Annotated in this window: 49 protein-coding genes and 1 pseudogene (2 of these 50 running past the window's edge); 21 read left to right on the forward strand and 29 right to left on the reverse strand. The window is 68.8% G+C overall.

Annotated elements, in window-relative coordinates:
* From ppk1 to ACSQ4M_RS20445, 5 genes are all read left to right on the forward strand, one after another.
* On the forward strand, nt 1–8 hold the final stretch of the coding sequence (ppk1, locus tag ACSQ4M_RS20425; protein ID WP_436191250.1) for a polyphosphate kinase 1. 2092 nt of this gene lie to the left of the window's left edge; the window shows 8 of its 2100 coding nt (coding positions 2093–2100); its start codon lies beyond the left edge, outside the window; its stop codon occupies nt 6–8.
* Nucleotides 8–469 carry a SixA phosphatase family protein gene (locus ACSQ4M_RS20430; protein WP_436191251.1) on the forward strand — a complete coding sequence of 154 codons (462 nt, stop codon included), beginning with the start codon at nt 8–10 and terminating at the stop codon, nt 467–469. Before ppk1 ends, ACSQ4M_RS20430 begins: the two co-directional genes overlap by 1 nt.
* 77 nt (nt 470–546) lie before the next feature.
* Nucleotides 547–906, forward strand: a complete 360-nt coding sequence (gene clpS / locus ACSQ4M_RS20435; protein ID WP_114469558.1) for an ATP-dependent Clp protease adapter ClpS — start codon at nt 547–549, stop codon at nt 904–906.
* Nucleotides 907–975: 69 nt separating this feature from the next.
* Complete coding sequence (gene clpA / locus ACSQ4M_RS20440; RefSeq protein ID WP_436191252.1) at nt 976–3315, forward strand: ATP-dependent Clp protease ATP-binding subunit ClpA; 2340 nt, start codon at nt 976–978, stop codon at nt 3313–3315.
* Between the two features lie 169 nt (nt 3316–3484).
* Nucleotides 3485–4570 carry a serine hydrolase gene (locus ACSQ4M_RS20445; protein WP_436191253.1) on the forward strand — a complete coding sequence of 362 codons (1086 nt, stop codon included), beginning with the start codon at nt 3485–3487 and terminating at the stop codon, nt 4568–4570.
* 31 nt (nt 4571–4601) lie between these two features.
* Here the strand turns inward: ACSQ4M_RS20445 and ACSQ4M_RS20450 are convergent, their stop codons facing one another.
* Genes ACSQ4M_RS20450 through aat form a run of 3 tightly spaced genes read right to left on the reverse strand, consistent with a single transcriptional unit; the run spans nt 4602 to nt 6897 of the window.
* Nucleotides 4602–5393: an IclR family transcriptional regulator gene (locus tag ACSQ4M_RS20450; RefSeq protein ID WP_436191254.1), complete on the reverse strand. Its 792-nt coding sequence runs from the start codon at nt 5391–5393 to the stop codon at nt 4602–4604.
* Complete coding sequence (locus tag ACSQ4M_RS20455; protein ID WP_436191255.1) at nt 5390–6136, reverse strand: arginyltransferase; 747 nt, start codon at nt 6134–6136, stop codon at nt 5390–5392. Before ACSQ4M_RS20455 ends, ACSQ4M_RS20450 begins: the two co-directional genes overlap by 4 nt.
* Nucleotides 6133–6897, reverse strand: a complete 765-nt coding sequence (gene aat, locus ACSQ4M_RS20460; protein WP_436191256.1) for a leucyl/phenylalanyl-tRNA--protein transferase — start codon at nt 6895–6897, stop codon at nt 6133–6135. The genes ACSQ4M_RS20455 and aat overlap by 4 nt, the downstream gene beginning before the upstream one ends.
* 276 nt (nt 6898–7173) lie before the next feature.
* On the opposite strand from aat, the gene ACSQ4M_RS20465 reads away from it, so the two are divergent.
* Entirely contained in the window at nt 7174–8811 is a 1638-nt protein-coding gene (locus ACSQ4M_RS20465; RefSeq protein ID WP_436191257.1) for an HD domain-containing phosphohydrolase, read from the forward strand.
* Here ACSQ4M_RS20465 and argA read toward each other — a convergent pair whose 3' ends face one another.
* On the reverse strand, nt 8812–10161 hold the full coding sequence (gene argA, locus ACSQ4M_RS20470) for an amino-acid N-acetyltransferase (protein WP_436191258.1): 1350 nt from the start codon (nt 10159–10161) through the stop codon (nt 8812–8814).
* 102 nt (nt 10162–10263) lie between these two features.
* Here argA and hrpA point away from each other — a divergent pair, with 102 nt between their 5' ends.
* Nucleotides 10264–14115, forward strand: a complete 3852-nt coding sequence (hrpA, locus tag ACSQ4M_RS20475; RefSeq protein WP_436191259.1) for an ATP-dependent RNA helicase HrpA — start codon at nt 10264–10266, stop codon at nt 14113–14115.
* A 3-nt stretch (nt 14116–14118) separates the two neighbouring features.
* On the opposite strand, the gene ACSQ4M_RS20480 is transcribed toward hrpA, so the two are convergent.
* Nucleotides 14119–16395: a 2OG-Fe(II) oxygenase gene (locus ACSQ4M_RS20480; RefSeq protein ID WP_436191260.1), complete on the reverse strand. Its 2277-nt coding sequence runs from the start codon at nt 16393–16395 to the stop codon at nt 14119–14121.
* Nucleotides 16396–16577: 182 nt separating this feature from the next.
* Between ACSQ4M_RS20480 and ACSQ4M_RS20485 the strand changes: the two genes are divergently transcribed.
* The 3 genes from ACSQ4M_RS20485 (at nt 16578) to ACSQ4M_RS20495 (ending at nt 20613) form a co-directional block, all read left to right on the forward strand.
* A complete protein-coding gene (locus ACSQ4M_RS20485; protein ID WP_436191261.1) occupies nt 16578–17993 on the forward strand; it encodes a sensor histidine kinase in 1416 nt (471 codons plus the stop codon).
* Nucleotides 17978–19339 carry a sigma-54-dependent transcriptional regulator gene (locus tag ACSQ4M_RS20490; protein WP_436191262.1) on the forward strand — a complete coding sequence of 454 codons (1362 nt, stop codon included), beginning with the start codon at nt 17978–17980 and terminating at the stop codon, nt 19337–19339. Before ACSQ4M_RS20485 ends, ACSQ4M_RS20490 begins: the two co-directional genes overlap by 16 nt.
* A gap of 149 nt (nt 19340–19488) precedes the next feature.
* Complete coding sequence (locus ACSQ4M_RS20495; protein WP_436191263.1) at nt 19489–20613, forward strand: SLC13 family permease; 1125 nt, start codon at nt 19489–19491, stop codon at nt 20611–20613.
* Nucleotides 20614–21351: 738 nt separating this feature from the next.
* Here ACSQ4M_RS20495 and ACSQ4M_RS20500 read toward each other — a convergent pair.
* From ACSQ4M_RS20500 to ACSQ4M_RS20510, 3 genes are all read right to left on the reverse strand, one after another.
* Nucleotides 21352–23949 carry a hypothetical protein gene (locus ACSQ4M_RS20500; protein ID WP_436191264.1) on the reverse strand — a complete coding sequence of 866 codons (2598 nt, stop codon included), beginning with the start codon at nt 23947–23949 and terminating at the stop codon, nt 21352–21354.
* 18 nt (nt 23950–23967) lie between these two features.
* A complete protein-coding gene (locus tag ACSQ4M_RS20505) occupies nt 23968–24504 on the reverse strand; it encodes a hypothetical protein (protein WP_436191265.1) in 537 nt (178 codons plus the stop codon).
* A gap of 589 nt (nt 24505–25093) precedes the next feature.
* Complete coding sequence (locus ACSQ4M_RS20510) at nt 25094–25714, reverse strand: hypothetical protein (RefSeq protein ID WP_436191266.1); 621 nt, start codon at nt 25712–25714, stop codon at nt 25094–25096.
* Between the two features lie 555 nt (nt 25715–26269).
* On the opposite strand from ACSQ4M_RS20510, the gene ACSQ4M_RS20515 reads away from it, so the two are divergent.
* From ACSQ4M_RS20515 to ACSQ4M_RS20525, 3 genes are read left to right on the forward strand one after another with little or no spacing between them, the layout of a single operon-like run.
* Nucleotides 26270–27064: a hypothetical protein gene (locus ACSQ4M_RS20515; protein ID WP_436191267.1), complete on the forward strand. Its 795-nt coding sequence runs from the start codon at nt 26270–26272 to the stop codon at nt 27062–27064.
* Nucleotides 27065–27101: 37 nt separating this feature from the next.
* Nucleotides 27102–27656: a hypothetical protein gene (locus ACSQ4M_RS20520; RefSeq protein ID WP_436191268.1), complete on the forward strand. Its 555-nt coding sequence runs from the start codon at nt 27102–27104 to the stop codon at nt 27654–27656.
* Between the two features lie 8 nt (nt 27657–27664).
* Nucleotides 27665–28912, forward strand: a complete 1248-nt coding sequence (locus ACSQ4M_RS20525; RefSeq protein ID WP_436191269.1) for an MFS transporter — start codon at nt 27665–27667, stop codon at nt 28910–28912.
* 3 nt (nt 28913–28915) lie between these two features.
* Here ACSQ4M_RS20525 and ACSQ4M_RS20530 read toward each other — a convergent pair whose 3' ends face one another.
* From ACSQ4M_RS20530 to ACSQ4M_RS20555, 6 genes are read right to left on the reverse strand one after another with little or no spacing between them, the layout of a single operon-like run.
* Nucleotides 28916–29848: an electron transfer flavoprotein subunit alpha/FixB family protein gene (locus tag ACSQ4M_RS20530; RefSeq protein ID WP_436191270.1), complete on the reverse strand. Its 933-nt coding sequence runs from the start codon at nt 29846–29848 to the stop codon at nt 28916–28918.
* A 19-nt stretch (nt 29849–29867) separates the two neighbouring features.
* Complete coding sequence (locus ACSQ4M_RS20535) at nt 29868–30626, reverse strand: electron transfer flavoprotein subunit beta/FixA family protein (RefSeq protein ID WP_436191271.1); 759 nt, start codon at nt 30624–30626, stop codon at nt 29868–29870.
* Between the two features lie 17 nt (nt 30627–30643).
* Nucleotides 30644–31114, reverse strand: a complete 471-nt coding sequence (locus tag ACSQ4M_RS20540) for a MaoC family dehydratase (protein ID WP_436191272.1) — start codon at nt 31112–31114, stop codon at nt 30644–30646.
* Between the two features lie 9 nt (nt 31115–31123).
* Complete coding sequence (locus tag ACSQ4M_RS20545) at nt 31124–32908, reverse strand: acyl-CoA dehydrogenase (protein WP_436191273.1); 1785 nt, start codon at nt 32906–32908, stop codon at nt 31124–31126.
* 17 nt (nt 32909–32925) lie between these two features.
* Complete coding sequence (locus ACSQ4M_RS20550) at nt 32926–34299, reverse strand: MFS transporter (RefSeq protein ID WP_436191274.1); 1374 nt, start codon at nt 34297–34299, stop codon at nt 32926–32928.
* A gap of 17 nt (nt 34300–34316) precedes the next feature.
* Nucleotides 34317–35960: an acyl-CoA synthetase gene (locus tag ACSQ4M_RS20555; protein WP_436191275.1), complete on the reverse strand. Its 1644-nt coding sequence runs from the start codon at nt 35958–35960 to the stop codon at nt 34317–34319.
* Nucleotides 35961–36128: 168 nt separating this feature from the next.
* On the opposite strand from ACSQ4M_RS20555, the gene ACSQ4M_RS20560 reads away from it, so the two are divergent.
* Entirely contained in the window at nt 36129–38075 is a 1947-nt protein-coding gene (locus ACSQ4M_RS20560) for a PAS-domain containing protein (protein ID WP_436191276.1), read from the forward strand.
* Nucleotides 38068–38781: a response regulator transcription factor gene (locus ACSQ4M_RS20565; RefSeq protein WP_436191277.1), complete on the forward strand. Its 714-nt coding sequence runs from the start codon at nt 38068–38070 to the stop codon at nt 38779–38781. Before ACSQ4M_RS20560 ends, ACSQ4M_RS20565 begins: the two co-directional genes overlap by 8 nt.
* A gap of 18 nt (nt 38782–38799) precedes the next feature.
* On the opposite strand, the gene msrB is transcribed toward ACSQ4M_RS20565, so the two are convergent.
* The 6 genes from msrB to ACSQ4M_RS20595 all read right to left on the reverse strand — a co-directional run bounded on the left by msrB (nt 38800) and on the right by ACSQ4M_RS20595 (nt 43157).
* On the reverse strand, nt 38800–39300 hold the full coding sequence (gene msrB, locus ACSQ4M_RS20570; protein ID WP_436191278.1) for a peptide-methionine (R)-S-oxide reductase MsrB: 501 nt from the start codon (nt 39298–39300) through the stop codon (nt 38800–38802).
* A gap of 14 nt (nt 39301–39314) precedes the next feature.
* Nucleotides 39315–40055 carry a peptide-methionine (S)-S-oxide reductase MsrA gene (msrA, locus tag ACSQ4M_RS20575; protein WP_436191279.1) on the reverse strand — a complete coding sequence of 247 codons (741 nt, stop codon included), beginning with the start codon at nt 40053–40055 and terminating at the stop codon, nt 39315–39317.
* Nucleotides 40052–41329, reverse strand: a complete 1278-nt coding sequence (locus tag ACSQ4M_RS20580; RefSeq protein WP_436191280.1) for a cytochrome c biogenesis protein DipZ — start codon at nt 41327–41329, stop codon at nt 40052–40054. Before ACSQ4M_RS20580 ends, msrA begins: the two co-directional genes overlap by 4 nt.
* A gap of 33 nt (nt 41330–41362) precedes the next feature.
* Nucleotides 41363–41617 (reverse strand): pentapeptide MXKDX repeat protein, encoded by a 255-nt coding sequence (locus ACSQ4M_RS20585; protein ID WP_436191281.1) that lies wholly within the window; start codon nt 41615–41617, stop codon nt 41363–41365.
* Nucleotides 41618–41718: 101 nt separating this feature from the next.
* A complete protein-coding gene (locus ACSQ4M_RS20590; protein ID WP_436191282.1) occupies nt 41719–42510 on the reverse strand; it encodes a molybdopterin-dependent oxidoreductase in 792 nt (263 codons plus the stop codon).
* Nucleotides 42507–43157 (reverse strand): cytochrome b/b6 domain-containing protein, encoded by a 651-nt coding sequence (locus ACSQ4M_RS20595; protein ID WP_436191283.1) that lies wholly within the window; start codon nt 43155–43157, stop codon nt 42507–42509. The genes ACSQ4M_RS20590 and ACSQ4M_RS20595 overlap by 4 nt, the downstream gene beginning before the upstream one ends.
* Before the next feature lie 98 nt (nt 43158–43255).
* Between ACSQ4M_RS20595 and ACSQ4M_RS20600 the strand changes: the two genes are divergently transcribed.
* Both ACSQ4M_RS20600 and ACSQ4M_RS20605 read left to right on the forward strand, forming a co-directional pair.
* On the forward strand, nt 43256–43984 hold the full coding sequence (locus ACSQ4M_RS20600) for a response regulator transcription factor (protein ID WP_436191284.1): 729 nt from the start codon (nt 43256–43258) through the stop codon (nt 43982–43984).
* Entirely contained in the window at nt 43981–45447 is a 1467-nt protein-coding gene (locus ACSQ4M_RS20605) for an ATP-binding protein (RefSeq protein ID WP_436191285.1), read from the forward strand. Before ACSQ4M_RS20600 ends, ACSQ4M_RS20605 begins: the two co-directional genes overlap by 4 nt.
* A 15-nt stretch (nt 45448–45462) precedes the next feature.
* On the opposite strand, the gene ACSQ4M_RS20610 is transcribed toward ACSQ4M_RS20605, so the two are convergent.
* Nucleotides 45463–46002 carry a peroxiredoxin gene (locus ACSQ4M_RS20610; RefSeq protein WP_436191286.1) on the reverse strand — a complete coding sequence of 180 codons (540 nt, stop codon included), beginning with the start codon at nt 46000–46002 and terminating at the stop codon, nt 45463–45465.
* A gap of 152 nt (nt 46003–46154) precedes the next feature.
* On the opposite strand from ACSQ4M_RS20610, the gene ACSQ4M_RS20615 reads away from it, so the two are divergent.
* From ACSQ4M_RS20615 to ACSQ4M_RS20630, 4 genes and pseudogenes are all read left to right on the forward strand, one after another.
* Nucleotides 46155–47741, forward strand: coding sequence for a phospholipase D family protein (locus ACSQ4M_RS20615; protein ID WP_436191287.1), 1587 nt, complete (start codon nt 46155–46157; stop codon nt 47739–47741).
* Nucleotides 47742–47770: 29 nt separating this feature from the next.
* A complete protein-coding gene (locus tag ACSQ4M_RS20620) occupies nt 47771–48064 on the forward strand; it encodes a LysR family transcriptional regulator (RefSeq protein WP_436191288.1) in 294 nt (97 codons plus the stop codon).
* 247 nt (nt 48065–48311) lie between these two features.
* Nucleotides 48312–48593 (forward strand): annotated as a pseudogene (locus ACSQ4M_RS20625) (SMP-30/gluconolactonase/LRE family protein); the annotation flags it as partial.
* Between the two features lie 13 nt (nt 48594–48606).
* Nucleotides 48607–49320: a hypothetical protein gene (locus tag ACSQ4M_RS20630; RefSeq protein WP_436191289.1), complete on the forward strand. Its 714-nt coding sequence runs from the start codon at nt 48607–48609 to the stop codon at nt 49318–49320.
* Here ACSQ4M_RS20630 and ACSQ4M_RS20635 read toward each other — a convergent pair.
* The 8 genes from ACSQ4M_RS20635 to mhpA all read right to left on the reverse strand — a co-directional run.
* Nucleotides 49303–50046, reverse strand: a complete 744-nt coding sequence (locus tag ACSQ4M_RS20635) for a tRNA-uridine aminocarboxypropyltransferase (protein ID WP_436191290.1) — start codon at nt 50044–50046, stop codon at nt 49303–49305. The genes ACSQ4M_RS20630 and ACSQ4M_RS20635 overlap by 18 nt on opposite strands.
* Before the next feature lie 79 nt (nt 50047–50125).
* Nucleotides 50126–50995, reverse strand: a complete 870-nt coding sequence (locus ACSQ4M_RS20640) for an alpha/beta fold hydrolase (RefSeq protein WP_436191291.1) — start codon at nt 50993–50995, stop codon at nt 50126–50128.
* A 25-nt stretch (nt 50996–51020) separates the two neighbouring features.
* Nucleotides 51021–52079: a 4-hydroxy-2-oxovalerate aldolase gene (gene dmpG, locus ACSQ4M_RS20645; RefSeq protein WP_436191292.1), complete on the reverse strand. Its 1059-nt coding sequence runs from the start codon at nt 52077–52079 to the stop codon at nt 51021–51023.
* 13 nt (nt 52080–52092) lie between these two features.
* Entirely contained in the window at nt 52093–53043 is a 951-nt protein-coding gene (locus ACSQ4M_RS20650; RefSeq protein ID WP_436191293.1) for an acetaldehyde dehydrogenase (acetylating), read from the reverse strand.
* 20 nt (nt 53044–53063) lie between these two features.
* Nucleotides 53064–54032 carry a Bug family tripartite tricarboxylate transporter substrate binding protein gene (locus ACSQ4M_RS20655; protein ID WP_436191294.1) on the reverse strand — a complete coding sequence of 323 codons (969 nt, stop codon included), beginning with the start codon at nt 54030–54032 and terminating at the stop codon, nt 53064–53066.
* A gap of 37 nt (nt 54033–54069) precedes the next feature.
* Entirely contained in the window at nt 54070–54852 is a 783-nt protein-coding gene (mhpD, locus tag ACSQ4M_RS20660; RefSeq protein WP_436191295.1) for a 2-keto-4-pentenoate hydratase, read from the reverse strand.
* A 12-nt stretch (nt 54853–54864) separates the two neighbouring features.
* Nucleotides 54865–55806, reverse strand: a complete 942-nt coding sequence (locus tag ACSQ4M_RS20665) for a 3-carboxyethylcatechol 2,3-dioxygenase (RefSeq protein ID WP_436191296.1) — start codon at nt 55804–55806, stop codon at nt 54865–54867.
* A gap of 194 nt (nt 55807–56000) precedes the next feature.
* Nucleotides 56001–56656 carry the final stretch of a bifunctional 3-(3-hydroxy-phenyl)propionate/3-hydroxycinnamic acid hydroxylase gene (mhpA, locus tag ACSQ4M_RS20670; protein WP_436191297.1) on the reverse strand. Its footprint extends 1102 nt past the window's final position, so 656 of the gene's 1758 nt are visible here — the last part of the coding sequence; the start codon falls outside the window, past its right edge; the stop codon is at nt 56001–56003.

Genomic DNA, 56656 nt, shown 5'->3' on the forward strand with positions numbered 1-56656 from the left:
GGCTGTGATGGACCTGATCTTCTGGCGCCACGCCGAAGCGCATGAAGAGAGCGCGGACGGCACCGACCTGGCCCGCGAGCTGACACCGCGTGGCCACAAGCAGGCCAGCCGTGTCGCGAACTGGCTGGACCGCCAGCTGCCCGATGGCGCCCGCGTCATCTGCAGCCCGGCGCAGCGCGCGCTGCAGACCGCCGATGCGCTGGGCCGCAAGTACAAGGTGCGGCCCGAGATCGCGCCAGATGCGTCCGCCCAGGCCCTGCTGGACACCGTCCAGTGGCCGGGCGGCAAGGGCGTGGTCGTGGTCGTCGGCCACCAGCCCACGCTGGGCCAGGCCGTGGCCCAGCTGCTGCAGGCGCAGGTCGCCGAAATGCCCATCCGCAAGGGCGCGGTCTGGTGGCTGCGCACCCGCGAACGCGACGGCCAGCGCCAAACCGTCGTCGTCGCCGTTCAGGCCCCCGAGACCGTCTGACCGTCCTTCACGCCCGCCCGCCGGGTCGTGAAATCCTCGCCCTGCGCGGCCGTTTTGCGACCGATAGAATGGTTCGCATGGCCACCAAAATTCCCTCCAAACCTGCGCAGCCCAGGGCCAAGCCAGCGGCGCCGGACGACGGCGGATCGGTCGTGCTCGAACGGCGCACTCAGAAGACCAAGCCGCCGCAGATGTACCAGGTCTTGATGCTCAACGACGACTACACCCCGATGGAGTTCGTGGTCGTGGTCATCCAGGAATTCTTCAGCAAGGACAAGGAGACGGCGACGCAGATCATGCTCAAGATCCACCTGGATGGGAGAGCAGTGTGCGGCGTCTATTCGAAAGACGTGGCGGCCACCAAGGTCGACCAGGTCCTGGAGGCGGCTCGTCAGGCGGGGCATCCGCTCCAATGCGTCAGCGAGCCTGTGGAATGATGGGTTGAAAAGCCCGCTCCCACACCCAAGTAGAGCGCACGTTATCAGCATGGTGTCAAAGGAATCTTCATGATCGCCCAGGAATTGGAAGTCAGTTTGCACATGGCCTTCGTGGAAGCGCGCCAGCAACGCCACGAGTTCATCACGGTCGAACACCTGCTGCTTGCCTTGCTGGACAACCCCAGTGCCGCCGAGGTGCTGCGGGCCTGCTCGGCCAACATCGACGACCTGCGCAAGTCGCTGACGAATTTCATCAAGGACAACACGCCGCAGGTGGCGGGCACCGACGATGTGGACACCCAGCCGACCCTGGGCTTCCAGCGCGTGATCCAGCGCGCCATCATGCACGTGCAGTCCACCGGCAGCGGCAAGAAGGAAGTCACCGGCGCCAACGTGCTGGTGGCCATCTTCGGCGAGAAGGACTCGCACGCCGTCTACTACCTGCACCAGCAGGGCGTGACGCGCCTGGACGTGGTGAACTTCATCGCCCACGGCATCAAGAAGAGCGATCCGCCGGAGCCCACCAAGTCCAACGACGCCCAGCCAGAGAGCGAAGAGGGCGCGGCCGAGAAGAACGAGAAGGCCTCGCCGCTGGAGCAGTTCACGCAGAACCTGAACCAGTTGGCCAAGGAAGGCAAGATCGATCCGCTGATCGGCCGCGAGTACGAGGTCGAGCGTGTGATCCAGATCCTGTGCCGTCGGCGCAAGAACAACCCGCTGCTGGTGGGCGAGGCCGGTGTCGGCAAGACCGCCATCGCCGAGGGCCTGGCCTGGCGCATCACGCAGAAGGACGTGCCCGAGATCCTGGCCGAGGCCCAGGTCTACTCGCTCGACATGGGCGCGCTGCTGGCTGGCACCAAGTACCGCGGTGACTTCGAGCAACGCCTGAAGGGCGTGCTCAAGTCGCTCAAGGACAAGCCGAACGCCGTGCTGTTCATCGACGAGATCCACACGCTGATCGGCGCCGGCGCAGCCTCGGGCGGCACGCTGGACGCGTCCAACCTGCTCAAGCCGGCGCTGTCCAGCGGCCAGCTCAAGTGCATCGGCGCGACCACCTTCACCGAGTACCGCGGCATCTTCGAGAAGGATGCGGCACTGTCGCGGCGCTTCCAGAAGGTCGACGTGGTCGAGCCCACGGTCGAGCAGACGGTGGAGATCCTCAAGGGCCTGAAGTCGCGCTTCGAGGAGCACCACAACGTCAGGTATGCGGCGGCGGCGTTGCAGGCCGCGGCTGAACTGTCGGCCAAGTACATCAACGACCGCCACCTGCCCGACAAGGCCATCGACGTGATCGACGAGGCCGGCGCGGCCCAGCGCATCCTGACCGCGTCCAAGCGCAAGAAGACCATCGGCAAGTCCGAGGTCGAGGAAATCGTGGCCAAGATCGCGCGCATCCCACCTGCGAACGTGTCCAACGACGACCGCGGCAAGCTGCAGACGCTGGAGCGTGACTTGAAGAGCGTGGTGTTCGGCCAGGACAAGGCGCTCGAAGTGCTGGCCTCCTCGGTCAAGATGGCGCGCTCGGGCCTGGGCAAGGGCGACAAGCCGATCGGCAGCTTCCTGTTCAGCGGCCCCACCGGCGTCGGCAAGACCGAGGCCGCCAAGCAGCTGGCCTACATCATGGGCATCGAGCTGATCCGCTTCGACATGTCGGAGTACATGGAGCGCCATGCCGTGAGCCGACTGATCGGCGCGCCTCCGGGCTATGTTGGGTTTGACCAGGGGGGCTTGCTGACCGAGGCCGTCACGAAGAAGCCGCACGCGGTGCTGCTGCTCGACGAGATCGAGAAGGCGCACCCGGACATCTTCAACGTGCTGCTGCAGGTCATGGACCATGGCAGCCTGACGGACAACAACGGACGCAAGGCCGACTTCCGCAACGTCATCATCATCATGACGACGAACGCGGGTGCCGAGACCATGAACAAGGCGACCATCGGCTTCACGAACCCGCGCGAAGCCGGCGACGAAATGGGCGACATCAAGCGCCTGTTCACGCCCGAGTTCCGCAACCGCCTGGACGCGATCGTGAGCTTCAAGGCGCTGGACGAGACCATCATCCTGCGTGTGGTCGACAAGTTCCTGCTGCAGCTGGAGACCCAGCTGGCCGAGAAGAAGGTGGAAGTCACCTTCACCGACGGCCTGCGCAAGTACCTGGCGCGCAAGGGCTTCGATCCGCTCATGGGTGCACGGCCGATGCAGCGCCTGATCCAGGACATGATCCGGCGCGCGCTGGCCGACGAGCTGCTGTTCGGTCGCCTGACCGACGGCGGTCGCCTGGTGGTCGACATCGCCCTGTCCAAGGATGAGAAGGGCGTGGAGACCGGCGAGGTGCAGCTGGACATCCAGCCGCTGCCCAAGAAGGAAGGCCGGGCCAAGCCCGAGGCCGAGGAAGCGACGGCAGGCTGAGGCTTCCGCACAACAGAAAGCCGACCCGACAGGGTCGGCTTTTTTGTTGCCTCAAGGCCACGCAGCCACCGCTCATCACATTAACTTGACCGCGCAAGTCTTTGATGTTGTGTGAGCTTTTTGGAGTGGATACACTCCCGCATCCTCGGCGGTTTCAGTAGGTGGGCGCATGACTTCTTCTCGTTTTTCCGGCTTGCAGCGGTTCGCGCAAGCGCTCGTCGTGTTTTCCTGCCTGTTCATGCTGGCAGTGCCCCAGGCCGACGCCGCGCCGCGCAAGAAAAAGGTGGTGGCCGAGAAGCGCCAGGCCGCAGAGCGCAAGACGGCCGCCGCCACGCCCAAGCGTCGCGTCAAGGTCAGCGTCAAAGGCCGCCAGCGCATCGAGACGCCTCGCGCCGCCATCATTCCCCTCAAGCCCTCGTTCGGCCAACTGGCCGGCCTGCACGCCGCCGACGATCCGCTGGACCTGAAGTCCAGCGTGGCCCTGGTCATCGACCAGGAGACCGATGAAGTCCTGCTGCGCAAGAACGAGAACGCGGTGCTGCCCATCGCCTCGCTGACCAAGCTCATGACGGGCGTGATCGTCAACGAGGCGCAGCTGCCCATGGACGAGGTGATCACGATCACCCAGGACGATGTGGACACCGAGAAGTGGAGTCGTTCGCGCCTGGTCGTCGGAGCCAGCCTGAGCCGCGGTGAACTGCTGCATTTGGCGCTGATGTCCAGCGAGAACCGCGCCGCCCACGCGCTGGGCCGCACCTTCCCGGGCGGCATGGCGACCTTTGTGAGCCGCATGAACGCCAAGGCCATGCAGCTGGGCATGAAGGACACGCGCTACGTCGAGCCGACGGGCCTGTCGCCCAACAACCAGTCCAGCGCGCACGACCTGGCCCTGCTGGTCGGCGCCGCCTACCGCGAGCCGCTGATCCGCGAACTGTCGACCTCACCGAGCTACGCCGTCGACGTCGGCCGCCGCACGCTGCAGTTCAACACCACCAACCGGCTCATCAAGAATCCGGACTGGGACATCGGCCTGCAGAAGACCGGCTTCATCAACGAAGCCGGCCAATGCCTGGTCATGCAGGCCAGCATCGCCGGCCGCAAGGTGATCATGGTCTTCCTGGATTCGGCCGGCAAGCTGAGCCGCCTGGGCGATGCCGAGCGCGTGCGCAAGTGGGTCGAATCCACGACCGCTGCAGCCATCACCGCCGGTGGCCACAGCGCCGCGGCGCTGGTGCCGATCTCCACGCGCCACTGAGACCGGTCGCGGGCCGGGCGGCCCGCGTGGATCAGGCGTCGTTGTTGCCGGCTCGGTAGCCCAGCGCGGCAGAGATCTCGTTGGCCGTGTGCTGCAGCTTGGGGAGCCAGGATTCGTCCAGGCGGTCCGCCGGCGAGGAGATCGACAGGCCGGCCACAAGCCGGGCCTGGTCGTCGTAGATGCCGGCTGCCATGCAGCGCACACCCAGTTCCAGTTCCTCGTTGTCGCGTGCCACGCCCGTCATGCGGGCCTTGGCCAGTTCGCGCTCGAGCAGCGGCAGCTGCGTGAGGCTGTTGCGCGTGTGGCCGGCCAGGCCAGTGCGCGTGGCATAGGCGCGCACGCGCTGCGCATCGTCGGCGGCCAGGAACAGCTTGCCGACCGAGGTCAGGTGCAGCGGAGCACGCCCGCCGATGGCGCGCACCACCTGCATGCCCGAACGCTCGGACAGCGCCCGCTCGATGTAGACGATCTCGTCGCCCTGGCGCAGGCTCAGGTTCACGGGCTGCTGGATCAGCCGGTGCAGCTCGCGCATGGGCGTCAGTGCCGCGTCGCGCACGCTCAGCCGGCCCTTGACGATGTTGCCCAGCTCCAGCAGGCGCATGCCCAGCCGGTAGGTGCCCGGTTCCGGCCGGTCGACGAAGCGGCCCGTGGCCAGGTCGTTCAGGATGCGGTGCGTGGTCGAGGGGTGCAGGCCGGTCTTCTCGCTGATTTCCTTGAGCGACATGGCCTCTTCGCGCGAGGCCAGCACGTCGATCAGCGCGAACATGCGCTCGATGACCTGGACCGTGGGGGTGCCGCCAGCTTGGTGTTCTGTCTTCTTCATGGCTGGGCAGGGCCGCCCTGCCAATGGCCATCGATCAGGAGTTGGTGGGGGTGGAATCGGGCTTTGTAGTTCATCTTGTCGCTTTGGCCGATCCAGTAGCCCAGGTAGACATGGGGAAGGCCCAGGCTGCGGGCCTGCTCGATCTGCCAGAGCACGCTGTAGGTGCCGTAGCTGGCATGGGCTTCGGGCTCGTAGAAGGTGTAGACGGCCGACAGGCCGTCGTTGAGGATGTCCAGGATGGACACCATCTTGAGGCGGGGCGGCTCGCCATCCACCCCGGGTTCGTGGAACTCGACCAGCCGCGAGTTGACGCGGCTTTGCAGCAGGAACTGCGTGTACTGGTCGATGCTGTCGTGGTCCATGCCGCCGCCGGCGTGGCGGCCGTTCTGGTAGCGCAGGTAGAGCTGGTAGTGCTCGGGCACGAAGCACAGCTTGAGCACGCGCACCTGCAGCGCGGCGTGCCGCGCCAGCGCACGGCGCTGGCTGCGGTCGGGCTGGAAGCGGTCGACCAGCACACGCAGCGGCAGGCAGGCCTGGCAGCCGTCGCAATGCGGTCGGTAAGTGAACATCCCGCTGCGCCGAAAACCCTTCTGCACCAGCTCCGAGTAGGTGTCGCTCTGGATCAGGTGCCCTGGCGTCGCCACCTGCGACCGGGCCTGCCGGTCCGCCAGATAGCTGCACGGATAGGGCGCAGTCGCATAGAACTGCAGCGTCTGCAGGGGGAGATCGTTCAGGTGGGTCACGCCGTACGAGACACTGGAGTGAACAGTGCGGACCAGTATACGGGGTCAAAACACCAGGGTGGATCGGGTGCCAGCGCGTCCTGGCGCAGCCGCGACACGAAGTCCGCGCGTGGCATCTCTGCAGCGCCCAGCGAGGCCAGGTGGCGGGTGTTCTGCTGGCAGTCGATCTGCACCACGCCGTGCACCCTGCACCAGGCCACCAGGGCCGCCAGCGCGATCTTGGAGGCATCGGTGGCGCGCGCGAACATGGATTCGCCGAACACCGCGCGCCCCAGGCCCACGCAGTACAGCCCGCCCAGCAGCTCGCCGTCGACCCAGGTCTCCACGCTGTGGGCACTGCCTGCAGCGTGCAGGTCTTCGTAGGCACGCACCATCTCGGGCACGATCCAGGTACCGGACTGTCCCTCGCGCGGGCTGGCGGCACAGGCGCGCACCACGTCGCCGAAGGCGCTGTCGAAGCGCACTTCGCAGCCCGGCGTGGCCATGAAGTGCTGCAGCGTCTTGCGCAGCGAGCGGTGCAGCCGGAACGCGCCGGACTGCAGCACCATGCGCGGGTCCGGGCTCCACCACAGGATGGGCTGGCCTTCGCTGAACCAGGGGTAGACGCCATGGCCGTAGGCAGCGCGCAGGCTGTCCACGTCCAGGCTGCCGCCGGCGGCCAGCAGGCCGGGGGCAGGATCCTCCGGCCCCCAGGCCAGGGACACGGGCGGCAGGGCTTCGCCAGGGGCGAGCCAGGGCAGGGCAGGGCGGCGCGGCTTCATGGCAGGGCCGCGCCCGGCGGAAGTCCGGGCTGGACGAATGGCGCTCCGATCAGCCGCACAGGGGCCGCCCGCGGTCGATGATGCACAGATTGATGCTCACTTGTGTTGAGGTAGTCGCGCCAACGTGCGGTCACGACTGCGTTGTGGCTTGGTTCTGCACAAATAATGGCACATCGCGCCACGCAACCTGTGCGCAATACATGCGGTGCACGCTTCATTTTCCGGCTGGCTGGTCGCAGACATGGAGTGCGTGGCGCAGGACAAGGACAAAGACCAATGGCGATGGACCTCGTGGGAGATCTGCTGGCCCGGCTGGACCAGCTCAATGCAATCGGCGCCGCCTTGTCCAAGGAGCGCGACACGGATGCCTTGCTCGAAGGCATTCTGATCGCGGCCAAGAACATCACGCATGCCGATGGCGGCACCCTGTACCGCATGACGGAAGACGGCAGCGCGCTGCGCTTCGAGATCATGCGCACGAACTCGCTGGACATCTTCCTGGGTGGCACCACCGGGCGCCCGATCGAATTCCCGCTGCTGCAGCTGGTCAACGCCGACGGCAGCTTCAACGACAGCATGGTGGCGACCTATGCCGCCATCCATGACCGCACCGTCAACATCGCCGACGCCTATGCCGAGGAGGGCTTCGACTTCTCGGGCACGCGCGCCTTCGACCAGCGCACCGGCTACCGCTCGCAGTCCTTCCTGACGGTGCCGATGAAGAACCACGACGGCGAGGTCATCGGCGTGCTGCAGCTCATCAATGCGCAGGAGCCGGACCTGGGCCGCGTGGTCACCTTCTCCGAGGCCGACCAGCGGCTGGTGGAGTCGCTGGCCTCGCAGGCGGCCATCGCGCTGTCGAACCGGCAACTGATCATCCAGCTGGAGCAACTGTTCGAGTCCTTCATCCACCTGATCAACATGGCGATCGACGACAAGTCGCCGTACACGGGCGGGCACTGCAACCGCGTGCCCGAGCTGACCATGATGCTGGCCGACGCGGTGGACGCCACCGACGATGGCCCGCTGGCCAGCTTCAAGATGACCGAGCGCGACCGCTACGAGCTCAAGATCGCCGGCCTGCTGCACGACTGCGGCAAGATCTCCACGCCCGTGCATGTCGTCGACAAGGCGACCAAGCTGCAGACCCTGTTCGACCGCATCGTGCTGGTCGACACGCGTTTCGAGGTGGTGCGGCGCGACCTGGAGATCGCGGCCCTCAAGCGCCAGCTGGCGCTGCGGCCCTGCGTGGACCCGGTCGCCGAAGCCCAGGCCGCCGCCGCCTGCACCACGGAACAGGCCGCCCTGGACGAGGAGCGTGAGTTCATCCGCAAGCTCAACCGTGGCACCGAGTACTTCAACGAAGGCACGCCGACGCGGCTGCAGTCGCTGTCCGAACGGCGCCGCTGGTCCGGCCCCCAGGGGCAGGACGCGCCCTTCTTCACCGACGACGAGATGGAGAACCTGTCGATCCGGCGCGGCACGCTGACCGCCAAGGAGCGCGACATCATCAACTACCACATCGTCGCGACCAACCGCATGCTGGAGCAGGTGCCCTGGCCCAAGCATTTGCGCAATGTGCCGGAGTTCGCCGGGGGCCACCACGAGCGCATGGACGGGCGCGGCTATCCCAAGGGCCTGATGCGCCACGAGATGTCGCTGCAGGCGCGCATGCTGGGCATCGCCGACATCTTCGAGGCGCTGACCGCCGTGGACCGGCCCTACAAGTCCGGCATGAAGGTGTCCAAGGCGCTGGAGATCATGGTGCGCTTCAAGAAGAACGGCCACATCGACCCGGACCTGTTCGACGTCTTCATGCACCAGGGCGTGTACCGGCGCTATGCCGAGCTGTTCCTGGATGCCGACCAGATGGACGTGGTGCCGGCCGCCGCGCCGGAGCCGGTGGCCGAGTGATCAGCCCAGCTTCTTGACCAGCACCTGGCTGCGCCGGTCCCAGTTGTACTTGCGCTTGCGCGCCTCGGGCAGCCAGTCCGGGTCCACCGGCTGGAAGCCACGCTTGATGAACCAGTGCATGGTGCGCGTGGTCAGCACGAAGATGCTGGTGAGGCCGGCCTGGCGCGCGCGGTGCTCGATGCGCTTCAAGACCTTCTCGCCGTCGCCCTGGCCCTGGCTCTGTGGCGACACCGTGAGCGCCGCCATCTCGGCCGTCTTGGCCTCGGGGTAGGGGTAGAGCGCCGCGCACGCGAAGATCACACCATCGTGCTCGATCACGGTGTACAGGTGGGCGTCGCGCTCGATCTCGGTGCGGCTGCGCTTGACCAGCGTGCCGTCCTTCTCGAAGGGCTCGATCAGCTGCAGGATGCCGCCCACGTCGTCGCTGGAGGCCTCGCGCACGCTTTCCAGCTTCTCGTCGATGACCATGGTGCCGATGCCATCGTGCACGTAGATCTCCAGCAGCAGCGCGCCATCCAGCGCGAACGGCAGGATGTGGCTGCGCTCCACGCCGGCCTTGCAGGCCTTCACGCAGTGCTGCAGGTAAAAGCCGGTGTCGGTCGGCTGCTGCGGCGTGGGCAGCTGGGCCAGCAGCTGCTCGGCCACGGCCAGCGGCAGCTCGGTGTCGATCGGGTTGTCGTCGGACGCCGGCTCGCCGGGCTGCATGCGGATGCCCGGCACCTCGGTCAGGAAGATCAGCTTGTCGGCCTGCAGCGCGGTGGCCACGCTGGTTGCCACTTCTTCCATGGTCAGGTTGAAGGCCTCGCCCGTGGGTGAGAAGCCGAACGGTGACAGCAGCACCAGCGCGCCCATGTCCAGCGTGCGCAGCAGGCCGGCTACGTCGACCTTGCGGATCGAGCCCGAGTGCTGGAAGTCCACGCCGTCCACGATGCCCACCGGCCGCGCCGTGATGAAGTTGCCCGAGATCACGCGCACCGTGGCGCCGGCCATGGGCGTGTTGGGCAGGCCCTGGCTGAAGGCCGCTTCGATCTCGTAGCGCAGCTGGCCGGCGGCCTCCTGCGCGCAGTCCAGCGCCACCTCGTCGGTGATGCGGATGCCGTGCGAGTAGCGTGCCTCGTGCCCCTTGGCGCGCAGCTGCTCGTTGACCTGCGGCCGAAAGCCGTGCACGAGCACGATGCGCACACCCATGGCCTGGATCAGCGCCAGATCCTGGGCAATGCTTTGCAGCTTGCCGGCAGCAATGGCCTCGCCGGCGATGCCGACCACGAAGGTCTTGCCACGGTGCGTGTGGATGTACGGCGCAACCGAGCGGAACCACGGGACGAAGGTGAAATTGAAGACAGCGGACATGGGCGGCGGGTCTGCGCGTGGAGCGGGGCAGTGCAGGAGCTGCACTGGGATAATCCTGGATTCTCTACGAAGTCCCCGACCGGGACGCGCGCCCCTTTCCATATGCCCGAAGCCCCCGCGGCGCCCCCGGCGCCAGCCTTCACGCTGAGCTTTCCCGAATCCTTGCCCGTCTCCGGCCGGCGCGAGGAAATCATGGCCGCGATCGCGGCGCACCAGGTGGTCATCGTCTGCGGCGAGACCGGCTCGGGCAAGACCACGCAACTGCCCAAGATCGCGCTGGCGCTGGGCCGCGGAAAGTGCAATGCGCAGAGCGGCCAGGGCCGGCTGATCGGCCACACCCAGCCGCGTCGCATCGCCGCCAGCTCGGTGGCCAAGCGCATCGCCGAGGAGATGAAATCGCCGCTGGGCGAGGTGGTCGGCTTCAAGGTCCGCTTCCAGGACCGGCTCTCGCGCAACGCCTCGGTCAAGCTCATGACCGACGGCATCCTGCTTGCCGAGACGCAGACCGATCCGCTGCTCAAGGCCTACGACACGCTGATCATCGACGAGGCGCACGAGCGCAGCCTCAACATCGACTTCCTGCTGGGCTACCTACGCCAGATCCTGCCGCGCCGGCCGGATCTCAAGGTGATCGTCACGTCCGCCACGATCGATGCCGACCGCTTTGCGCAGCACTTCAAAAGCGCCCAGGGCCCAGCGCCCGTCATCATGGTCTCGGGCCGCATGTTCCCGGTCGAGCAGCGCTGGCGCCCGTACGAGGAATCGCGCGACTACGGGCTCAACGAGGCCATCGCCGACGGCGTGGACGAACTCTGGCGCGATCCGCGCCAGGGCGGCGACATCCTGGTCTTCCTGCCCGGTGAGCGCGAAATCCGCGAGGCCGCCGACCACCTGCGCGGCCATTTGCAGCACCAGCCCGTGCTGCGCGACGCCCAGGTGCTGCCGCTGTTCGCACGCTTGAGCCAGGCCGAGCAGGACGAGATCTTCGTGCTGCGCGGCAAGAGGCGCATCGTGCTGGCCACCAACGTGGCCGAGACCTCGCTGACCGTGCCCGGCATCCGTTACGTGATCGACGCGGGCACCGCGCGCGTCAAGCGCTACAGCCTGCGCAGCAAGGTCGAGCAGCTGCTGGTCGAACCGATCAGCCAGGCCGCGGCCAACCAGCGCGCCGGCCGCTGCGGCCGCGTGGCCGACGGCATCTGCATCCGCCTCTATGGCGAGGACGACTTCAACGGCCGCCCGCGCTTCACCGATCCCGAGATCCTGCGCAGCTCGCTGGCCGGCGTGATCCTGCGCATGAAGTCGCTGCACCTGGGCGAGGTGGAGGACTTTCCCTTCGTCGAGGCGCCTTCCAAGCGCGCCATCACCGATGGCTACCAGCTGCTCAACGAGCTCGGCGCGGTCGACGACAACAACGTGCTGACGGCCGTCGGCGCCGAGCTGGCCCGGCTGCCGCTGGACCCGCGCGTGGGCCGCATCATCCTGGCCGGCCGCGAGCGCCAGGCCCTCTCCGAGGTGCTGGTCATCGCCTCGGCCCTGTCGGTGCAGGACGTGCGCGACCGGCCCATGGACATGCAGGCCCAGGCCGACCAGCAACACGCCAAGTTCGACGATGAGAAGAGCGAGTTCAGCGGCTACCTGCGGCTGTGGCAGTGGATTCACGACAGTCGCGGTGGCCATGGGGAAACGCACAAGCTCAGCAACCGCCAGTACGAGCAACTGCTGCGCCAGAACTTCATCAACATCCGCCGCGTGCGCGAGTGGCGCGACATCCACAGCCAGCTGCTGACCGTGGTGACCGAGCACCGCTGGAAGCTCAACGACCAGCCTGCCAGCTACGAGCAACTGCACAAGGCCATGCTGGCCGGCCTGCTCGGCAACATTGGCTTCAAGCCCGAGGACGAAGACCTCTACCTCGGCGCGCGCGGCATCAAGTTCCACCGGCACCCGGGCGCCCACCTCAAGAAGAAGCCGGGCCGCTGGATCGCCGTGGCCGAACTCGTGGAGACCACGCGGCTGTTCGGCCGCGGCATCGCCAACATCGAGCCGCAGTGGCTGGAAGAGGTCGGCGCCCACCTGCTCAAGAAGCAGCTGCTCGACCCGCACTGGGAGAAGAAGGCCGCCGAGGTCGTGGCGCTGGAGCGCGCGACGCTGTATGGCCTGGTGGTCTACAACAACCGGCGCATGCCCTACAGCCGCGTGGACGCGGCCGGCGCGCGCGAGATCTTCATCCGCCAGGGTCTGGTGGCCGGCGAGTGGGAGACCAAGCTGCCGTTCGCCGCCGCCAACGCGCGCACCATCGCCCAGGTCGAGGCGCTGGAGCACAAGTCGCGCCGGCAGGACGTGCTGGTCGACGAGGAACTCATCTACGCCTTCTACGACGCGCAGCTGCCGGCCGAGGTGCACAGCGGCCGCCTGTTCGAGTCCTGGTGGCGCGACGCCTCGCGCACCAACCCCAAGCTGCTGCAACTGACGCGCGAAGAACTCATGCGCCACGAGGCTGCCGGCATCACCACCGAGACCTTCCCGCGCACCGTGCGCCTGGGCGGCGTGGACTGCGCGGCCAGCTACCTGCACGAGCCCGGCAACACGCGCGACGGCGTGACCGTCACCGTGCCGCTGTTCGTGCTGAACCAGGTGGCCGAGGACCGCTGCGAATGGCTGGTGCCGGGCATGCTCAAGGACAAGATCCAGGCCCTGCTCAAGAGCCTGCCGCAGCGCCCGCGCTCGCGCTTCGTGCCGCTGCCAGAGTCGGCCGCACGGCTGGCGGCCGAGTTGCCGTTCGGGCAGGGCGGCCTGGTCGACGTGCTGCTCAAGGCCGTGCGCGACCAGACCGGCATCGACGTGAAGAAGGCCGACTTCAAGCTCGACATGCTGAGCCCGCATCTGTTCATGAACCTGCAGGTGGTGGACGAGCACGGCCGCCAGCGTGGCATGGGCCGCAACCTGGGTGCGCTCAAGGCCGAACTCGGCACGCAGGCGCGCGGTGCGTTCCAGGCGCTGGCCTCGCTCAAGACCACGGCGGCACCAGCGCCAGCGCCGGCGGCCACCAAAGCTGCGACACCGGCGCCGAAGGCCGCGCCGCCCGCGCCCACGCTGCCGGCCAACCAGCGCCACACCCAATGGGACTTCGGCGAGCTGCCCGAACTGCTGGAGATCCGCAAGGGCGGCCAGAGCGTGATCGGCTTCCCGGCCTTGATCGACGACGGCGATGCCGTGCGCATCGAGGTCTTCGACGAGCCCGATGTGGCCGCCGCCAGGCACCGTGCCGGCCTGCGCCGGCTGTTCGCGCTGCAGATCCGCGATGCGCTCAAGTACCTGGAGAAGAACATCCCCGACCTGCAGAAGATGGCCGTGGCCTACATGCCGCTCGGAACGCAGGAGATGCTGCGCACGCAGATCATCGACGTGGCGCTGGACCGCGCCTTCCTGCTCGATCCGCTGCCGACCGACGCCCAGGCCTTCAAGCGCCGCATCGACGAGGGCCGCGGCCGGCTCACGCTGATCGCCAACGAGGTGGCACGTCTGGCCGGCACCATCCTCGTGGAGTACGCCACCGCGCTGCGCAAGCTCAAGGACGCGAGGCCCAACGCCGACGTGGCCGCCGACGTCCAGCAGCAGCTGCAGCGCCTGGTGCCCAAGGACTTCCTGGCCGTCACGCCCTGGCCGCAGCTGCAGCACTTCGCGCGCTACCTCAAGGCGGTGGTGCTGCGGCTGGACAAGCTGCGCGCCGACCCCGCGCGCGACGCCACGCGCCTGGCCGAACTCAGGCCCCAGGAGCAGCGCTACTGGCGCCTGGTCGCCGAGCGCAAGGGCCAGGTCGACAGCCGCATGCAGGAACTGCGCTGGCTGCTGGAGGAGCTGCGCGTGAGCTTCTTCGCGCAGGAGCTGCGCACGCCGCAGCCGGTCAGCACCAAGCGGCTGGACAAGACCTGGGCGCAGCTGAACCAGTAAGGCCTACAGGTCCGCCAACGCCTGCTGCCATGCGGCCCGTTGCCGGGCCCGCCGCGCCGGCAGGTCCTTGGGTTTGCTGAGCACCAGCTTGTAGGGCGAGCCTTCGCGCAGTGTCGTGGCGCCGATGGGCGCGGCCGCGGCCTCCAGCCGTTGTTGCACATGGGTCCGGCGTTGTTCGGCCATGGCCAGCGCCAGGGGCTGGGCGGACGCGCTGGCGGCCCATCGGATCAACGGGATGCAGTCGGCGCAGCGGCAGGTCCATTCGATGTCGAAGTCGTCCAGGCTGTGGTCGTCCGCGCCCGCCTCCGCGCGGCCCAGGGCCTGTTCGAGCGCCTGCCGCGCCGCTTTGCGCAGGCTGCCGATTTCCGGCGCTGCCGCCCGGCCCCGCGGCAGCAACTTCCACAGTGGCGCGAGCGCGCGCAGCGGGTACAGCAAGGGGTGTTGCGCGACATGGGCGAGCAGCTGCAGCTGCAGACTCGTGGCCCGTGTGGTCCAGGGTTGCAGGGCCTGCACCAGTTCGCACACCGCCGCCAGTCTGGCGGCCAGCAGGCCCTCCCGCTCGCGCGGACTGGACTTGCCGACCGGGCCGTCGGAGCGCACCAACAGCGCGAGCCCATGCGAGACCATCGCTGCGCGCAGGGCCGGTGTGGTACCGGCGGCATCGCAGGCCGCGAGGAAGGCGGGCAACGGCGCCGGCCAGAACGTCGGGCCAGGCGACGCGGCGTCCGAGTGGCTCCACCAGCTCGCCCGCGGTACCGGTGCCCAGGCCTCCTGCAGCAGCGCAAGCACCCAGTCGGTGCCACGGCAGGCCTCCAGCCGGGCCAGGGCGGGCGCATCCTCGGGCTGCAGGGCGGCCCAGGCGAAGCCCTCGCACAGGCTGCGCGCCTGCGCTGCATCGGGCACGGCGCAGGCCAGCTCCACGCTGGCCTGGAACAGTGCACGACCCTGCGCGCGGCACGCGTGCCGCAGCGTCGGCATGGCCGCGGCCAGCAGCCGGCCCAGCGCTGCGCCGCTGCCGGGGCGGCGGGCCAGCGCCAGCGCGTCGGCCAGCGCCGCGTCGAAGTCGGTGACGAAGCGGCTGGCCTCGACGGCTGCCGGCGTCTGCAGCACCAGGGCCGCGCGCCGGTACCAGAAGTCCAGCGTCTCGCCGTAGTTGCCCATGTAGCCTTCGTACTCCTCGTCGACGAGGTAGCGCTCGCCGGTGTCGGCGAAGCCTTCGGCACGGTCCAGCGGCACGGCGAGCGTGCGGCCGGGCCGGGGCTGGTCGTCGGCGTCGACCCAGAAATCCAGCACCATGCCCTCGTCGATCAGTTCGTCCGCCTCCGGCTCCTCGGCACGGCCGCGCCGCCCGGGCTGCTGCACCGCAGTCCAGCTCTCGTGGATCTCGGCGAGTGCGAGGTGCATGCGCAGCCCCAGCGCCTGTGCTGCGGCGCGCAAGGCCTGCACGTGCAGCCGGTCCTCGCCCTTGAGCAGGCCCCAGCGCAGGCCATGCTCCGTGTATTCGTGCTCCAGCAAGAACATCCAGGGCCGGGTGTCGGCCGGCGGCGCGAAGAGTCGCGTCAGCGCGTCCACCACGGGCGCGTGCGCCTGCGGCGGCGGCGCGTCCGGCGCAGTGGGTTGCAACACCAGGTCCAGCGTCAGCACCACGCGCCAGCCTTCGGAAACGGGCAGCACCTCGTGCCGGCAGTCGGCATAGAAGGCGAACCAGCGCAGGCCGCCGGCCTGCAGGTGCTGCGAGGCGAACTGCGCCTGCGCATCGCCGTGGCGCACCTGCAGCGTGCCGCCGATGTGGGCCGATGGCCAGACCAGCACCAGGGTCGCGACCATGCCGGGGTGCTTCTCGGTGTCCTGGTGGGGTTTGAAGAACTGGCCCGGACCGTAGACCAGCAGCTTGTGCGCATGGGCCTGCAAGGGACCCAGGCCGAGCCGGCTCGCCGCATCGGCCAGCAGGCGGGGCAGGGCGCCCTTGCGCCAGTGCAGCGTGAGGACGTCCGCGTCGATCTGGCCTGTGTCGCGCACGGTCTTGTCCACCTGCGTGCGCTCGCGCCGCCCGTAAGGCGCCGGCGTGCAGGCCGCGTGCAAGGCCTGGGCCGATGCGGCATCGAGCGGCTGCGCGAGCGGACCCACGTTGCGCACCTCCACGGCGAGCGCGTCCAGGGCCAGGCTGCCCTCCGCGCTGAAGCCGGGTGCGGCGGTCCGTCGCGTCTTGCCCCGCAGGGCGCTGGAAGCAGTGGGCATGTCCTGCAGCGCCTGCAGGATGGGTGAAAGCGGGTTGTCCATGGCGTGAAGGCGGTTGGCGGCCCGGGATTGTCGTGCCAGGCTTCGGCGGACCGCCGGATGGGCCCTGTGCTGACCGGCAGCGGCATGCACCGCATGCGATCATCCGCCCCCACGCGGCGCATGGCCGCGGTCTTCCACGCTCCATGCGCTCACTGCGTTTCCAGTTCAGCCTCTTCGCTGCCTTGCTCGCCGTCTTGTGCGCCGTGCTCGCGGTGACCATGCTGGTGCTGTACCGCAGCAGTGCCGGCGCCCAGGTCGAGGCCGCCCGCACGGTGGCCGAGCGGTCGTGCGGCGCCATCGCCGCGCGCTATGCACAGTCGGTGCCGGCACCGGTGGCCGCCGCACCCCAGCTGGACCTGCTGCAGGTGCTGCTGCAACTGGTGCTGCGCGACACCCCGCACGTGGAGGGCGGCATCTGGCAGGCCCAGGGCGGCATGCTGGCCTATGCCTATCCCACCTACGAGGGCAGCGGCGTCAAGCGCGACGTGCCCGCGGCCGAACAGCCCCTGATCGTGGAACTCGCGCAGCGCGCCGCCCGCACCCAGCAGCCGCAGGCCGACGTGCTGCGCGGCAGCCGCGAGGCGCTGATCGTTGCGGCCTGCCCGCTGGCCGCACCGGCCGACGACCTGGCCGCCTGGACCATGACGCGCACGCACGCTGGTGCGCTGGCGGCCCTGGGAAGCCTGTACACGGGCCTGGCGGTGCTGCTGGTCGTGGTGCTGTTCTCGGCGCTGTGGCTGGGCCTGATCCTGCGGCGCGGCATGCGCCATGTGGCGCGGCTGGAAGACCAGCTCGTGCAGGCCGACGGCGAGCGCGTGCCCGAACTCGCGCGCACCGGCGTGCGGGAACTGGACCGCATCGTCGACGGCTTCAACCGCTACCGCGCCCGCTTCGAACAGGCCCGCGCGCAGCTGCAGGAGGCCGCGCAGCAGCGCAGCCGCGACCAGCGCCTGGCGGCCCTGGGCCGCATGACGGGCGGCATCGCCCACGAGATCCGCAACCCCATCGCCGCCATGCGGCTCAAGGCCGAGAACGCGCTGGCCGCCGCGCCGGCCCGCCACGGCGAGGCGCTGCAGGCCATCGTCGGCCAGATCGACCGGCTCGACGGCCTGGTGCAAAGCCTGATCGCGCTGGTGCAGCCCGTGCAGCTGGCCCCGCAGTGCGTGGACCTGCAGCCCTGGCTGGCCGAGCGGCTGGCCGGCGTGGACCGCCTGGCGGCCCAGCGCGGCGCGCGTCTCGCGCTGGAGGGCACTGCGCCGGGCGCCGCCCGCTTCGACCCCGTGCACCTCGCGCGCGCCGTCGACAACCTGCTGGACAACGCGCTGCGCCACGCACCCGCCGGCAGCGTGGTGCTGCTGTCGGCCCGGCGCACGTCCGCCGGCACGCTGCTGGTCGCCGTGGACGACGACGGCCCTGGCGTGCCCGAGGCGCTGCTGCCCCAGCTGTTCGAGCCCTTCGCCACCGGCCGCGCCGACGGCACCGGCCTGGGCCTGGCGCTGGCGCGCGAGGTGGCGCTGGCGCACGGCGGCGAGCTGCGCCACCTGGCCCGCACGCCCGGCGCCCGCTTCGAACTGGAGATGCCATGGCACGCCTGCTGATCGTCGACGACGACGACGCCTTCCGCGAAACCCTGGCCGAGACATTGCAGGGCCTGGGCCACGAACCGGTGCAGGCTGCCAGCGGCGATCAGGCGCTGGCGCTGGCCGCGCGCCAGCGCTTCGCCGCCGTGTTCCTGGACCACCGCATGCCTGGCATGGACGGTCTGCAGGTGCTGGCCGCGCTGCGCGCGCGGCTCGCGCATCTGCCGCCGGTCATCGTGCTGACGGCCTACGCCAGCAGCGGCAACACCATCGAGGCCATGCGCCTGGGCGCCTTCGACCACCTGGCCAAGCCGATCAAGCGGCAGGACGTGGCCGATGTGCTGGCCCGCGCGCTGCGCAGCGCCGACGCGGTGCAAGCCGCGCCCGCCGCCACTGCGGACGGCGAGGAGGACGAACTCGTCGGCCCGAGCGAGGCCATGCGCGAGGTGCACAAGCGCATCGGCCTGGCCGCCGCCAGCGCAGCGCCGGTGCTCGTGCTGGGCGAGACCGGCAGCGGCAAGGAGATGGTGGCGCGGGCGCTGCACCGCCATTCGGACCGGGCCGGCGGCCCCTTCGTCGCCATCAACTGTGCGGCCATCCCCAAGGAGCTGCTCGAAAGCGAGCTCTTCGGCCACGTGCGCGGCGCCTTCACGGGCGCCACGTCCGACCGGCCGGGCTGCTTCCGCGCGGCCGATGGCGGCGTGCTGCTGCTCGACGAGATCGGCGACATGGCCAGCGGCGTGCAGGCCAAGATCCTGCGCGTGCTGCAGGAGGGCGAGGTCACGCCGCTGGGCGGGCACCGCACCCACAAGGTGGACGTGCGCGTGGTCGCCGCCACCCACCGCGACCTGGCCCAGGCCGTGCGCGAGGGCGTGTTCCGCGAAGACCTGTTCTACCGGCTCGACGTGCTGACCGTGCGGCTGCCGCCGCTGCGCGAGCGGCTGGCCGACATCATCCCGCTGGCCGAGCACTTCCTGCGCCGCGCCGCCGCGCGCCAGGAGGGTGGGGCGCCCAAGGTCTTGTCGGCCGGCGCCGCGCAGGCCCTGCTGCGCCAGCGCTGGCCCGGCAACGTGCGCGAGCTGCGCAACCTCATGGAGCGCTGCCAGGCGCTGGTGCGCCACCGCGTGCTCGACGCGGCCGACCTGGGGTTGGGCAACACCGCGCCCGCCGCGCCACCGGGCGAGGCCGCGCTGCCGGCCGACTGGCTGCAGGCCAGCCTGCCCGAGGCCGTGGAGCGGCTCGAACGGCAGCTGATCGCCCACGCACTCGCGCGCAGCCAGGGCAACCGGGCCGAGACGGCGCGCGCGCTGGGCATCCACCGCCAGCTGCTGTACCGCAAGCTGGCGCAATACGGGCTGGCGTGAAGCGTCCGCTTCGGAGACACCCCGCTGTCCGCCATGCATCCACCGCGCGCGTCCGCCGTGCCGCAAGTCCTTGATCGGCCAGGCCGCCGGGCTGGCACGGAAATCGAATCACCCTGGGGCTGCACCGCCGTGCGCCCATGCCATTGAACATGTCCGACCCTTCCGCCGTTTCTGCTCCCGCCGCCGATGCGCCGGCCGGCAACACCCTGCTGTGGATCCTGCTGGCCCTGGCCGCCGTGTTTGCCGTGTGGCATCCGCGCGCGCCCATAGCCACGCTGCAGCTGGTGGACTGGCAGACCATCGGCGCGCTGGCCGGGCTGCTGGCCGTCACCCGGGCGGTGGAGCGCAGCGGCATGCTGCAGGCCACGGCCCAGCGTCTGCTGGCGCGCGTGCACACGCTGCGCGGCCTGGCGCTGCTGCTCACGGCAACGGCGGCGCTGCTGTCGGCCCTGGTCACCAACGACGTGAGCCTGTTCCTGCTGGTGCCGCTCACGCGCGTGCTGGCCACGCAGGCGCACCTGCCGCTGGCGCGGCTGGTGGTGTTGCAGGCCCTGGCCGTGAACGCGGGCTCTGCCCTCACGCCCATCGGCAACCCGCAGAACCTGTACCTGTGGCACCGCTCGGGCGAGAGCTTCGTGGGCTTCATGGGCATGATGGTGCCCACCGTGGCCGTGATGCTGTTCTGGCTGTTTGCCGCCGCCTGGTGGCTGGTGCCGCGCACGCCCATCGCGCTCAAGCCTGCACCCGCGTCGCAGCCGGTCCAGCCGCGCCTGCTGGCCATGGCGGCCGTGCTGTTCGTGGCCTTCGTGGTGGCGCTGGACCGGCACTGGCTGCTGCCCGGCCTGGCCCTGGTCTACGGCGTGTTCGCGCTGGCCGCGCCGCGCGTTCTCAAGGGCGTGGACTGGGCGCTGCTGGCCACCATCGCGCTGATGTTCGTGGTGCTGCGCCAGGTGACCGAACTGCCGGCCATCGCCGCGCTGCTGCAGCAGTGGCCCATCGCCGAAGGCTGGCGCGCCTACCTGGCGGCCATCCTCGCGTCGCAGGTCATCAGCAACGTGCCCGCCACCATCCTGCTGGACGGCACGGTGCGCGACCTGCCGGCGCTGGCCGCGGGCGTGAGCGTGGGCGGCTTCGGCTGCGTGCTGGGCTCGCTGGCCAACCTGATCGCGCTGCGGCTGGCGCGGCTGCCGGACGGGCTGCGCGAATTCCACCGCATCAGCATCCCGTTCCTGCTGGTGTGCGCGGCGTCGGCCGTGCTGCTGCGGCTGGGGTGACGTGTGAGATGCCGGTATTCATGAAAACAGTGGCGTTGATTTCAAACGGCTTTGAACTTTCGTTGCCGTTGATGTGCTTTCGTCAGAATCAATGCGAAGTTCTGCGGCTTGTGATATAGAAAGTGCGCAATACGCGCTGCCAAAAAAGCGGCCGCAATGCGCCCAATGCAGTCGGCCGATCTCCGACTAGCAGTGATCGCTTTGCAGCAGAACCTAGCGCTCATCGAAATCAGCCAGCTCGCGACGGTGTCGTTCCAAATGTTGGTTCTTGAGCTTGCCAGTATTATCAATACATCTCATTTATCCGCATTAACACAAACACTCATTCGGCCGAGCCGCACATCGGTTCTCTCTAATGTGAGAATCACGTCTGGATGGATGATTCACCCTGTACCAAGCGGGCCCAGCGAGTGAAAATCCTGTTGACGACTGAGCAAAAAACAAAGAACAGCAGGCAAAGTCCGCGCCTGCGCGCGTCCTCAAGAGCACATGCTGCGCCGCGTGAAACCCCAGTCAAGCACGGCATATCGCCAGAAGCTCATCGCGCTGTGCCGGAAGAACTGACCTTTCGCTGGCAGCCTGTGCGCCAGTCGACGGGCGGCGGTCTTCACAAGGAGAACGGCAGACGCGTAGCTTGTACGTGGAAAACCTTGCACCGATGAGGTTGTAAAGCCATCGGCGCGACAAGTTCCTCTGAAGGATTAGAGTCTTCTTGCAGGCAGAGAAAATCTAAAGTACTCATCGCCGACCAGAGCTTTCGAAAAATTTCGCCAGACCGTTTAGCGTGTTCGCACAAGATTTTTGATCCGAGACAAGAGGAAATCCGGGTTGTTTAGAGGAGACTATCTCCAGAACTTTATCTAAGGCCTTGATGAGATCCTGCTGAGTCTGTGGATTGCTATAGTTCACTTTTCTGCCAACTTGGCCAACCACCTCACGTACAGTCGAAGCCCATGGCCCGGATTCTATCCATCCGTCGGCTATTGCGCACATGACCATTCCATTTGCCTCAAATGCATAACGATCAAAGTAAGTCGAAGATCGAAGATTTTCTTGTAGGGCTTGAATATCTCGTTTGAGCGCCTCGTGCAGCTTCTCATGAACTTTCAGCTGGAATGAGAGCATTCCGGTAATTGTGCTCATACCGCTCCATTCCGATGGGTCGTGGTTTGGAACTAGCAAAGTTACTGACATTCGAATGGATTGTATGGCTGCAGTTACATGGCTTGCATGGGGCTCAACGGCATCCAATGCCAAGAGGGCAAATGCCATAATCAAGTACGAATCGGAGCTGCTATCAGGCGAATCCTTTCCAACCATTCCGTCGATAGACCGTTGATACGCTTCTACTGCTTCGGCGAGAAATTTAGGATTCGCATCAAGAGCTCCATGTAGATGGAGCGCCCAGCCGAGCAAAAATTGCGATTGTCCCCAGAACTCAAAGTCTTTACTATGCTCATTGCTGGATAGCACAGCACGAATAAGATGCACTGCATATTCAGCGTGTTGAATGCTCTTGCCGCGATGAGCAAGTTCTATATTTGTCATTGCGACCAATAATCGTGCGATCGACAGTGCTTTGAGCCCGATGTCAGGTGTCGGCTCTTGCATCGCAATTTCATACGAATGCGCACTTTGTCGGAGTCGATCAGTCCCGCTCTCCCGTTTTCCCATCTGGAAAAGTACATAGCCTTGGGAAAAATGGGCGAACTTCCAGATCTCAAGTGATGGATTTTCTGATGTCTTCTCCATTACTTTCCTAATGATCTCAAGGGACTCGGCAGCCTGATTCGCATCAAACTGATACTCGTCCATCGAATTCTGAGAGATCAGAATAGCCAGTCCGAGCTGGAGAAAAGACCATAGATTCGGATCATTCTCAAAAAGAACTCTTTCGGCCATTTGCCGAAGGGTAGCCACGCTTTGAATCAACGGCGTTTTCCCGAGATTAGCCGTTTCAGTACCATAGTGTGCGGCCACCAAAGAAAGCTGGACTCTCAGCCATTCTGAAAGCTGAAGCTCAACAGACAGATGCCTCTTGGATTCCTCGAGGTGGCCAATCGCTTCGCGAGCCAGATTGCTATCGGAGGTTCTATAGGCTGCTACCTCCCCGATTGCCTCGCCAATTGCGTGACGCGTTTGTGCCCACTCGACCGCATCCTCTGGCGCGGGTTGGACCTCGGCTGCTAAGCGCGCGACATGTAGAGCCTCGTCTAGTAGAGCATCGTCCCGATTGAAGGTGCCCAGTTTCGCAAGCGCATAGGAAAGATGCGCCTGGGTGCTGGACCACTCCGTCGGGTATTTCTCTCGCGTACGGACTTTCAGGGCCAGACGAAAGTTCTCTATCGCTTCTTTAATATTGGTAAGACGATTGGCATCATCGTCAATGGATAGCAGTGCTTCCGCCAAGCTGTGTCGTGAAGCCGCCCAATCGATCGGCGACCTTTCTATCGTTCGCTCTTCCAGTGCGCGACGGAAGGACGTTGCTGCGTCGGCGGCATGTGACCGTAATGAGAGTTCCCCATACTTTAGTTGTGCGCGCCCCAAAGCATCAAGTGTTGCGGCCCAATCGAGTGGAACGATACTCCGTTGAGTAAGTGGAAGGGCTTCGTCTCGAATTATCAAGATGGCGCGGTGGATTTCCTCAACCTTCCGAAACCGCAAGCCGATTCGTAGCAAGTCGTGTGCATGCCCCATCCGCCTTGACCATTTTCCATGCGTTTCTAAGGTGCTCTGAGTTTGATCGATCTCCGCCCAAGTCCGATCAACAGCCGCCGCGTCACCTCGAAGGACCGCTATTTCGGTACGAAGCTTTACACTATCGACTAATGCAAAGAGGGCGTCTTTATGGTCGCGCCATCGGAGCAGAACTAGGCTTTCGTAAAGTACCTCCGCGTCGGCAAGCCGACCATCGTCAAAAGCATCTTGGGCTTGCTTTGAAATCTCCAGAGCGCGCGCTCGTTGACCGCTGGGATCTAATTGCGCCAACTTTCGTGCGAAATCGGCCGCGTCCTTCTTCAGGCGCGCCGCATCGCTCGCATGAACTCGAAGTAAATCTATAAATTGTTGTGATGATGAGTTCAGTCTCGAAAGTCCAAGTTCGAACGCAATCGCTCGCAATGTCTTCACAGTTAGGCCAAGATCCCGTGCAAATTTCTCGATGTGCAACTGCTGGGCATCGATAAATTTGTAGAGAGCACGAGTTTCTGCCGGAGTCAAACCATGACGAACGCCTGTAGCGCGATTTGGTTCCATCGCGGCTGCGCATGCGCATCCCGCCAATAATGCAAACAGCAGTGTCGCGATGGTGATCCGGTAGCGTAGAAGATCTAACATAACTGTATTCCGGAAGAATCACTCAGGCTCGCAACGGTCAAGAATATTGGGCATACCCCTTTTTACGATTTCCCAAGTTAATTGCTCTCGGCTCCCTCCTCCTATTTCCGAGTAAATGAACCTGTGCTGCTCTCCTCGATTTTCGAGAGGTTCTCGCACTACGGCAACAAGGCGATTGCCAAATCCCCTTTCTGCCTCCATTTTTATATTCATAGGATCTTGTCCGGCGACGCTCTTGAGCGATCGGATAGTTAGAAGTCCATCTTTCAAAATTATTGTGTAAGTGACGGCGCAGCCGGGCTCACCCCAAATTCCGCGAATATTTTTCTCAACGACGGCACCCGCTCCCCGGACTAGCCCTAATTCGACTAAAATAGGGCGTAAAGTGGTCACCGGATCCACAAAAATGGTTACCAGCGCCCCAGCAAATGGCAGCGTACCCATCAAGAGCAGCACGACCGCACCGAGGGTTTTGGGCCGGGACAGTTCGCGCCAGCTGAATGGATGCGGGGGGAGAATCTCCGTCGCAGCCAGCGATGCAATTGCGAAGATCACGACTCCAAGGCTAATTGCTATGTGCGGCACATATCCCCACGAGTCGGTCGAAATGCTGCTCAGAAGCATAAAGAGGAAAAGCGCCGTGAACGCTATGGCAACAGCGAAACATATCCAAAAAATAGTTCTGCGAAGTGGCCGTTGCGGCCGAGTTAGGGGCGGCGAACTGCGATTCGGTCGTGGCATGTGACTGCGCGCTTCGGTTGAGGGGGATGGGGCTGGAACTTTACTAGTGCAAGAACTATAGCGCTCGTGGAGGCAGACACAGATCAAGAGGAGGCTGACCTAGGTGGGACTGAAATTCCTTGGCGCCGCCAGGTGGTGTGTGGAGGCAGACGCGAAGAACGCCCTGAGCGGCGGATAATCTTTTGCGAGTTTCGTAAGCCGCGGTGACCGAGCTTCGCAATCTCAAGGTCAGCAACCAGTCTGGAACAGTCATGCGCGGCGTTGCGGCGTACGACTGCTGATGGCCGTTCACAGTCGCACAGGGCAATTTGGGCGAATCGAGCGTCGCGCTGCTGTTCTTTGCCATTAATGTCTGAGACGGCGCATTAAAGTCTGCGACAGCCGTCTTTCAGGCTTGCCAGCACTAGCGCTGAATCGCGTCCACCACGCCGTTCCGGGTGTAGACGAACTTGAATCCGGTCGTGGCGATGCTTCTGAGGTAGACGAACTGCTTGGTTGTCCCCGCTGCCGTCTCTGTCACATTCACTGCGTCCGGTTCGACCAGAAGGCCAATGACCGTGCAGCTTCTGAATCGCTGCTCGGGCATGCCGATGCTCGGCGCCGTTGGCAGTTCAGAGCCGCCGCATGCGGCCTTTGCCTTAGCTAGTTGCTCATCGGACTTTCGCATGCCTTCTGCAATCTTTGCATCAATTTCAGCCCTACGTTCTGCCTCGGACTTTCCCGGGGGCGCCGGAGATTGCAGCGGTGCAGGCTGAACGGCCTTCTGCGCCGCGTCGAGCTTGCGTTGCCCCGCCTGAATCTCGTTTGCTTGCTTCTTCCAGCGCTCGATCAATTGATTGGTCGTTTCACGGCTGGGGTCCATTGGGCCCGTGGGAGTGGCAACGACCGACGAGGCGGCATTGCTGGGGCAGGGCGCCTCTTGGTAGGTCGTTCTGCCGTCGATGACGCACTTGTTTGCACCGTGCGCTAGCGACACCGCTCCAAGAAACGCCGCCAATGCCGCCCCAACTCTGTTCCAGCTCATCCGATCCTCGTTGCTGAAGGTCCACCCGGGGAGTCTGCCACTAGTGAGCCAGCAGGGCGTGCGCCTGTCTCAAACTTTGGCCGCGTTCAACAGGGCCGTTTGGTCTGTTCCGCGTAGCGGGGCTATCTCCGACATTGATGACAAGGAACAGCTGCGTGGCCCAGGGTTGCATTTCAACCCATCTTGGAGCGACCCAAGACGGAGGAATCCAAAAATCTGCGGGCGCGGGCCTGGCCCGGCGGCGGCCTGCTGCGCCGCCAGAAGGTCGCAGGGAGAGCAAGGGGCGACGACATCGCCCTTGGCCGGCCGGGCGCTGAACAACTCCCGCGCGCCTTTTCTGCAGGATCTGTGTCAGCAGCTTCGCACTGACTTGGCACGGTTCGCACCTTCTCTGTCATCCGACATGTCGCGCGCCCCGTCCGCAAAGCGGACAGAGCCTGTCCCGCCGGCATCCAGACCGCCCACGTGGACAAATCGCAAGCCATTGATTTCAAAGAAACAATGCGCTGGCACGCCTCTTGAGATGCAGTACGCATCCCAACCAGGAATCTTGCCATGCAACACCTTCACCGCCCCCTCGTTCTCGCCACGCTGCTGATCGGCGCCAGCGCCTTCGCCCAGCCGGCGGCCCAGCCGCCAGCACTGCGCCCCTGGTCGCAGGCGCAGGCCGAGGCCGAGGCCGCCGCGCCCACCGTCACGGGCCGCCTGCAGCAGTGGCTGGTCAACCCCAACGGCGAGGTCGACGGCTTCCTGCTGGCCGACGGCACGCAGGTCGCGTTCCCGCCGCACCTCGGCGCCGAACTGCTGCAGGCCGCCAAGCCGGGCGACAGCGTGCAGGTCAGCGGCTGGCGCACGCCGGGCCTGCCGGTGCTGTGCGCCACCAGCGTGGCCGCCGGCAACCACAGCGTGCAGGACCAGCCGCCGGCTCCGGGCGCCCGTGGGCCGCGCGAACTGCGCGAGCCGGGTGCGCTCACGGCCATGGGCGCCAGCGGGCGCGTGGCCCGCGTGCTCTACAGCGGCCGTGGCGACGCGAACGGGGTGCTGCTGGACGGCGGCAGCATCGTGCGCTTTCCGCCGCACGTGGGCGCCGTGCTGATGCCCTGGCTGCAGCCCGGCTCCACCGTGCATGCGCGCGGCTGGGGCAGCCGCAGCGCGCAGGGCAGCGCGCTGGAGGCCACGGCCGTGGGGCCGACGGCCGAATCCATGCAGGAGCTGTTCGCCGGCCCCGCGGCAGGCCCCGGCCCCGAGGGTGGACCCCGCGGCCCTCGCGGCCTCCGTGGACCGCGCGGCCCGCTGCCGCCGCCGCCCGTGGCCGGCCAGCCGCTGCCGCCCGTGCCGCCCGCGTCCTGAACTCACGCCGCTCCCCACCCAGCAACAGGAGAACACCATGCCCCGTCCGCAACACCCGCCAGCCCACGACGGCGACGTCTGGTCCGTCGAAGGCCGCTTCCAGCACCTCGTCTACAGCCCCAGGGGCGGCGTCGAGGGCTTGCTGATCGACACCGACGGCATCGCCACGCAGTTCGTCGTCGACCCGCACGACGCGGCCAGCGTCGGCCAGCTCCTCGGCCTGCAGGCCGGCCAGGCGCTGGCCGTCGAGGGCCGCAAGACGCCGCCGTCGCCCAAGGGCGAGGGTGAACACGTGGTCTACCACTTCGAACGGCTCGCCGAGGTCGACGGCGAAGAGCCAGCCGCGCCGCAGGACGCCCAGGTCCGCGGCAAGGTCGTGCGCTTCAACTTCGCCAGGCACGGCGCGCCCAACGGCGTGGTGCTGGACAGCGGCGACTTCGTCCACACCCGGCCCGACGGCCTGGCCAGGCTGGGCCTGCACATCGGCGACGCGGTGCATGCCGAGGGCGCGGCGCAGCCGCTGGCCACCGGCGGCGGCCGCGTGATCGAGGCGCGCCGCATCAACGGCCAGCCGTTGGCAGCGCACGGCTGAGGACGGCCATGGCGAGCCGCTCCTCCAGCATCTCCAGCACTTCGCTGCTGGCCCTGACCTGGCTGGCCTTCTTCATGGCCGACGTGCGCGACGGCCTGGGGCCCTTCCTCGCCACCTACCTGCAAAAGAGCGGGCTGCGCCAGGAACTGATCGGCGCCACCATGACGGCCGGCGGGCTGGCGGCCGTCGCCATGACGCCGCTGGCCGGCGCCTGGGTCGACAACAGCCAGGCCAAGCGTGCGCTGACGGTGGTGGCGGCGCTGGCCGTCACCGGGGCCAGCGCGCTGGCCTTCACCACGCTGTCGCCGTCGCTGCTGATCGCCTCCCAGGTCGTGACCGGCATCGCCGGGGCTGTGCTGGGCGCGACCATGGCCGCGCTCACGCTGGGCCTGGCGCGGGCCGACGGCTTCAAGCACCAGATGGGCCGCAACGAGGCCTTCAGCCACGCCGGCAACATGCTGTCGGCCGTGGCGGCGGGCCTGGCCGCGCACTGGTTCGGCGCGCCCTGGATCCTGGCCGTCATGACGGCCATGGCGGTGGGCATGCTGCTGTCCGTGGGCGTCATCCGCGCGGCCGACATCGACCACGCCGCGGCGCGTGGCGACGAATCGTCCGACGCCGCACCGCGCGCGGCCGACGACCCCGACGCCGGTGGCGTCAAAGCGCTGCTGCGCAACCGGCCGCTGCTGCTGTTCGCGCTGGCCTGCGCGCTGTTCCACCTGGGCAATGCCGCCATGCTGCCGCTGCTGAACCAGCGCCTGGCCGCCACCGTGGCCGATTCGGCGCCGCTGCTGTGGACCGGCGTCGCCATCGTGGTGGCGCAGGCCACCATGGTGCCGGTGGCGCTGTGGGTCTCGCGCAGCCGGCGCTTCGACATCGCCTGGTTCGTCTACGCCGCCATTCTCGTGCTGCCGCTGCGCGGCCTGCTGGCCTATGCGTTCACGAGCGCCTGGAACAACATCCCCGTGCAGGTGCTCGACGGCCTGGCGGCTGGCGCCATGGGCGTGGCCACGCCGCTGCTGGTGCAGCGCTACAGCGCCGGCAGCGGGCGCTTCAACACCGCGCTGGGCTTCGTCATGGCGCTGCAGGGCGTGGGCGCGGCACTGAGTCCGGGCCTGGCCAACTGGGTGGTCGGGCCGGAGCTGCGCTTCGGCACCGCCTTCGTGGTGCTGGCGGGCGCGGCGCTGCTGGCGCTGCCGCTGTTCTGGGCAGCGCAGCAGGGCGGCCGGCGCAGCGTGCTGCCGGCCACCGCGTGAGGGCTACAGCGCGGCGACGAGGCCCGGCACGGCGACGAACAGGTCCGCCTCCAGGCCGTAGTCGGCCACCGAGAAGATCGGCGCCTCGGGGTCCTTGTTGATCGCCACGATGACCTTGCTGTCCTTCATGCCGGCCAGGTGCTGGATCGCGCCCGAGATGCCGGCGGCGATGTACAGCTGCGGTGCCACGATCTTGCCGGTCTGGCCCACCTGCAGGTCGTTCGGGGCGTAGCCTGCATCCACTGCCGCGCGGCTCGCGCCGATGGCCGCGCCCAGCTTGTCGGCCAGCGGGGTCATGACTTCGGTGAACTTCTCGGCGCTGCCCAGGGCACGGCCACCGGAGACGATGATCTTGGCGGCCGTCAGTTCCGGACGCTCGCTCTTGGCGATCTCCGAGCCGACGAAGCTGCTCTTGCCGCTGGCGGCGACAGCCGACAGGCTTTCCACGGCAGCGGAGCCACCGGTGGCCGCAGCGGCATCGAAGCCGGTGCCGCGCACGGTGATGACCTTCACGCTGTCCGCGCTCTGCACGGTGGCGATCGCGTTGCCGGCGTAGATCGGGCGCTCGAAGGTGTCGGCACTGTCGACCTTGGTGATGTCGCTGATCTGGCTCACGTCCAGCTTGGCGGCCACGCGCGGGGCGACGTTCTTGCCGCTGGCCGTGGCCGGGAACAGGATGTGGCTGTAGTTGCCAGCGATGGCCAGCACCTGGGCGGCCACGTTCTCGGCCAGGCCATGGGCCAGGCCGGCTTCGTCGGCGTGCAGCACCTTGGCGACGCCGGCGATCTGCGCGGCGGCCTTGGCGGCTTCGCCCGCGTTGTGGCCTGCCACCAGCACGTGCACGTCGCCACCGATGGCGGCTGCGGCGGTGACGGTGTTCAGGGTCGCGCTCTTGATGGAAGCGTTGTCGTGTTCGGCGATGACGAGGGTGGTCATGTTCTTTTCTCTCCCTGGATCAGATGACCTTGGCTTCGGTCTTGAGCTTGGCGACCAGCGTGGCCACGTCGGGCACCTTGATGCCGGCGCTGCGCTTGGGCGGCTCGCTGACCTTCAGCGTCTTGAGCTTGCTGGCCACGTCCACGCCCAGGTCCTCGGGCTTGAAGGTGTCCAGCTGCTTCTTCTTGGCCTTCATGATGTTGGGCAGCGTCACGTAGCGCGGCTCGTTCAGGCGCAGGTCGGTGGTGATGACCGCCGGAATGCTCAACGACAGGGTTTCCAGGCCGCCGTCCACTTCACGGGTCACGTCGACCTTGTCGCCAGCGACCTCGACCTTGCTGGCGAAGGTGGCCTGTGGCAGGTCGGCCAGGGCCGCCAGCATCTGGCCGGTCTGGTTGGCGTCGTCGTCGATGGCCTGCTTGCCCAGGATGATCAGGCCGGGCTGTTCCTTGTCGACCAGGGCTTTCAGCAGCTTGGCCACGGCCAGGGGCTGCAGCTCGGGACCATCGGCAGGGGTCTGCACCAGGATGGCGCGGTCGGCGCCGATGGCCATGGCCGTGCGCAGGGTTTCCTGGCATTGCTGCACGCCGCAGGACACGGCGATCACCTCGGTGACCACGCCCTTTTCCTTCAGGCGCACGGCCTCTTCGACGGCGATCTCGTCAAACGGGTTCATGCTCATCTTGACGTTGGCGATGTCAACGCCGCTGCCGTCGGACTTCACGCGAACCTTGACGTTGTAGTCGACCACGCGCTTGGCGCACACGAGAACCTTCATGTCTCTTCCTTGTCTGTTCATGCCGCCACGGCGGCGGCTTGTGGGGTGGATGCCAGGCGCCGGGCCTGCGAGCTGGTCATCACGGTGGCCTCGCCGTCGATCACCACCTTGCCGCCCACGCGGCAGGTGGTGGACAGCACGGCCCGCGCGCGCGCCACGTCCACCGCCACCACGCTCACGCAGGCGTGCACGGTGTCGCCCGGCCGCACCGGTGCCAGGAAGCGCATCTGCTGCCCCAGGTAGACCGTGCCCGGGCCGGGCAGGCGGTTGGCCACCGCGGCGGAGATCACGCTGGCCGTCAGGAAGCCGTGCGCGATGCGCCCGCCGAACGGCGTGCCGGCCGCGAACTCCTCGTTGATGTGCACGGCGTTGTTGTCGCCCGAGACACCGGCGAACAGCACGATGTCGGCCTCGGTGATGGTCTTGGAGAAAGTGGCGCTCATGCCGGGGCGCAGGTCCTCGATGTCGTAGCCGTTCATGGCGTTCATGGCGGCTCCTCAGAGTTGGGCGTCGTCCAGCGCCAGCGTGCTGTCCGCGCCGGCCACCACGGTGTCACGCAGTGCCGGCGCCTGCACCAGCCAGTGCGTGACGAAGTGGCGCGCCGTGGCCACCTTGGCCTGCAGGAATGCGCTGTCGCTGCTGCCGGCAGCCAGCTGCGCGGTGGCGGCCTCGGCCATGCGGGCCGACAGCCAGCCGCCGACCACGGTGCCGGCCAGACGCAGGAAGGGCACGGCACCGGCCGCGCTGCGGTCTGGATGGGCGGCGTGGTTCTCCAGCATCCAGTGCACGCCGTCCTCCAGCGTGGCCGTGGCGCCGTGCAGCGCGTGGCCGATCTGCGTGAGCGCGGCATCGTGCGATTCCACCAGCCGGCGCGCGTCGGCGTCCATGCGCTCGAGCAGCGCGGCCATGGTCTGGCCGCCGTCGCGTGCCAGCTTGCGGCCGACCAGGTCGTTGGCCTGGATGCCGGTCGTGCCCTCGTAGATGGTGGTGATGCGGGCGTCGCGCAGGTACTGGGCGGCGCCGGTCTCCTCCACGTAGCCCATGCCGCCGTGCACCTGCACGCCGTCCGAGGCGATGTGCAGCGCGTTGTCGGTGCACCAGCCCTTGACGATGGGGATCAGGAGGTCCACCAGCGTGCGCGCGCAGTCGCGCTCGCCCGCGTCGGCATGGCGGGCGGCGCGGTCCATCTGGCCGGCGCAGAAGTAGGCCAGGGCGCGCATGGCCTCGGTGCGGGCCTTCATGTCCATCAGCATGCGGCGCACGTCGGGGTGGCCGGCGATGGCGCCGCCGCCGGCACGCAGCGTCTTGCCCTGCACGCGCTCCAGCGCGTAGGCGCGCGCATGCTGCCAGGCGCGCTCGGAGATGCCCACGCCCTCCAGGCCGACGTTGAGCCGCGCGTGGTTCATCATCGTGAACATGCAGGCCAGGCCCTGGTGCGGCGCGCCGACCAGGTAGCCGATGGCGCCGCCGTTCTCGCCGAAGCCCATGGACGCCGTGGGGCTGCCGTGGATGCCCAGCTTGTGCTCGATGGAGGTGCAGGCCAGGTCGTTGCGCGCGCCCAGCGTGCCGTCGGCCTCGACCAGGAACTTGGGGCACAGGAACAGCGAGATGCCCTTCACGCCCGGCGGCGCATCGGGCAATCGGGCCAGCACCAGGTGCACGATGTTCTCGGCCATGTCGTGCTCGCCCCAGGTGATGAAGATCTTGCTGCCGAACACGCGGTAGTGGTCGCCCTCGGGCACGGCGCGGCTGCGCAAGGCCGCCAGGTCGCTGCCGGCCTGCGGCTCGGTCAAATTCATGGTGCCGGTCCAGCGGCCCGCCACCATGGCCGGCAGGAAGCGCTGCTGCAGTTCGGGGCTGCCGTGGTGGGCGATGGCCTCGACGGCGCCCAGCGTCAGCATCTGGCACAGGCTGAAGGCCATGTTGGCCGACTTCCACATCTCCAGCACGGCGGTGGAGACCAGCGTGGGCAGGCCCTGGCCGCCCCAGGCCGTGGCGGCCGGCATGCCGTGCCAGCCGTTGGCGCAGAAGCTGGCGTAGGCTGCGGCGAAGCCATCGGCCGCGCGCACGTTGCCGTCCTGCCAGCGCGCGCCCTGGGTGTCGCCCTGGCGGTTCAGCGGGTCCAGCACGTCGCCGGCATAGCGCGCGGCTTCCTCCAGGATGGCCTCGACCAGGTCGGGCGTGGTGTCCTCGTGGCCAGGCAGGGCGCAGACGGCGTCCAGGCCGCCGACTTCCCGCATGGCGAACAGCATGTCGCGCAGCGGCGCGGTGTAGGTGGACATGGTGCGGTTCCTCGGGTTCAGGCGCGCGCGCCGGCAGCACCGGTCGTCACGGGCGGCACGGCTTGCGGCGCGGTTGCGGGGGCGGCCACCGAATCGGAGCGGCCGTGGTCGATGAAGGCCAGGGCCAGCGCACCGATCACGCCGGCGGCGCCGATGACCAGGAAGTTCTGTTCGAGCGGCAGGTTCAGCGCGACGATGAGCCCGATCAGCAGCGGCGCGGCGATGGCGCCGAGCCGGCCGATGCCGGCCGCCATGCCGATGCCGGTGGAGCGGATCGCCATCGGGTAGTACTGGCCGCAGTAGGCGTAGGCCACGATCTGCGCCCCGGTGGAGCAGGCGCCCACCATGGCGATGATGAAGTACAGCAGCTCGGTCGAGCTCTTGTAGGTCATGAGGTACAGGAACACCCCGCCCAGCGCGTACATGCCCACCAGCACCCACTTGATGTGGAAGCGGTCGGCCAGCCAGCCGCCGCCGATGGCGCCCACCATGGCGCCCAGGTTCAGCGCGATCACGAAGGACAGCGCCGAGCCCAGGCTGTAGCCCGACATGGCCATCAGCTTGGTCAACCAGCTGGACAGCGCGTAGATCATGAACAGGCCGGTGAAGAAGGCGATCCAGAACATCACCGTGCTGAGGCCGCGCCCGTCCTGGAACAGCCGGGCCATGGAGGCGCCCTGGGCCACGTCCTTGTGCGCCACCACGAGCCGGTCGTCCGGCGTCAGGTGCAGGCCGGGCTCCATGCGGTTCAGCACCTCGCGCAGCTGGGTCTTGTCGGCGCGCGAGCTCAGGAAGGCCAGCGACTCCGGCATGGTCTTGAGGATGAACGGAATCAGCACCACCGGCGCACCGGCCGCGATGAACACGGCCTGCCAGCCGTACTCGCCGATCAGCTGCTTGCCCAGCACCGCGGCCAGGATGCCGCCCAGCGCGTAGCCGGAGAACATGGCGGTGGTCAGCAGGCTGCGGATCTTCCTGGGCGCGTACTCCGTCATCTGCGCCACGATGTTGGGCATCACGCCGCCGATGCCCAGGCCGGCGATGAAGCGCATGGCGCTGAAGGTGATGGGGTCGTTCGTGAACCCCGCCGCGGCCGTGAACACGCTGAACAGGAACACGCAGATGGCGATGGTCGGGCGCCGGCCGATGCGGTCGGACAGCGTGCCCAGGAACACCGCGCCGAACATCATGCCGAACAGCGCCGAGCTGGCCATGAAGCCGGCGGTGGAGGCAGTCACGCCCATCTGCTGCATGATGGCCGGCAGCGCCGCGCCGGCCACGGCGATGTCGTAGCCGTCGATGATGATGGCCAGGCACCACAGCAGCACCCTGGCGTGGAAGCGGTTGAAGCGGGCCTCGTCGGCCACCTTGTGCACGTCGATGTTGCGCATGTCTTTGTCTCCGTGGGTCATTCGATGGCGCTGGCGGACTGCATGCGCTCGCGCAGCAAAAATTTCTGCACCTTGCCGGTGGAGGTGCGCGGCACCTCGCCGAACACGATGCGCTTGGGCACCTTGAAACGCGCCAGGTGTTCGCGGCAGAAGGCCAGCAGCGCGGCCTCGTCCAGCTGCGCGCCGGGCTTGAGCTCGACGAAGGCGCAGGGCACCTCGCCCCACTTCGCGTCGGGCAGGGCGACCACGGCGGCCAGCAGCACGGCGGGGTGGCGGTGCAGCACATCCTCCAGCTCGATGGAGCTGATGTTCTCGCCGCCGCTGATGATGATGTCCTTGCTGCGGTCCTTGATCTTCACGTAGCCGTCGGGGTGCAGCACGGCCAGGTCGCCGGTGTGGAACCAGCCGCCCGCGAAGGCCTCGGCCGTGGCCTGCGGGTTCTTGAGGTAGCCCTTCATGACCACGTTGCCGCGGAAGAAGATCTCGCCCATGGTCTCGCCGTCGGCCGGCACCGGCTGCAGCGTCGCCGGGTCCAGCACCGCCACGGCCTGCTGCAGCGGGTAGGCCACGCCCTGGCGTCCGTTCAGCCGGGCTTGCTCGTCGGCCGGCAGCGCCTGCCATTCCTGCTGCTTGGCGCAGACGGCACCCGGGCCGTAGACCTCGGTCAGGCCGTACACATGGGTCAGCGCGATGCCGGCGGCCTCGCAGCCCTCGATCACCGCGGCCGGCGGCGCGGCACCGGCGATCAGGCCCTGCAGCGGCTGCGCCAGGCCGGCCCGCAGTTCGGCCGGCGCGTTGATCAGCATGCTGTAGACGATGGGCGCGCCGCACAGGTGCGTCACGCGCTCGCGCCGCACCAGCGGCCAGATCAGGGCCGGGTCCACGCGCCGCAGGCACACGCTGGTGCCGGCGACCAGCGCCATGGTCCACGGGAAGCACCAGCCGTTGCAGTGGAACATCGGCAGCGTCCACAGGTACACCGGGTGGTGCGGCAGGCTCCAGGCGATCACGTTGTTGGCCGCGTTCAGGTAGGCGCCGCGGTGGTGCGTGACCACGCCCTTGGGGTTGCCGGTGGTGCCCGAGGTGTAGTTCAGCGCGATGGCGTCCCACTCGTCGGCCGGCAGTTGCCAGGCGAAGTCCGGGTCGCCGCGCTGCAGCAGCTGCTCGTAGCCGATCTCGCCCAGGCGCGCGCCCTCGGGCGCGCTGTCGTCGTCGACCTCGACCACCAGCGGGCGCCGCGTGCCCAGCAGCGCCAGCGCCGGGCCGACCACGCTGGCGAACTCGCGGTCGGTCAGCAGCACGCGCGCCTCGCCGTGCTGCAGCTGGAACGCGATGGCCTCGGCGTCGAGCCGGGTGTTCAGCGTGTTCAGCACCGCGCCGGCCATGGGCACGCCGAAGTGCGCCTCGAACATGGCCGGCACGTTGGGCAGCATCACGGCCACCGTGTCGCCGCTGCGCACGCCCAGCCCCGCCAGCGCGCTGGCCAGGCGGCGGCAGCGCGCGTAGGTGGTGCGCCAGTCCTGCACGCGCTCGCCATAGACGATGGCGCGGCGCTGCGGATAGACGGCGGCGGCGCGTTCGAGAAAGCTCAGCGGCGACAGGGCCACGAAGTTCGCGGCGTTTCTGTCCAGGCCCTGGGCATAGGGGTTGGGTCGGTCCATCGGTCTCCTCCAGGTGGCCCGTGCGGTGGTCGCAGCGGCGCCTGGACGAAGGATGGAACAGCAGTTTTTCCGGCCCTGGCAGCGAATGTGACGAATGATTGCGCCGTTCGCAACGCTGTGGCGCCGCACCCCCGGCGCACGGCCGCGCGCCTAGAATTTTTGGACACCATGACGCGCCTGGAAACCACCGAACGCCTGCAGCGCTACGCCTCGCTGCAGGCCGCCCTGGACCTGATCGACCAGGGCTTCACGCTGATGGACGAGCAGCTGCGCCTGGTCGCGTGGAACGCCGCCTTCGGGCGGCTGCTGGACTTTCCGCCGACCATGCTGCACGAGGGCGCGCCGTTCGCATCCTTCATCCGCTACAACGCCGAGCGCGGCGACTACGGTCCCGGCGATGTCGAAGCCCAGGTGGCCGAGCGCGTGGCGCAGGCCCGGCGCTTCGAGGCCCACGCCTTCGAGCGCACGCGCCCCGACGGCCAGGTGCTGCAGGTGAACGGCAGGCCGGTGCCCGGCGTGGGCTTCATCACGCTCTATTCGGACGTGACGGCGCAGCGCCAGGCCGAGCGCCAGATCCGCGAGCACGCCGCCGAACTGGAGCGCCGCGTGGCCGAACGCACCAGCGAGTTGCGGCTGTCGGAGGCGCAGATGCGGCTGATCACCGACTCGCTGCCCGCGCTGATCGCCTACTTCGACGCGCGCAAGGCCTACCGCTACATCAACCGCGGCTATGTCGAGTGGTTCGGCCTGGATCCGCAGCGGCTGGACGCCATCAGCGCGCGCCAGTACCTGGGCGACGCCACCTACGACAGCATCCGGCCCAACGTGGCGCGCGCGTTCGACGGCGAGCCCGTCAGCTTCGAGTACGAGGCGCGCTGCGTCGACGGCCGCGTGCGCACGGCCCGCACCACGCTGATCCCCGAGAAGGCGGCCGACGGCGCGGTGGTCGGCTGCTTCGAGCTGACTTTCGACGTGTCGGAGCTGCGCCGCGCGCAGGAGCGGCTCGCGCACACCGAGAAGATGGAGGCGCTGGGCCAGCTGACCAGCGGCATCGCGCACGACTTCAACAACATGCTGACCGTGATCGTCGGCAACCTCGGCGCGCTGCGCGACCGCGGCATCGGCGGCGCGGCGGCGGCCGAGTTCCTGGACCCGACGCTGGCCGCGGCCGCGCGCGGCACCGGGCTGATCCGCTCGCTGCTGGGCTTCGCGCGGCGCCAGCCGCTGCAGGCCCAGGCGACCGACGTGGCGGCGCTGGCCGACGCCGTGGCGCGCCTGTTGCGCAGCGCACTGCCGCGCGAGCTGGCCATCGCCATCGAGGCCGACGGCGCACCAGCCGCCTGGGTCGACCCGCACCGGCTGCAGGACGCGCTGGTCAACCTGGTGCTGAACGCGCGCGATGCGCGCGCCACCCAGGTGCGCCTGTGCGTCGCCGCCGCCACGCTGGACACGGCCCGCGCCGCCGAGCTGCAGGCCACGCCCGGCCGCTACCTGCGCGTGGACCTGCACGACGACGGCCACGGCATGGACGCGGCCACGCGCGCCCATGTCTTCGAGCCCTTCTTCACGACCAAGCGGCCGGGCGCCGGCACCGGCCTGGGCCTGGCTATGGTCTACGGCTTCGTGCGCCAGTCCGGTGGCGGCATCGACCTGGCCAGCCGGCCGGGGCAGGGCACCACGGTGTCGCTGTGGCTGCCGCTGGCCGGGCAGGCCGCCGTGCCCGCGCGGACGGCCGAGGCGGCACCGGCGCGCTTGGCCGCGCCGGCCCTGGCCCTGCTCGTGGAAGACGATGCCGAGGTGCGCCAGGTGGTGTGCCGCGCGCTGCTCGACCTGGGCTACGCGGTGCTGCAGGCCGAGAACGGTGCCGAGGCGCTGCAGATCCTGGACCACGCGCAGGGCATCGCGCTGGTGCTGTCCGACGTGGTGATGCCGGGCGAGGTGGACGGCCGCGCCGTGGCCCGCCATGCCCGCGCCGCCGGCGTACCGCGCGTGGCGCTCATGAGCGGCTACGCACCCGACGCGGCCACGGCCGAGGACGCTGGCTGGCCGCTGCTGGCCAAGCCCTTCACCCAGCGCGAACTGGCGCGTTTTCTGCAGGAGTTGCCCGGTGCATGAGACGGACGCCCCCCAGGTGGTGCTGGTCGAGGACGACCCCGAGGTCGTGCGCGTGGTGCTGCTGGCGCTGGAAGGCTTCGGCTTTCGGACCGAGGTGTTCCACGACGGCGCCTCGGCCCAGCGCTACCTGCGCACCGGCCGGCCGGCGCTGTGCATCGTCGACCTGGGCCTGCCCGACATGGACGGGCTGGACCTGGTGCACCAGATCGCGCGCCGGCCTGACTGCGGCCTGCTGATCCTGACCGGGCGCGGCCACACGGCCGACCGCGTGATGGGCCTGGAGGGCGGCGGCGACGACTACGTGGTCAAGCCCTTCGAGCCGCGCGAGCTGGTGGCGCGCGTGCGCAGCATCCTGCGTCGGCGCGGCGGTGCGGCCGGCGCAGCGCAGGAGCCGCGCCGCCAGGCCCGTTTCGCCGGCTGGAGCCTTGACTGCGCCGCCGGCGTGCTGCGCGGCCCCGACGGCCGCGAGCAGCTGCTGGGCACGGCCGAGAACCTGGTGCTGCAGGCCCTGCTGCGCCAGCCGAACCAGATCCTGGGCCGCGAGCAGATCCTGGGCACGCCGGAGCTGGACCTGCCCGAGCGCAGCATCGACGTGCGCATCGCCAAGCTGCGCCGCCGCCTGGAGGTCGACCCGCAGCGCCCGCGCATCATCAAGACCGTGCACGGCGTGGGCTACATGCTGCTGGGCGCGGTGGAGTGGTGCTGAGGGCGCGCGCCGCAGTCGTCAAGCCGCAGGCACGGCCCCCGGCGTGAACGCCAGCGCCAGGCCGTTCATGCAGTAGCGCAGCCCGGTCGGCTTGGGGCCATCGTCGAACACATGGCCCAGGTGGCCGCCGCAGCGCGCGCACAGGGTCTCGTCGCGCACCATGCCCCAGCTGCGGTCGCTCTTCTTCTCCACCGCATCGGGCAGGGCCTGCCAGAAGCTGGGCCAGCCCGTGCCGCTGTCGAACTTGGTGGCGGAGGAGAACAGCGGCAGCTGGCAGCCCGCGCACGCGAAGGTGCCGGCGCGCTTCTCGTGGTTGAGCGGGCTGGAGAAGGGCCGCTCGGTGCCGGCCTGGCGCAGCACCTGGTACTGCGCAGGCGTGAGCTGGGCCTTCCACTCGGCGTCGGTGCGCGTCACGGCGTAGGTTTTGGCTGCGCGCGCGCTGGGCGTGAGCTGCCAGCCAGCGGCCAGCACGGCGCCGCCGCCCAGGGTGCGGAGCAAGGTTCTGCGTGCGTTGTCCAAGACGGTTCTCCAGTTCATGCGCCAGCGCCGACCAGCACCGGCTTGTCGCGGTACAGCGCGGGGAACACGCGCTTCAGGCTCTCGCGCTTGGGCAGGTCGTGCATGGCGATGTAGGGCTGGTTGGGGTGCAGCGTCATGTAGTCCTGGTGGTAGGCCTCGGCCGTGTAGAAGGGCTTGTCCATCTCGATGGTGGTGGCGATCGGCGCGCCGAAGCTGCGCGCCGCGTCGAGCTGGGTGATGTAGGCCTTGGCGATGCGCGCCTGCTCGGCGTTCTGCGCGAACACGGTGGAGCGGTACTGCGTGCCGAAGTCCGGCCCCTGGCGGTTCAGCTGGGTCGGGTTGTGCACCACCGAGAAGTAGATCTGCAGGATCTGGCCGAAGCCGATCTGCCGCGGGTCGTAGCTGATGCGCACGGCCTCGGCATGGCCGGTGCGGCCCGAGCCGATGGCCCCGTAGTTGGCCGTGCGGGCGTCGCCGCCGGCGTAGCCCGAGACCGCGCTGGTGACGCCCTTGACGTGCTGGAACACGCCCTGCACGCCCCAGAAGCAGCCGCCGGCCAGCACGGCGGTCTCGCTGGTGGCGCCTGCAACTGGCGTGCCGCCATCGGCCGGCGGGGGGATGGTGACGGCGCTCTCGGCCGCCATCGCGGGCACGGCCTTCCAGGCGGCGATGCCGCCGCCCAGCAGCAAGGCCATCGCGGTCAGCGTGCCGCGGCGCGACAGCACGGAAGCTTGGGTTTCGACATGGGTTTTCATAGCGGCCTCGTTTCCTTTCTGGCTTCATCGAGCAATTGGCGGATCACCTGCTCGGACTTCTCGTACGCGCCCTCACCGACATGGTGAAAGCGGATCTGTCCCCTGGCGTCGACGAAGTACAGCGCCGGCCAGTAGTTGTTGCGGTACGCGCGCCAGATGGCGAAGTGGTTGTCCAGCGCCACCGGGAACGGCACGTCCAGGTCGACGAGCGCACGCTGCACGTTCGTGACGTTCTTCTCGTAGGCGAACTCGGGGGTGTGCACGCCCACCACCACCAGCCCCTGGTCCTTGTACTTGCGGTGCCATTCGCGCACATGCGGCAGGGCATTGCGGCAGTTGATGCAGCCGAAAGTCCAGAAGTCGACCAGCACCACCTTGCCGCGCAGGCTCTGGGCCGACAGCGCGGGCGAGTTGAGCCATCCGACCGCGCCGTCCAGCGGTGGCATGGCGCCCAGTTCCGGCAGGTTCAGGCGGGGCGGCGGGGCCGGCGCCTGCACCCGCAGGAAGCCGCCGGGCGCCATGTCGGCCGATGCGCTCTCGGCGCGCGGCCGGAACCGGTCGATCAGGCGCTGCTCCAGCCCGTTGGTGCCGGGCAGCGAGCGTTCGGCCAGCGTGCCGGTGTCCAGGCCCAGCGCGATGGCGGCCACGCCGGCCAGCACGGCCACGCCCACGGCCTTGCGCAGCCCCTCGCCGATGTGCATGCGGCGCTGCAGCGCGGAAAAAGTGCGTTGCCCGATCACCAGCAGCACGGCCAGCGCACTGGCGGCGCCGCCCGCATAGGCCAGCAACAGCAACGAAGTGTGGACGGACGGCCCCTGCAATGCCGCGCCGGTGAGGATCAGCCCCAGCACCGGCCCGGCGCAGGGCGCCCAGAGCAGCCCGGTGGCCGCGCCGAGCAACAAGGAGGAGGCGGCCGGGCTGCGCGCGCCGGCGGCAGGTCGTGACGCAACATCCGACAGCCGGTTGCCGAGCGCCACCAGCGGGCGTGCGGCCAGCGCCGCCAGCCGCGGTGCGATGAGCATGGCGCCCATGGCGGACAGCACCACCATGGCGGCGACGCGGCCGTATTCGTTGGCCTGGATGGCCCAGTCGCCGACGAAGGCGCCCAGGGAGGCCACCGCGGCGAAGCTCAGCGCCATGCCCGCGAGCAGCGGCAGCCCGCTTTGGAGGAACGGCTGGTCGGCCCGCGCGAAGACGAAGGGCACGACCGGCAGGATGCAGGGCGCGAAAAGCGTCAGCGCCCCGGCCAGGTACGACAGGATGAAATAGTCCATGGGCGGTCTCGTGGCGGGGCTGGCGGGCCGTGCTTACTTCTTCATGCCGTCCTTGGCCATGCCGTCTTTCGCCATGCCATCCTTGGCCATGCCGTCCTTCGCCATGGCGTCCTTGCCCATCGCGTCCTTCTTCATCATGCCGTCCTTGGCCATGGAGTCCTTCTTCATGCCGTCCTTGGCCATGCTGTCCTTGGCCATGGAGTCCTTCTTCATCTCGTCGGCCGCGAAGGCGGAGACCGAGCCGACGGCGATGAAGGTGGCGAGCAGGGTGGTGGTGAGCTTGTTCATGGTGTTCGTCCTTGAGGTGGGTGAAAGGTGAGGGGGGTTGAATCGGGCCGGTTCGGCATGAACGCGGCCCCGCGTTTCGCAAGCGTTGCGGGCGGCTGCCCTCAACTGCCTCCGAACCAGTTGTAGCCCTGGTCTTCCCAGTAGCCGCCAGGGTGCGTGTTGGTCACGAACAGCGCCTGGATGTGTTTGGGGTTCTTGTAGCCCAGCTTGGTGGGCATGCGCAGCTTCATCGGAAAGCCGTACTTGGGTGGCAACGGTGCGCCGTCCCAGCTCAGCGCCATCAGCGTTTGCGGGTGCAGCGCGGTGGCCATGTCGATGCTGGTGTGGTAGTCGTCCGCGCACTTGAAGCCGATGTACCTGGCCGTGGTGTCCGCGCCCACGCGGGCCAGGAAGTCGGAGAAGCGCACGCCGCCCCACTTGCCGATGGCGCTCCAGCCCTCCACGCAGATGTGGCGCGTGACCTGGTCGTGCTGCTGCATGGCGCGCAGCTCGGCCAGCGTCCAGGGGCGCTTGTCGGCCACCAGGCCCGTGACTTCGAGCCGCCAGGCGGCACCGTCCACTGCGCGGATTTCGTCCTCGCCGTAGTAGGCGTTGAACGGGAACGGCCGCGTGATCATGGACTCGGGGTAGGTCGGCGCCAGCTGCGTGGGGTCGAAGATCCAGCCCTGCACCCGGTCGTTGAACTGCGAGACGCGGGTCAGCGCGGCCTCCACGCTGGCGTTGTCGCTGATGCTGCAGCCGGTCAGCATCGACAGGCCGCCCAGCGTCAGCGAACGCTGCAGGAAGGCGCGGCGCGCGGGTTGTTCGATGCGCCGGCCGATCAGGCGGCGGGCTTCGGACAGGGCCGCCTCGGCGTCGATGCCGGGCAGGGTGGGGCGGCGGAAGATCTTCATGCGGCCTCCTGGGCGGCGGTGTTGGTGGTGGCGGTGGTGTGGCGGCCGCTCAACATGGCCAGCAGCGTGCGGGGCACCAGCGCCACCATCACCAGGTGCACGCCGACGAAGCCGACCAGCCCGGCCATGGCGACGAAGTGGATGCGCCGGGCGAACTCGTAGCCGCCCAGCAGATCGCGCAGCAGGCCGAACTGCACCGACTTCCACAGCACCAGGCCGGAGAGCACCAGCAGCACCGTGTCGACCATGACGAACAGGTAGGCCGCGCGCTGCACGCTGTTGTAGTGGCGCGGATCGGCGTGGGTCAGTGCGCCGCGCAGGGCCGCCTTGAGGTCGCGCCAGATGCCGGCCGGCGTCAGCGGAAAGAACTTGCGGGCCAGCCGGCCCGTGGCGATGTTCAGCGCCAGGTAGACCAGCCCGTTGGCGGCCAGCAGCCACATGGCCGCGAAATGCCACTGCAGCGCGCCGCCCAGCCAGCCGCCCAGCGTCAGCTCTTTCGGGAACGTGAACGGGAAGAACGGCGCGGCGTTGTAGATGCGCCAGCCGCTGGCCACCAGCACCAGCACGGCCAGTGCGTTGAGCCAGTGGCAGGCGCGCAGCCAGCCGGGGTGGATCGGCTTCGGGGCGGGGGTGTTGGCGTTTGGCATGGCGGCAAGTGTGGGCCGCAGGCCCTGGCCGATTCATCACCGAATCTTCAATTAATCGTGACAACTCGGCGCCGCGCTTCGCTCCACAATCCCGGCCCATGGACATCCCCAAGCGCGTACTGATCGTCGAGGACGACGCCCACATCGCCGAGCTGCTGCGCATGCACCTGGCCGACGAGGGCTATGCCGTGACGCACGCGGCCGACGGCCATGCGGGCCTCAAGGCGCTGCAGACCGGCGCCTGGGACGCGCTGGTGCTGGACCTCATGCTGCCTGGCGTGGACGGGCTGGAGATCTGCCGCGCGGCGCGGGCCATGGCCCGCTACACGCCCATCATCATCACGAGTGCGCGCTCCAGCGAGGTGCACCGCATCCTGGGCCTGGAGCTGGGCGCCGACGACTACCTGGCCAAGCCCTTCTCGGTGCTCGAACTCGTGGCCCGCGTGCGTGCGCTGCTGCGGCGCAGCGAGGCCATGGCCCGCAATGCGCGCGTGGAGGCCGGCCGGCTGGAGGTGGGTACCGTGGGGCTGGACCCGGTCTCGCGCGAGGTGCAGGTGGACGGCAGGCCCATCGAACTGACGCCGCGCGAGTTCGACCTGCTGCACTTCTTCGCGCGGCACCCGGGCCGCGTGTTCTCGCGGCTGGAGCTGCTCAACAAGGTCTGGGGCTACCAGCACGACGGCTACGAGCACACCGTCAACACCCACATCAACCGGCTGCGCACCAAGATCGAGGCCGACCCGGCGCAGCCGCGCCGCATCCTCACGGTGTGGGGACGGGGCTACCGGTTGGTGGCGGGCGACGCCGAAGCGGGGGAGGCCGCATGAAGGCCCTGGCTGGCTGGACCCTGTCGCGCCGCCTCTCGCTGGTGTTCGCGGTGCTGCTGCTGGCCTGCTCGGCCGCATCGGCCTGGCTGCAGATGGCCACCAGCGAGCGGCACGAGCGCGAGCTGACGCAACGCCTGTCGCTGGGCCTGGCCGCCCACATCGCGGGCAATGCCGAACTCATGCGGCCCGACGGGCTGAACGACGCCGCCGTGCGCAAGCTGTTCGACATGCTCATGGCCGTGAACCCGAGCGTGGAGGTCTACCTGCTCGACCGCGACGGCCGCATCGTGGGCCAGGCCGCGCCGCCGGGCCACCTGAAGTCCACCCGCGTCGACCTGGCGCCGGTGCGCCGCCTGCTGGCCGGCGCGGCGCTGCCCGTGCTGGGCGAGGATCCGCGCAGCCCCGGCGCTGCCAAGGTGTTCAGCGCAGCGCCGTTGCAGGTGGACGGGCGTGCGGCCGGCTACGTCTACGTGGTGCTGTCGGGCGAGGACCGCGACGCCATCAGCGCGCGCCTGGCCGCCGGCTCGGCGCTGCGCACCACGCTGTGGGCCATCGCGCTGGTGGCGCTGCTGGGCCTGGTGGCCGGGCTGGTGGCCTTCCACTTCATCACGCGGCCGCTGCGCCGGCTGACCGCGGCCGTGCAGGAGGCGGAGCGCGGCGGCATGGATGCGCTGGGCGAATTTCCGGCGCTGGACGCGGTGGCCGGGCGCCGCGACGAGATCGGCGTGCTGGGCCAGGCCTTTGCGCGCATGGCCCAGCGCGTGCACGCGCAATGGAAGACGCTGTCGGCCCAGGACCAGCAGCGCCGCGAGCTGTTCGCCAACATCTCGCACGACCTGCGCACGCCGCTGACCTCGCTGCACGGCTACCTGGAGACGCTGCGCATGAAGGCCGACCTGCTGGACGCGGACGAACGCCGCCGCTACCTGGACATCGCGCTGGGCCAGAGCCGCAAGGTCGGCCGGCTCGCGCAAGAGCTGTTCGAGCTGGCGCGGCTGGAATACGGCGTGGTCCAGCCCGAGAAGGAGCGCTTCGCGCTGGCCGACCTGGTGCAGGACGTGTTCCAGAAGTTCGAGCTGGCGGCCGAGGCCCGGCGCCAGCGGCTGGTGGCCGACATCGCGCCCGGCCTGCCGGTGGTCCACGCCGACCTCGGCATGATCGAACGCGTGCTGACCAACCTGCTGGACAACGCGATCCGCCACACGCCCGAGGGCGGCGAGATCGCCGTGCGGCTGCTGCACGGCGACGGCGGGGTGCAGGTGGAGGTGGCCGACACCGGCCCCGGCATCCCGCGCGAGCTGCAGCCGGTGCTGTTCACGCGGCCGGCCTTCGCCAGCAGCGGCGAGCGCGGTGGCGGGCTGGGCCTCATGATCGTGCGGCGCATCCTGCTGTTGCACGGCAGCGACATCCGGCTGGAGCCGCGCGCCGGGGCGGGCGCGGTGTTCCGCTTCGCGCTGGCGTAGCGGATGGCCGCCGCGCTACTTGGCCGGCGGCCGCTTGGCGGCCCACTGGCGCAGCGCGCCCAGCACCTTCTCGACATGCTTGTCCGAGTTCAGGCTGGTGTACTGGTAGGCCACGGTGCCGTCGGGCGCGATCAGGTAGGAGACGCGGTTGGCGTACTCGGGCTTGAGCGTCAGCACCGCGTCGTAGGACTTCATGATGGCCTGGTCCGGATCGGCCGCCACCGCGAACTTGCCGCGGCAGGCCGAGACCGAAAAGCGCTTCTGCGTGTCGATCTCGTCGCGCGAGACGCCGATCACGCTGGCGCCCAGGGCCTTGAACTCGGGGATGGCCTCGGCGAAGTTGTGCGCCTCGATGGAGCAACCCTCCGAGAACGCCATCGGAAAGAAGTACAGCACCACCGGGCCCTTGGCCAGTTCCTGGTGCAGCGAATAGGGGAAGACCTGGCCGGCCAGGGCGGCTTGCGCGGTGAAATCGGGCGCCTTGTCGCCCAGGTCGAGCGCGGCGAACGCGGTGGAGGCGGTGCAGGCCAGAGCCAGGCAGAGGGCAGAGCGCATGGACGGATCCCTTCGGCAAGTGCGGCGTGCGCGCGACAGGCGCCGGCCTTCGGGGCCCCGCCGCACGCGAGCCGGCGCATGATACGGCGCCGGGCTGCGGCGTGCACGCTGCGGCCGTGTCCGGCTCCCTTTGCAACCCATCCTGTGCTGCCATGAATGCAAGCCATCCGTCCTGGCGTCTCGTCCTGCTCTGGCTGTGCGCCGCCTGGCTCGCTGGCTGCACTGCGCTGCCCATGAAGAGGCCCGACGATGCGCCAGCCAGCCAGGCCATCGCCGCCAGCGCCGACACCGTGCTGGGCCGCATCGCGCTGCGCTCGACTCCCTCGCCGGAGCTCTCGGGTTTCCGGCTGCTGCCGCTGGGCAGCTACTCGCTGGACGCACGGCTCACGCTGGCCGAGCGCGCGCAGAAGACGCTGGACGTGCAGTACTACCACATCCAGAACGACGAGACCGGCCGCCTGCTCATGCGCGCGCTGCGCGACGCCGCCGCGCGCGGCGTGCGCGTGCGGCTGCTGCTGGACGACTGGTACACCTCGGGCGAGGACGACCTGCTGCTGGCGCTGGCCAGCCACCCCAATGTGGAGCTGCGGCTGTTCAACCCGTTCTGCTGCCTGCGCGGGGCCGGGCAGCTCACGCGCTTCGTGCTGTCGTTCGACTGGAACCGCGTCAACCACCGCATGCACAACAAGCTCATGGTGGCCGACGGCGCGATGGCCGTCATCGGCGGGCGCAACGTGGCCAACGAGTACTACCTGCGCGGGGCGCTGGACAACTTCATCGACCTCGATGCCTTCGTCGTGGGCGCGGTCGTGGCCGACCTGTCGAAAATCTTCGACGGCTACTGGAACAGCGACCCGGTCTACCCGCTGCAGATGGTGGCCGCCAGCCCGCATTCGCCCGAGGCGCAGCGCAGCATGTTCGAGATCGCCACCAACGCGGCGATGACGCAGCTGCCCGCCGCGCTGCCCCCCAACGACGTGCTGGGCTACGGCCCGATCCGCGAAGACCTGGACGCCGGCCAGGTCGGCCTGATCTGGGGCACGGCGATCGCGCTGGCCGACACGCCCAACAAGGTCATGGAGGCCAAGGGCATGCTGCTCATGAACAGCGTGACCTACAACGTGCTGGACGCCATGCGCATGGCGCAGGACGAGGTGATCGTGTCCTCGCCCTACCTGGTGCCGGGCAAGCCGGGCATGGTCTGGCTGCGCGAGATGGCGGCGCGCAAGCTCAAGCTGCAGATCCTGACGAATTCGCTGGCCTCCACCGACGAGCCCACGGTGCACATCGGCTACAGCCAGTACCGGCCCGAGATGCTGCGCCTGGGCATCGACCTGTACGAGCTGAGCTCCAGCCGCGTCATGAAGAACAAGCGCCAGTCCATGCTGTTCGGCAGCTCGCAGGCGCGGCTGCACGCCAAGCTCGTGGTGATCGACCGCAAGACCCTGTTCATCGGCTCCATGAACCTGGACCCGCGCTCGGCCCGCATCAACACCGAGATGGGCGTGATCGTGCAGAGCCCGCAGCTGGCGCGCGAGCTGCTGCGCGTGATCGACATCGACAAGCTGCAGAGTGCCTACCGCGTGCGCCTGGCGGGCAATGGCAGCTGCTGCGAGTGGCTGACGGTGGACGACGACCTGGAGGGTGAGATGGTGCTCACGACCGAGCCCGATTCCAGCTTCTCGATGCGCCTGAAGACCTGGCTGCTGACGCCCTTCGTGCCGGAACAGCTGCTGTAGCCACCCTGCCTTCCCCCGGAGCCCCCCTTTTGGACCTGCGCGACCTCCAGTATTTCGAAGTCACGGCCGAGCTCGAACACATGGGCCGCGCGGCCGAGCGCCTGCACCGCACCCAGCCCGCCTTGAGCAGCTGCGTGCGCCGGCTGGAAGAGGCCTGCGGCGCCGCGCTGTTCGAGAAGACCGGCCGCGGCATCAAGCTCACGGCCGCCGGCCATGCGCTCAGGCGCTGGGCCCAGCGCACGCGGCTGGACGTGGAGAGCGCGCGGCGCGAGATCGGCGACATCGGCCGCGGCCTGGTCGGCTGCTGGCGCTGCCCGCGCTGATCGGCGAGACCGGGCTGCTGAGCTTCATCTCGCGCCCGCACCTGCAGGCGGGCTGCTCGGGCGCCGGGCTGCGCGAGGTCGAGCTGCCGGTTCTGACCATGCGCCGCCGGCTGGTGGCGACCTGGCGCGACAGCGGCCATGTCTCGCCACGCAGCGCCCCATCACCTTGCTCGCACGCCATGCCGGGGGCGACAGCCTGGCCTGAATCCCCAAAGCCGCATCAATCGGTTTCAAGAAAGATTCGATCTATGGCCCGAGCGGCCCGGACGGGCTGGCGGTGGATGCGCAGGGCAGGGTGCTCGTGGCCAACCCGGGCCTCGGTTGTGTCTGGGTGCTCAACCACCGGGCCGAGCCGGTGCAGGTGCTGCGCGGTGCGGCGGGTGCCTCGACCACCAACATCGCCTTCGGCGGTGCTGACCGGCGCACGCTGTACGTGACCGACTCCACGCACCGCCAGGTGCTGTGTGCGCGCATGGATGTGGCCGGTTTGCCACTGGCGCGCGGAGCTGGGGCGGGGCAGAACGCGTAAGCTCGCCCCCGCCATGAACAAACTGCGCTCGGAACTCCAACGTCTTTATTTCTCCAGGCCTGCCGCCCAGGAAGGTACCGGCGCTGCGCCCGCCGGCCTGGTCGGCCAGGATGGCACGGTGCGCGCCCTGGTCATGGCGCTGCGGCGCCAGCCCGACTGGGAACTGCTCGCGCGCGTCTGGCAGGGCGTGCAGGCCGAACTGGACCTGCCGGCACCGGCCATCGCGGTGTCGGGCACGGATGCGATGCAGCTGTGGTTCTCGTTGGCCGAGCCCATCACCGCTGCGCAGGCCCAGGCCTTCCTCGATGGTTTGCGGCGGCGCTTTCTGCCGGAGGTCGATACCCGGCGCCTGCTCCTGCTGCCCGCGTTGGATCTGCAGCACGCGCAGCCGGTGCCCGCGGCCCAGGCCGGCATGGACAACTGGTCGGCCTTCGTTGCACCCGACCTCGCACCGGTCTTCGGCGACACGCCCTGGCTGGACATTCCGCCCAACGAGGAAGGCCAGGCCAGCCTGCTGCGTGGCATCGCGGTCACGAAGAAGGCCGCGTTCGAGGCTGCGCTGCAGACGCTGGCCGGCAGCGCGCCGGTGGCCCAGCCACTGGCGCCGGACGCGGGCGGCGATCCCGTGCGCTTCCTGCGCCGGGTCATGGACGACGAGGGCGCGCCCATGGCCTTGCGCATCGAGGCCGCCAAGGCCTTGCTGCCGTACTCAGGCCAGCGCGGCTGAGGCGTCGGCCGCCTCGCGCAGCCGCTGGTGCGCGGCGCTGTCAGGGTCTACGGGCTGCTGGTTGCGCGCCTGCAGGTAGTGGTGGGTGAAGACGTCCAGGTAGGCGTTCAGCGTTTCGGCTGCCACGGTCTCGCCAGCCAGCGCCAGGCACAGCGCGGCGACCTCGCTGGTGCAGAAGTGGTCGTTGCGGCGCGAGCGGCGCAGCTTGTAGCCGGAGGCCCGGTCGGGCTCCAGGCTCAGCACGGGCAGGCCGGCCAGGTAGGGGCTCTTGCCGAACATCTTGCGGGCCTCGGACCAGGTGCCGTCCAGCAGGATGAACAGCGGGCGCCGGGCCGGCGCGGCCGGGTCCGACTGCACGGCACGCACCACGCGCTCGGGCGCCGCGTACTCGCCCGGGAACACCACATACGGCTGCCACTGCGGGTCGGCCAGCAGCGCCAGCAGGGCCGGGTCGACGGCGGTGCGCGCCCAGGTGAAGGCGAAGGTGTCGGCCACCATGTCGGCAATCAGCCAGCCCGTGTTGCTGGGCTTGAGCGGTTCGATGTCGGCCATCAGCAGGCACATGCCGGCGTTCGTGGGCACCACAGGCCGCAGGCCGCAGATGCAGTGGCTTGGCAGCAGCCGGCAACCGGCGCAGCGCGGGCTGCGCGAGCCGCGGCGTGCGAGAAAGGGCTTGACGCTGTGCGTGAGCCGCGCGGCGCGCAGGAGGGAGACGGCATGGGGCATGCCGCCGATTGTCCCTGCGATGGCGCGCACCACCGCCAGCCGCGCCACCTGCGCTCGGCCTGGCCGATGCTGCACGGCTTCAGCCCACGGCCAGGAACTCCTTCACCATCCGGTTGAACTTGTCCGCGTGCTCCCACTGTGCCCAGTGTCCGCAGCGGCTGAACACGTGCATCTCGGCATTCGGCAACCCCCAGACCAGCCGCAGGCCCACGTCCAGCGGTACGAAGCGGTCGTCGCGGCCCCAGATCACCAGCGTGGGGGCGGCGATCTCCGAGAGGCGGTGGCCGTAGTCGGGAAACTGCCTGGGGTTGGCCGCGCTGCTCTTGACGAAGTTGTCCAGGTGCTCGCGCCGGTTCAGCATGTTGTCCAGGCGCGCCTGGTACAGCTCCTCCGTCAGGCTGCTGGTGTCGTAGACAAACACGGCCATCATGCGCTTCAAGTTCTCGATGGTCGGGTCGCGGTACAGCGCGCCGATCAGCTTGATGCCCTCGGTCGGCATGGGCACGAACTGGCTGGGCCCGCCGGTGCCCCCGCCCATCAGCACCAGCTTGCCGACGCGCTGCGGATGCTTGAGCGCGAAGGCCACGGCGCTGTGGCCGCCCATGGAGTTGCCGATGATGTGCACGCGGGCGATCTGCAGGTGCGCGAGCAGTGCCGCCAGCGTGTCGGCGTTGAGGTCCGAGCGCGAGCCGGTGCTGACGATGGTGTCGCTCTTGCTCCAGCCCGGGCAGTCCATCAGCACCACGCGGTAGCCGGCGTCCACCAGCGGCTGCACGTTGCGGTTGAAGTTGGCCCAGCCGCTGGCGCCGGGGCCCGAGCCGTGCAGCATGACGACGGTCTCGGCGCCCTGGCCCGCGTCGTTGTAGTGGATGCGCAGCCGGGCCTGGCCGACCTGCAGGTCGGCGAAGTGGCTGGTCGATTCCTCGGTGAGGACGGTGGTGGCGTTCATGGCGGTTTCCTGGTTGCGGGCGGCCTCAGGCGGCCTCGCTCATCACGGGTTGGGCGTGTGTGCGCTCGTGCTCCTGGGCCTTCAGCAGGTCCAGCGCCACGTCGACGATCATGTCCTCCTGGCCGCCGACCATGCGGCGCCTGCCCAGCTCGACCAGGATGTCCACGGTCTTCAGGCCGTACTTCTTCGCGGCCACCTCGGAGTGGCGCAGGAAGCTGGAGTACACGCCCGCATAGCCCAGCGCCAGCGTCTCGCGGTCCACGCGCACCGGGCGGTCCTGCAGCGGGCGCACGATGTCGTCGGCCGCGTCCATCAGCCGGTACAGGTCCGTGCCATGGGCCCAGCCCATGCGTTCGGCCGCGGCGATGAAGACCTCCAGCGGTGCGTTGCCGGCGCCCGCGCCCATGCCGGCCAGGCTGGCGTCCACGCGGTCGCAGCCTTCCTCCACCGCCACGATGGAGTTGGCCACGCCCAGGCTCAGGTTGTGGTGGGCGTGCATGCCGGTCTGCGTTTCGGGCTTGAGCACGTCCTTGAAGGCGCGGAAGCGGTCGCGCACGTCGTTCATGGAGAGCGCGCCGCCGGAGTCCACCACGTAGCACACGGTGGCGCCGTAGCTCTCCATCAGCTTGGCCTGCTGGGCCAGGCCCTGCGGCGTCTGCATGTGGCTCATCATCAGGAAGCCCACGGCCTCCATGCCCAGGTGGCGTGCGTACTCGATGTGCTGGCGCGCCACGTCGGCCTCGGTGCAGTGCGTGGCCACGCGCACGATGCGCGCACCGGCGTCGTAGGCCGCCTTCAGGTCGTGCACGGTGCCGATGCCGGGCAGCAGCAGCGTGGCGATCTTCGCGTGCTGCACGACGCTGGCCACGGCCTCGATCCACTCCAGGTCGGTGTGGGCGCCGAAGCCGTAGTTGAAGCTGCCGCCCTGCAGCCCGTCGCCGTGGGCGACCTCGATGGAGTCGACCCTGGCCTCGTCCAGCGCCCGGGCGATCTGCCGGGCCTGCTCCACGCTGTACTGGTGGCGGATGGCGTGGCTGCCGTCGCGCAGCGTCACGTCGGAGATGTAGATCTTCTTGCCGGTCATGGTGTGTACTCCTTCAGGCGGCCACGGCTTGCAGCATCCGCGCGGCCATGCGTTCGGCCGTGCGCAGGCCGGCGCTGGTCATGATGTCCAGGTTGCCGGCGTAGGCCGGCAGGTAGTGGGCCGCGCCCTCGACCTCCAGGAAGATGGAGGTCTTCAGCCCGCTCATGCGCTCGCCGACGCCCGGGATGCGGATCGGCCGGTCGGCCTCGATGCGGTCGAACTGCACGCGCTGCTTGAGCCGGTAGCCCGGCACGTAGGACTGCACGTCGGCCGCCATGCGCGCCACCGATTCCTCGATGCGGGCCGGATCGACGAACTCCGAGAGCGTGTAGACCGTGTCGCGCATGATCAGCGGCGGCTCGGCCGGGTTCAGCACGATGATGGCCTTGCCCCGGGCGGCAACGCCCACTGCCTCGATGGCCTTGGAGGTGGTCTCGGTGAACTCGTCGATGTTGGCGCGCGTGCCGGGGCCGGCGCTCTTGCTGGAGATCGAGGCGACGATCTCGCCATAGTGCACCTTGGCCACGCGCGAGACGGCAGCGACCATGGGGATGGTGGCCTGGCCGCCGCAGGTGACCATGTTCACGTTCGGCGCGTCCAGGTGCGCGTCGCCGTTGACCACGGGGATGCAGTACGGGCCGATGGCCGCCGGCGTCAGGTCGACCATGCGGATGCCGGGCTTGAGGCCGCGCAGGAACGCGTCGTTCTTCACGTGGGCCGAGGCGCTGGTGGCATCGAACACGAAGTCGATGTCCTGGAACACCGGCAGGCGCGTGAGGCCCTCGACGCCCTCGTGCGTGGTGGCCACGCTCATGCGGGCGGCGCGGGCCAGGCCGTCGGACGCGGGGTCAATGCCGACCATCGCGCCCATCTCGATGTGCTGGCCATGGCGCAGGATCTTGATCATCAGATCCGTGCCGATGTTGCCGCTGCCGACGATGGCAGCCTTGAGTTTGCGGGTCATGGTGTCGCTTTCGTTGGGGGTCATTCGACGGTGGCGCCGCTGGACTGGACCAGCGGCGTCCAGCGCGCGACTTCCGCCTGCATGAACTGGCCGAACTGCTCCGGGCTGGACGGGAAGGCCTGCATGCCCTGGTCGGAGAAGCGCTTGAGCAGTTCGGGGTCGCCCAGCGCCTTCTGGAACGCCTGGTTCAGCCGGGCGATCACCGGGGCCGGCGTGCCCGCCCGCGCCACCGCGCCGAACCACACGCCGGCGTCCACGCCGGGGATGCCCAGCTCGGCCAGCGTGGGCACGTCGGGCAGCTGCGGCGAGCGCTTGGCGGCGGCGATGGCCAGGGGCTTGAGTCGCTTGCCGGCGATCAGCGGCGCGGTGGTGATGACCGGATCGAACATCATGTCGACCTGGCCGGACATCACGTCCTGCAGCGCCGGGGCCGAACCCTTGTAGCCCACGTGGCTGTACGTGCCACCGACCTTGCCGCGGAACAGCTCGCCCAGCAGGTGGCCGATGGAGCCGATGCCCTGCGAGGCGAAGCTGAGCCCGCCCTTGCGCGTCTTGGCCTCCTGCACCAGCGCCTGCACGCTGTGCAGCGGGCTGTTGGCCGGCACCACCAGCACCAGCGGCGAGGCGATCAGCGAGGACACCGGCGTGAAGTCCCGGGCCGGGTCGTAGGAGAACTTGCGGTACAGGTTCTGGTTGATGGCGAACATCTCGGTCGCGGCGATGAACACCGTGTGGCCGTCGGCTGCTGCGTTCTTCACGGCCGCGGCGGCGATCTGCCCGCCGCCGCCCGGCTTGTTGTCGACGATCACGGGCTTGCCCAGCGTGTCGGCCATCTTCTGCGCCATGGCGCGGGCGACCTGGTCGGTGATGCCGCCGGCCGGGAACGGCACGACCAGCGTCACGGTGCGTTGCGGAAAGTCCTGGGCGGTGGCCAGCGCGGGCAACGCGGCCAGGGCCAGGGTGGCGAGCAGGGAACGGCGAGAGTGCATGGGGCGTGTCTCCGGGGGGAATGAAAAAGGGGGGCGATCAGCTTGCGAACTGCACGTGGACCGTGCCCAGGCCGCCGATGTGGGCCTCGAAGCGGTCGCCCGGCTGGGCCGCGACCATGGGCCCGAGCGCGCCGGTCAGCACCAGGTCGCCGGCCCTGAGCGGCTGGCCCAGGCTGGCCAGCTTGCGCGCCAGCCAGACGGCGGCGTTCAGCGGATGGCCCAGGCAGGCCGAGCCCTGGCCCTGCGAGACCAGTTCGCCGCGGCGCTCCATGCGCATCGGGCAGGTCTTGAGGTCCAGGCCGTTCAGGGCCACCGGCACGCCGCCCAGTACCACCAGGCCGCTGGAGGCGTTGTCCGCCACGGTGTCGATGAAGCGGATGTTCCAGTTGGCGATGCGGCTGCCCACGATCTCCACCGCCGGCAGCGCGTAGGCGGTGGCGCCGATCAGCTCGACCAGCGTGGTGTCGGCGCGCTCCAGATCGCGTGCCAGCACCAGCGCCACCTCGGCCTCCACCTTGGGCTGCAGCGTGCGCGCCCAGGGCAGGGGCTCGTCGTCGCCGTAGACCATGTCGGCGAACAGCGTGCCGAAGTCGGGCTGGTCCACGCCCAGCTGCTGCTGCACGGACAGCGAGGTCAGGCCGATCTTGCGGCCGACGATGCGCCGGCCCTGCGCCGTGGCATGGCGCACGTTGGCCAACTGCACGCGGTAGGCCGTGTCGGCGTCGGGGATCTCGTCGCGCAGCGGGGCGATGGGCTGGCCGCTGCTTTCGGCTTCGCGCAGGCGCGCGGCCCATCGCGCAATGTCTTGCTCGGTGCTCATGTCGTCGTCTCCTCAAGTGGTGTGCAGAAACAGGATTCCGTAGCCGGCGATGAGTGCCGGGATCGCCTGGTAGTGGCGCAGCGGGCAGGGCAGCTCGGTGTCTTCGGGCAGCGCGGCACGCGCCACCAGCCAGGTCTTGGATTCGTGGGCCGACAGGCCGGCGGCCTGCTCGATGGAGGCCTCGCTGTCCTGCACCAGCAGGTCCAGCCGGCCGCGGGCCAGCGCGTCCATCCAGCGCCGGTCCCAGTCGGGGTTCAGCGGCTTCATGCCGGCGTCGCCGCGCGCCAGTGCGATGCCGGCGGCCTTGACGCGCTCGGTCTTGGCATCGCGCTCGTCCTGCGTCGGCGTGCGCCTGGCGGTGATGCGCTCGCGCACCGCGGAATCGGGGTGGGCCATGGTCGGCACCGGCGGCTCGTGCGACAGGCCGCCCGAGCCGATCAGCAGCGTGCGCCGCGGCAGCGTGTCCAGGAAGCGGCCGATCTCGCTGCCGAGCTGGCGGCAGCGCCGCAGCCGCGGGATGCCGGGCTGGGCCACGGCGTTCAGGAACACCGGCAGCACGGGCGGTGTGTCCAGGCCGCCCCAGATGAACTGCAGCGCCTGGGCGAAGCCGTGATCCACCTGCATGCGGCGCGACAGCGCCAGGTCGAAGCCGTGGTCCATGAGCCAGGTGGCCAGGCCCAGCGCGGCGGCTTCGTCCACGTTCAGCGTGCCGGCCGGCGTGAGGTAGTCGCCGACCGAGGTGCACTGGCTGCCGATGCAGAACGGCGGCATCAGCTCGTTGAAGAAGCCGTTGTAGTGGTCCGGGCCGACCAGCACGACCAGCTCGGGGTCGAACGCCAGCACGGCTTCGCGGGCACGGGCGATGCCGCACTGCAGCTCGGCCTGCACGGCGGCGTCGAGCGGGTTCAGCCCCAGCAGCGGCGAGTGGGACATGCCCAGGAACGCGCGGGCCATCTCAGTTCTCCACGGCGCTGGCGCGCCACCCGCAGGACACGAAACCGGCTCGCAAGCAGCGGTTCAGAAGGCCGCGGAGCAGGCCATGCCAGCGCAGCCGCGGAACTGGCTCTGCCAGGCCGCCGGGTGCGCCCCCTTGAGGGGGGATGGGACTTCTACACGAAGTGAGAAGTCCAAACGGGGGTGGTTTCATTTCAAGCCTCCAGCGGGGCGTGCAGCAGCTGCGCCAGCCGGGCGGTGGTCGCGTCGATCCCGTGCGGCGAGGTCATGGCGGCGACGAAGCGGTCCGGCCGCACGACCGCGATGGAGCAGCTCTGCCCGGTGAACCAGTCCTTGATGCGGCCCTGGGTGTCGCCCAGCGTGGTGACGCCGGGGCCGGCCTCGTCCGCGTAGGCCATCTGCACCAGCGGCTTGACCTTGATGAAGCGCGTGCCCAGGCGCTCCCAGAACGCGCGCACCGCCGGGCGCATGCCGTGCGTCGGGTCCGTGCCCCAGGCGATGATGGCGAAGTTCAGGCCGATGGCCTCGTCCAGGCGCACGCTGGCGCCGTCGGCCAGCGTCACGCGCGGCTGGATGAACATGCGGCCCACCGGCGTCTGCAGCGGCGCCTCCAGGCCGTTGATCAGCCGGCCGAACAGCGACTCCTTCTTCTGCGCCATCAGGCCGATCAGGCGCCCCATGGGCGTGTCGCCGGAGCGGTCGAGCAGGCCGCCGAACACGGAGCCGGCCTCGGCGCGCTCGGGCAGCAGCACCACGCCCTTCTCGTAGCGCGGCATGGGCTTGAAGCGCATTTCGGCGAAGTAGGCCTTGACCGGCGGCACCGCGTTCAGCGCCAGCATCAGCCGGTCGC

The sequence above is a fragment of the Pseudorhodoferax sp. LjRoot39 genome, assembly GCF_964253035.1.
Classification (GTDB): domain Bacteria; phylum Pseudomonadota; class Gammaproteobacteria; order Burkholderiales; family Burkholderiaceae_C; genus Pseudorhodoferax.

Coding starts and splice junctions, on each gene's coding strand:
- ACSQ4M_RS20430 (WP_436191251.1), top strand. CDS start 8: ATGGACCTGATCTTCTGGCGCCACGCCGAAGCGCATGAAGAGAGCGCG.
- clpS (WP_114469558.1), top strand. CDS start 547: ATGGCCACCAAAATTCCCTCCAAACCTGCGCAGCCCAGGGCCAAGCCA.
- clpA (WP_436191252.1), top strand. CDS start 976: ATGATCGCCCAGGAATTGGAAGTCAGTTTGCACATGGCCTTCGTGGAA.
- ACSQ4M_RS20445 (WP_436191253.1), top strand. CDS start 3,485: ATGACTTCTTCTCGTTTTTCCGGCTTGCAGCGGTTCGCGCAAGCGCTC.
- ACSQ4M_RS20450 (WP_436191254.1), bottom strand. CDS start 5,393: ATGAAGAAGACAGAACACCAAGCTGGCGGCACCCCCACGGTCCAGGTC.
- aat (WP_436191256.1), bottom strand. CDS start 6,897: ATGAAGCCGCGCCGCCCTGCCCTGCCCTGGCTCGCCCCTGGCGAAGCC.
- ACSQ4M_RS20465 (WP_436191257.1), top strand. CDS start 7,174: ATGGCGATGGACCTCGTGGGAGATCTGCTGGCCCGGCTGGACCAGCTC.
- argA (WP_436191258.1), bottom strand. CDS start 10,161: ATGTCCGCTGTCTTCAATTTCACCTTCGTCCCGTGGTTCCGCTCGGTT.
- hrpA (WP_436191259.1), top strand. CDS start 10,264: ATGCCCGAAGCCCCCGCGGCGCCCCCGGCGCCAGCCTTCACGCTGAGC.
- ACSQ4M_RS20480 (WP_436191260.1), bottom strand. CDS start 16,395: ATGGACAACCCGCTTTCACCCATCCTGCAGGCGCTGCAGGACATGCCC.
- ACSQ4M_RS20490 (WP_436191262.1), top strand. CDS start 17,978: ATGGCACGCCTGCTGATCGTCGACGACGACGACGCCTTCCGCGAAACC.
- ACSQ4M_RS20495 (WP_436191263.1), top strand. CDS start 19,489: ATGTCCGACCCTTCCGCCGTTTCTGCTCCCGCCGCCGATGCGCCGGCC.
- ACSQ4M_RS20500 (WP_436191264.1), bottom strand. CDS start 23,949: ATGTTAGATCTTCTACGCTACCGGATCACCATCGCGACACTGCTGTTT.
- ACSQ4M_RS20510 (WP_436191266.1), bottom strand. CDS start 25,714: ATGAGCTGGAACAGAGTTGGGGCGGCATTGGCGGCGTTTCTTGGAGCG.
- ACSQ4M_RS20515 (WP_436191267.1), top strand. CDS start 26,270: ATGCAACACCTTCACCGCCCCCTCGTTCTCGCCACGCTGCTGATCGGC.
- ACSQ4M_RS20520 (WP_436191268.1), top strand. CDS start 27,102: ATGCCCCGTCCGCAACACCCGCCAGCCCACGACGGCGACGTCTGGTCC.
- ACSQ4M_RS20525 (WP_436191269.1), top strand. CDS start 27,665: ATGGCGAGCCGCTCCTCCAGCATCTCCAGCACTTCGCTGCTGGCCCTG.
- ACSQ4M_RS20530 (WP_436191270.1), bottom strand. CDS start 29,848: ATGACCACCCTCGTCATCGCCGAACACGACAACGCTTCCATCAAGAGC.
- ACSQ4M_RS20535 (WP_436191271.1), bottom strand. CDS start 30,626: ATGAAGGTTCTCGTGTGCGCCAAGCGCGTGGTCGACTACAACGTCAAG.
- ACSQ4M_RS20540 (WP_436191272.1), bottom strand. CDS start 31,114: ATGAACGCCATGAACGGCTACGACATCGAGGACCTGCGCCCCGGCATG.
- ACSQ4M_RS20545 (WP_436191273.1), bottom strand. CDS start 32,908: ATGTCCACCTACACCGCGCCGCTGCGCGACATGCTGTTCGCCATGCGG.
- ACSQ4M_RS20550 (WP_436191274.1), bottom strand. CDS start 34,299: ATGCGCAACATCGACGTGCACAAGGTGGCCGACGAGGCCCGCTTCAAC.
- ACSQ4M_RS20555 (WP_436191275.1), bottom strand. CDS start 35,960: ATGGACCGACCCAACCCCTATGCCCAGGGCCTGGACAGAAACGCCGCG.
- ACSQ4M_RS20560 (WP_436191276.1), top strand. CDS start 36,129: ATGACGCGCCTGGAAACCACCGAACGCCTGCAGCGCTACGCCTCGCTG.
- msrA (WP_436191279.1), bottom strand. CDS start 40,055: ATGAAAACCCATGTCGAAACCCAAGCTTCCGTGCTGTCGCGCCGCGGC.
- ACSQ4M_RS20580 (WP_436191280.1), bottom strand. CDS start 41,329: ATGGACTATTTCATCCTGTCGTACCTGGCCGGGGCGCTGACGCTTTTC.
- ACSQ4M_RS20585 (WP_436191281.1), bottom strand. CDS start 41,617: ATGAACAAGCTCACCACCACCCTGCTCGCCACCTTCATCGCCGTCGGC.
- ACSQ4M_RS20590 (WP_436191282.1), bottom strand. CDS start 42,510: ATGAAGATCTTCCGCCGCCCCACCCTGCCCGGCATCGACGCCGAGGCG.
- ACSQ4M_RS20595 (WP_436191283.1), bottom strand. CDS start 43,157: ATGCCAAACGCCAACACCCCCGCCCCGAAGCCGATCCACCCCGGCTGG.
- ACSQ4M_RS20600 (WP_436191284.1), top strand. CDS start 43,256: ATGGACATCCCCAAGCGCGTACTGATCGTCGAGGACGACGCCCACATC.
- ACSQ4M_RS20605 (WP_436191285.1), top strand. CDS start 43,981: ATGAAGGCCCTGGCTGGCTGGACCCTGTCGCGCCGCCTCTCGCTGGTG.
- ACSQ4M_RS20610 (WP_436191286.1), bottom strand. CDS start 46,002: ATGCGCTCTGCCCTCTGCCTGGCTCTGGCCTGCACCGCCTCCACCGCG.
- ACSQ4M_RS20615 (WP_436191287.1), top strand. CDS start 46,155: ATGAATGCAAGCCATCCGTCCTGGCGTCTCGTCCTGCTCTGGCTGTGC.
- ACSQ4M_RS20630 (WP_436191289.1), top strand. CDS start 48,607: ATGAACAAACTGCGCTCGGAACTCCAACGTCTTTATTTCTCCAGGCCT.
- ACSQ4M_RS20635 (WP_436191290.1), bottom strand. CDS start 50,046: ATGCCCCATGCCGTCTCCCTCCTGCGCGCCGCGCGGCTCACGCACAGC.
- ACSQ4M_RS20640 (WP_436191291.1), bottom strand. CDS start 50,995: ATGAACGCCACCACCGTCCTCACCGAGGAATCGACCAGCCACTTCGCC.
- dmpG (WP_436191292.1), bottom strand. CDS start 52,079: ATGACCGGCAAGAAGATCTACATCTCCGACGTGACGCTGCGCGACGGC.
- ACSQ4M_RS20650 (WP_436191293.1), bottom strand. CDS start 53,043: ATGACCCGCAAACTCAAGGCTGCCATCGTCGGCAGCGGCAACATCGGC.
- ACSQ4M_RS20655 (WP_436191294.1), bottom strand. CDS start 54,032: ATGCACTCTCGCCGTTCCCTGCTCGCCACCCTGGCCCTGGCCGCGTTG.
- mhpD (WP_436191295.1), bottom strand. CDS start 54,852: ATGAGCACCGAGCAAGACATTGCGCGATGGGCCGCGCGCCTGCGCGAA.
- ACSQ4M_RS20665 (WP_436191296.1), bottom strand. CDS start 55,806: ATGGCCCGCGCGTTCCTGGGCATGTCCCACTCGCCGCTGCTGGGGCTG.